A 52,125-nucleotide genomic window follows, 5' to 3' on the forward strand; every position below is an offset into this window, starting at 1 on the left:
CGTGGTCTCTACGCTCATGGGCACCTCCGGCAGCAGTCCCCGGCGCAGTACGGGGTCCCTCGCCGGTGCTTGATGCTACCGAGCCCGTCCACCCGCTCCCGACCGCTCCCGCCCGGCATGATCTGTATCACTCTTTCGGGCGACCTTCGGTCAGTGCGCCCCGGCGCCCGCGCGCCACCATCCGGCGTCGATCGTGCCGCGGGCCAGGACCACCGCCGGGCCGGCCATCGTGATCCGGCCGTCGGGGTGCTCGGTGATCACCAGGCGCCCTCCGGGGACGTCCACGGTGTAGGTGACGGGGACGCCGTCCGCAGCCGGGTCGTGCCCGTCCCGGCGGGCGGCGGCGACCATGACGGCGCAGGCCCCGGTGCCGCAGGAGCGGGTCTCCCCGGAGCCGCGCTCGTGCACCCGCAGGGCGACGTGGCGCGGTCCCCGGTCCACCACGAACTCGACGTTGACGCCGTCGGGGTAGGCGGCCGGCGGGGTCACCAGCGGCGGGCGGAACAGGTCGCCGGCCTCGTCCAGGCCGTCCACGAAGACAACGGCGTGCGGGTTGCCCATGTTGACGTTGCGGGCGGGCCGGGGGGCGCGCCCGTCGACGGAGACCTCGACGCCGGTGCTGTCCGGCAGCACCGCGCGCCCCATGTCCACCGTGACGTCGCCCGGGGTTCCGTCCGGGCCCGGGCCGGCGACGTGCACCCGGCGCACTCCGGCGCGGGTGGCGACCGCCAGGTCCCCGGGCTCGGCCAGGCCCTCGTCGACCAGGTGGCGGGCGAAGACCCGCACCCCGTTGCCGCACATCTCCGCGACGCTGCCGTCGGCGTTGCGGTAGTCCATGAACCACTCGGCCCGGTCGGCCATCGGCGCGGCCTCCGGGTGGGCGGCGGAACGGACCACCCGCAGCAGTCCGTCGCCGCCGATCCCGGCGCGCCGGTCGCACAGCCGGGCGACGAGCGCGGCCGGCAGGTCCAGCCGCCCCTCGTGGTCGGGGAGGATCACGAAGTCGTTCTCGGTGCCGTGCCCCTTCAGGAACGGCACTCCGCCGTCGGGGTCATCGTGCTGCGCATGGGTCACCCTGCCGATCGTAGTCCGCGTCCGGACCGCCGCCCCGCCGGGCGGGCCGGCTCGGTGGGCGGGCTCAGCGCAGGCGGGCCACGCGCCAGGCCGCCAGCAGCACCACCGCGGCGGTGACCGCGGTGTAGGCGACGATCACCCGCCAGTCCGCGCGGCGGCCGGAGCCGCGGGGCGGCAGCCCGGGCAGGGCGTGGCCGACCCTGCGGGCGGCCACGGCGCCCCAGCCCGCGGAGGCGCAGGTGAGCAGCAGTCCGAGCATGGCGACGACCGCGCCTCCCTCGCTGATCTCGAAGGCGAGGGGGAAGGCGAACATCAGGGAGCCGAGGATGCCGAGGGCGACGATCGGGGCGATCTGCCAGACCCGCAGGCGCCGCGGCGGCCTGAGCTCGCGGAACGACTGGCCGGCGGCAGCGGCACCGGGGGCGTCGTCCGGCCCGCCCCCGCCCGTCCCGGGGTCGTCGTCCGCGGGGCCGTCCTCGACGCCGACGGCGGGCGACGGGACGGGCAGGGCCGTCCCGGCCCCTTCGTCGCCCTCGCCGTACGGTCTGTCCCGGGGGCCGGCCTCCATCGCCACGCGCCCTCCCGAAGTCGACACCGCAGCCCGTGCTCGCGGTCGATGATGGCACGGCCGAGGGCCTCCGACGGGCTCCCGAAGCGTCCCGTGGCCATCACGTGATCAGGCTGTGACCGCCCGTTCGACCAGTGCCAGGGCCTGCTCCGCCCGCGTACCGCCGGGTCGGTCCGCGGAGGCCAGCCAGTGCACGCGCGGGTCGCGCCGGAACCACGACTCCTGGCGGCGGGCGAAGCGCTTGGTCGCCCGGACGGTCTCCGCCCGGGCCTCCTCCTCGGTGCACTCCCCCGCCAGGAAGGACAGCACCTGCTGGTAGCCCAGGGCGCGCGAGGCGGTGCGTCCCTCGCGCAGCCCCGCGGCCTCCAGGGAGCGGACCTCGTCGACGAGGCCGGCCTCCCACATCCGGTCGACCCGCAGCGCGATGCGCTCGTCGAGGACCGGCCGGGCGACGTCGACGCCGATCTGCACCGTGTCGTAGACCGCCTCGTGGCCGGGGAGGCTGGCGCTGAACGGCCGCCCGGTGATCTCCACGACCTCCAGGGCCCTGACGATCCGGCGGCCGTTGCCCGGCAGGATGGCGCGGGCCGCCTCGGGGTCGACCGAGGCCAGGCGGGCGTGCAGGACGCCGGAGCCGTGCTCCTCCAGCTCCGCCTCCAGCCGGGCCCGCACCCGCGGGTCGGTGCCGGGGAACTCCAGGGCGTCGACGGCCGCCCGCACGTACAGGCCCGACCCGCCGACCAGCACGGGGGTGCGGCCGTCCGCCAGGAGCCGGTCGATCTCGGCGCGGGCCATGCGCTGGTACTCGGCGACGCTGGCGGCCTCGGTGACGTCCCACACGTCCAGCAGGCGGTGCGGGACGCCCTCGCGTTCGGCGAGGGTGAGCTTCGCCGTCCCGATGTCCATCCCGCGGTACAGCTGCATGGAGTCCGCGTTGATCACCTCGCCGTCCAGGGCCCGGGCGAGGGCGACGCCCAGATCTGACTTTCCGGCGGCGGTGGGGCCGACGACCGCGACGACTCGGGGGTGGGATGCTGCGCTGCTCACCCGGACAGTCTCCCAAACCCGGAGGGCCGGCCGGCACGCGCCGCCGGGCGCGGCCCGCCGGCCGCGGCCCTCCGCCCCCGGGTCACCGGTCCCGCCCGGGGGGCGTCCGCACCCCGACCAGGTGCCGGAGGATCAGGAAGAAGCCGCAGCACGCCACGGCCGTGACGAGGATCAGCACGGCCCTCTGCCACCAGGCGAGGGAGCCGATGACCACGCTCGCGCCCGAGCCGGCCAGCAGGGCGATGAGGGCGGTGAAGACGCTGAGCACCTCCACCACCTTCAGCTGCCCGCTCTCGACCGCCTTGCGCGACTCGCGGACCCCCTCGGCCACCGCGGTCCCGATCTCGCGCCGGGCCCGGTCGATCTCCTCGGTGACGACGCTCCGCAGTGCCTCCAGGTCCCGCTGGGCCTGCGCCCGCAGCTCCTGGGCGGCCAGGATCGAATCGCGCTCGCGGCCGAACTGCTCGTGGACCTCGACCGCCGTCGGGTCCAGCAGGGCCATGCCCCGCTCGATCGCCGCGCGGGCCCGGGCGAAGTCCCCGAGCTTGCGGTACGCGTACGCCTCGCGCAGCAGCGCGATGGGGTCGTTGCGCGCCGAGAAGTGGGGACGCTGCAGGATCTCCAGTATCCGCTCCGCCTGCCCCGGCAGCTCCTCGCCGAGCCACAGGCCCTGCATGAGGGCGTGGAGGAGCTTGACGTTGGAGGAGTCGGCCGCGAGGACGTCGTCCATGCACCGCAGGCCGTGCTCGTCCCCCTGCCCGAGGAGGCCGAACGCGTGCAGGCTCCGCGTGTACGGGTCCAGCTCCTCCAGCGGGCGGGCGAAGCGGTTGAAGAAGTCGGTGATCCGTGCGCAGCGGAAGTCGAAGCGCAGCCCGCACAGGTACAGGTGGACCAGGCTCCGGCCGGTCACGGTCGAGGGGTCCTCGTGCAGGACCGTGTCCTCGTCCAGGGAGAGCAGCACGCTCGCCCTGGCCTGCCGCGCGTACCAGGCGACGTCCGCGCAATAAGAGGCCGACTCCTGCCAGGTCGCGTCCACCGCCGACATCCACTCCGCCGCCGCGGCCGTCCAGGGCTGCCCGGCGTCGACGCGCCGGAAGACGTCGTGGCGGGCCAGCCGCAGCACCTGCGGCCGCAGCGGGTCGTCCGGGTCCGCGTGGTGCTCCACGACGGCCGTGCGGCCGCCGGGGTGGTCGAGGACCTCGGCCGCGGCCCGCCGGACGTCGACCTCCAGGTGTGCGGTGCAGAACCGCTGGAACGGCTCCCGCCAGCCGTCCGGGTCGGCGGCCGTCGCGGTGCCCCCTCCGCCGTCAGTGTCGGGTCGCTGCGGTCCGATCATCCATTCCCCCTGGTCGGTGTGCTTCCCCGGCGTGCCGGATCGCCGCGACCCGGTCGAGGGTCGTCCTCGCCTCGGCCACGTCGTGCACGCGGAAGACCCTCGCGCCCTGCCAGGCGCAGACGGCGAGCGTGGCCTGGGTGCCCAGCACCCGCTCCCGGGCCGGCAGGTCGAGGGTCTCGCCGATGAAGTCCTTGTTGCTCACTGCGACGAGCACGGGCCACCCCGTGGCGGTCATCTCGCCGAGCCTGCGCGTCACCTCGAGCGAGTGCGCCGTGGCCTTGCCGAAGTCGTGCGCGGGATCGATCAGGACCGACTCCCGGGGCACCCCGAGGGCCACCGCCCGCTCAGCCAGGGCGACGGTCTTCCCGATCGCCTCGGCCGTGACGTCCCGGTAGCTGACCTTCTTGGGGTCCGTCCGGGGGGCCTGCGCGCCGACGTGGGTGCACACCAGGCCCACCCGCCACTCGGCGGCGACCGCCGCGGTGAGCGGGTCGGCGCCTCCCCAGGCGTCGTTGACCAGGTCCGCGCCGGCCGAGCAGACCGCCTCCGCCACCTCGTGGCGCCAGGTGTCGACGCTGATCGCCAGCCCCGGGTGGCGCTTCCTCACCCGTGCGACGAAACCCGCGACCCGCGCGATCTCCTCCCGGGTGCTGACCTCCTCGGTCAACTCCCCGGCCGGGACACCGCCGATGTCGACGATGTCCGCGCCGTTGTCCACGGCCGCCGACACCGCGTCGAGGGCGGCGTTCTCGGCGAAGTACGCCCCGCGGTCGTAGAAGGAGTCACGGGTGCGGTTGACCACGGCCATCACCAGCGGCCTGTCACCGGGGAACACGTGCTCGCCGAGCTTGAGCAACTCCAACGCCTCCGACAACGGCCGACATGGACACGATCATGATAGCCACCGGGGCGGGGCGGGCGGGCCGGGCACGCACGGCCCGGCCCGTTCCGCGGGCGCCCCGCCGGGGCGGCGCGCCGCGGGGCAGGGGCGTCAGTCGCAGCCGCAGCCGCCGGCCGGGACGGGGGACGGGGCGGGCACGCCGACCGTGGGCAGGCCGAGCATCACTCCCGCCGGCTTCTGCCCCTCCCCGGCGTTGCGCCTCTCCCAGGCGTCGCCGGCGCGGGTGCGGCGCACGCCGCGGGCCGGGCCCTCGGCGAGGAGGTGGTGCGGGGCGGCGTAGGTGACGTCCACGGTCACCATGTCGCCGGGGCGCACCGGCTCGCCGGGACGGGCGAAGTGCACCAGCCGGTTGTCGGGGGCCCGGCCGGACAGCCGCTCGGTGCGGTCGTCCTTGCGGCCCTCGCCCTCGGCGACGAGCACTTCGAGGGTGCGGCCGAGCTGCTTCTTGTTCTCCTCCCAGGAGATCTCCTCCTGGAGGGCGACGAGGCGCTCGTAGCGCGCCTGGACGACCTCCTTGGGGATCTGGTCCTCCATCACGGCCGCGGGGGTGCCGGGCCGCTTGGAGTACTGGAAGGTGAACGCCTGCGCGAAGCGCGCCTCGCGCACCACGTGCAGGGTCTGCTCGAAGTCATCCTCGGTCTCGCCGGGGAAGCCCACGATGATGTCGGTGGAGATCGCGGCGTCCGGCATGGCGGCGCGGACCTTCTCGATGATGCCCAGGTAGCGGTCCTGCCGGTAGGAGCGGCGCATGGCCCGCAGCACCGTGTCGGAGCCGGACTGCAGCGGCATGTGCAGCTGGTGCATCACGTTCGGCGTCTCGGCCATCGCGGCGATCACGTCGTCGGTGAAGTCGCGCGGGTGCGGGGAGGTGAAGCGCACCCGCTCCAGGCCCTCGATCCGCCCGCAGGCGCGCAGCAGCTTGGAGAACGCCTCGCGGTCGCCGATGTCGGAGCCGTAGGCGTTGACGTTCTGGCCGAGCAGGGTCACCTCGACGACGCCCTCGGCCACCAGCGCCTCGACCTCGGCGAGGATGTCGCCGGGGCGGCGGTCCTTCTCCTTGCCGCGCAGGGCGGGCACGATGCAGAAGGTGCAGGTGTTGTTGCAGCCCACCGAGATCGCGACCCAGGCCGCGTAGGCGGACTCCCGGCGGGTGGGCAGCGTGGAGGGGAAGGTCTCCAGGGAGTCCAGGATCTCGACCTGGGCCTCCTCCTGGACCCGGGCGCGCTCCAGCAGGGTCGGCAGGTGGCCGATGTTGTGGGTGCCGAAGACCACGTCGACCCACGGGGCCCTGCGGACGATGGTGTCCCGGTCCTTCTGCGCCAGGCAGCCGCCCACCGCGATCTGCATCCCGGGACGCCTCGCCTTGGCCGGGGCCAGCCGGCCGAGGTTGCCGTAGAGGCGGTTGTCGGCGTTCTCCCGCACCGCGCAGGTGTTGAAGACGACGACGTCCGCCTCGCCCTCGGCCGCGCCCTCGGGGGCCCGGACGTAGCCGGCGTCCTCCAGCAGGCCGGAGAGGCGTTCGGAGTCGTGGACGTTCATCTGGCACCCGTAGGTGCGGACCTCGTAAGTTCGCGCGCTCATCTCAGTCGACCAGACTACCCCTGCCGCCGGGGGGCCGGGGATGGCAGGATCGGGGACCGTGCGCCCCTTCCTCCCCGCCTCCGTCGCCCGCCGGACCGCCCGCCCCGTCGCGGCGCTGGTGGCCGCGGTGACCGCGGTCGCGGCCGCGGCGGCACTGCTGGCGTGGTGGTCGGCGCCGTCGGCCGGGACGCCGGTGCCCGAGGGCCCGGTGACCGTCGCCACCGGGGTGCGCAGCGGCGTGTACGAGCGGTACGGGCGCATGCTGAAGGAGGACCTGCGCACCGACCTGCCCGGGGTGGACGTCCGGCTGGCACCGAGCGCCGGCTCGGTCGAGAACATCAACATGGTCGCCTCGGGCCGGGCGTCGTTCACCCTGGCCGCGGCCGACGCGGTCGCCGACTACCGGGGCGCGGGCCGGGACCGCCTGCGGGCCTGCGCCCGCCTGTACGACGACTACCTGCAGCTGGTGGTGGCGCGTTCGTCGACGGTCCGCAACGCCCGGGAGCTGCGGGGCCTGCGCGTCGGCGTCGGCCAGGACGGCTCCGGGGTGAACCTGATCGCCGAGCGGCTGCTCACCGCGGCCGGCCTGCACCCGACGCGGGACGTCGAGGCGGTCCGGGTCGGGATAGACCGGGCGCCGCGGATGCTGGAGAAGGGCGAGCTGGACGCCTTCTTCTGGTCCGGCGGCCTGCCGACGACCGCCGTGTCGAACCTGTCGCAGCGCTTCCCGATCCGCCTGGTGCAGCTGGGCGACCTGGCGGAGCCGCTCCGCGAGCAGGCGGACGGGGGGCGCAACCACTACCGGCAGGCCGTGATGCCGGGCGACGCCTACCCAAAGGCGTGGCCAAGGGGCGCCGCGGTCCCGACCGTCGCGGTGGCGAACCTGCTGGTGACCACGGACCGGGTGGACGCGGCGCTGACCGAGCAGGTCACCCGGACGGTCATCGACAGCCGGGACCGGATCGGGGAGCAGGTCCACGCGGCGCAACTGGTCGACCTGCGCACCGCGATCTACACCGACCCGCTGCCGCTGCACGAGGGCGCGCGCCGCTACTACCGGTCCGTCAAACCCTGAGCCGGGCGGGGAGGGCGACGGATTCCGGGACGTCCCGGGCGAGAACGCCCCCCCGCCCGGTTCCCCCGCCCCCCGCACGGGGGATGCGGTTGATCACGAACGGGCCGTGCTCGTGTGCTTACCCGTACGGGCGCCCTAACCTGTTTGCTCACACCGTCTGTTGGGGGCCGAAGGATGCGAACCGGGGGAACGCCGGGCGGCGTCGTCGACGGCCGCTACACACTGCTGCGGCCGCTCGGCCGCGGCGGCATGGGTGTGGTGTGGGAAGCCCTCGACACGCGGCTCAACCGCCAGGTCGCCGTCAAGGAGCTGCTGTTCCGGGGCGCGGTCGACCCGGACACCCAGGCCCAGTGGGTGCGCCGTGCGCGGCGCGAGGCCGAGGCGATCGCACGGATCGACCACGAGCACGTGGTCGCCGTCCACGACGTCATCGAGGCCGAGGGCCAGGTGTGGATCGTGATGGAGCAGGTCGACCCGCACTCGCTGGCCGACCTGCTGCGCGAGCACGACCGGCTGCCGCCGCTGAACGTGGCCCGGATCGGCCTGGAGGTGCTGCGCGGGCTGCGGGCCGTGCACGCCGCCGCCGTGCTGCACCGCGACGTCAAACCGCACAACATCCTCTTCCGCCGGGACGGCAGGGCGGTGCTGATGGACTTCGGCATCGCGACCTTCGAGGGTGCCGCCCAGGTGACGCGGCGCCACGAGACGGTGGGCACCCCGCAGTACCTCGCCCCCGAGCTGGCCTCCCCGTGGACCGACGGGCCGCGGGAGGCGGCCCCGGCGGCCGACCTGTGGTCCCTGGGGGTGACGCTGTTCGAGGCGGTGGAGGGCCGGGCCCCGTTCCGCGGCCCCACCCCCGTCGAGGTGCTGCACGCGGTGCGCCACGCGGACCTGCCCCCGATGCGGCACGCCGGGCCCCTGCGCCCCCTGATCGAGGGCCTGCTGGTCAAGGACCCCGAGTCCCGCACGGGCGCCGCGCGGGCGGAGCAGCTGCTGCAGCACGTGGCCCAGGAGACCCCGCTCCAGCCGCTGCCGCTGCCCCGGCCCGCCCGGGCGGGGGACGGCCGCAACGACACGGACGGCGGCCGGGAGGCCGGCACCACCACCGAGGTCCACCTGGAACGGACCCCGGTCCCGTCGCCCCTCCCCGCCGCGCCGGACGCCCCGCGGCCGCCGGCCGCCTCCCGCCGGCGCCGCGCCCTGCTGCGCGCCGCGGCCGGCGCGGCGGGACTGGCCCTGCTGGCCGCCGCGGGCTGGTACGGGGTGGAGCGGCTGCGCGAGGAGGCCGCCCCCCGGCTGTCCTCCTCGCCCACCTGGCAGGCGGCCCGGGACAGGGGGTACCTGCTGGTGGGGGTCAAGGAGGACCAGCCGGGCCTGAGCCGCCTGGTGGACCCCGCCACCGGCGAGTACGAGGGCTTCGACGTGGACCTGGCCCGGGCCGTCGCCGAGCGCCTGGGCTTCGAGGAGGTGCGGTTCGAGACGGTGAACACCAAGAGCCGCGAGTACCGGCTCACCAGCGGCCAGGTGGACCTGATAGTCGCCTCGTACAGCATCACCGAGGAGCGCAAGAAGGAGGTGGACTTCGCCGGGCCGTACTACCTGGCCGGCCAGGACTTCCTGGTGCGCGAGGACACCGACGGCATCGACGGCGTGGAGGACCTGGCGGGGCGCCAGGTGTGCACCGTGGAGAGGTCGACGCCCGCGGAGCGCCTGGAGGACGAGTACCCCCGCATAAAGCGCCAGTTGCGCGTCTCCTACGGGGTGTGCGTGGACGAACTGCTGGCCGGCACGGTGGACGCGGTGACCACCGACGACGTCATCCTGGCCGGCTACCGGGCGGCCCACCCGGACCGGCTGCGGCTGCTGGGCGCCCCCTTCGCCATCGAGTACTACGGCGTCGGCCTGCACAAGGGCGAGCCCGCCCTGAAGGCCGCGGTGTGCGAGGCGATAAGGGAGCAGATCGACTCGGGCGCGTGGAAGAGGAGCTACGACCGGCACCTCAAGCCGCTGGCCCCCGCCGAGCTCTCCGACAGCCGCCCGCCGGAGCTGGGGGAGTGCCCGCGCCCCTGACGCCCGGCCCGCACGCCGTATGCCCGCACGGCTTCGGCCCGCACGGCTTCGGCCCGCACCCCGCCGGCCCGCGCGCCGCCGCTCAGACGACGGGCGCCGAGCGGGGCACCGAGAGGGTGACCTCCAGGCCGTGGGGGTCTCGGGGCGCGTAGGTGATGCCGCCGCCGCCCGCGGTGAGCAGGGCGCGGGCGATGGACAGCCCGAGTCCGGAGCCGTCGACGTTCTGGTGCCGCCCGCTGCGCCAGAACCGGTCCCCGATGCGGGAGAGCTCCTCCTCGGCCAGTCCCGGGCCCCCGTCGGCCACGGTGATCTCCACGGTGCCGGTGAGCACCCGCACCCGCACCTCCACCCCCTCGCCGGCGGGGGTGAACTTGATCGCGTTGTCCACCACGGCGTCCAGCGCGCTGGACAGGGCGATCGGGTCGGCCCACCCGGTCGCGGCGCCGGGGCCGTCGTAGGCCAGGGCGACCTCCTGCCGCCCGGCGGCGGCCTGCCAGGCGGCCACCCGCTCCGCCGCCAGCTCGGCGATGTCGGTGATCTTCAGGTCGGGTTCGGCGTGCTCGGCCAGGGCCAGGCCGAGCAGGTCGTCCAGGACCCTGGCCAGCCGCCGGCCCTCCTCCTTCACCGAGGCCAGCTCCGCCCGGTGCTCCCCGGGCAGCGAGTAGCCCAGGACCTCGATCCGCAGCATCAGTGCCGCGAGCGGATTGCGCAGCTGGTGCGAGGCGTCGGCGACGAACGCGCGCTGCTGCTCCAGGACGTCCTGGAGGTGGTCGGCCATCTCGTTGAACGAGCCCGCCAGCCGCCGCAGCTCGGGAGGGCCGCCGGCCGGGGCCACCCGGGACTTCAGGCGGCCGGTCGCGATGTCGTGGGTGACGGCGTCCAGGAGTCTCACCGGGCGCAGCACCCAGCCGGTGAGGCGGACGGCGGCCAGGACGGCCACCAGCATGGCCGCCGCCTCGCCCGCGCCGAGCACCAGCCAGTCGTGCAGGATGCGCGAGCGCAGGCCGTCGGTGGGCGAGTCGGTGAGCACCACGGCGACCACGTCGCCGTCGCGCACGATCGGGGAGGCGACGACCAGCCGCCGGTCCCGCCAGGGCCACGCCTGCGGCGGGTCGTGGCTGCGCCGCCCGTCCAGGGCCTCCTCGAAGGCGCGGTCGGTCTCCTCGTCCCCGGGCAGCCGCCAGCCGGCGGGGGCGACGGCCATCGGGGCGCGGTCGCGGTGGAAGACGCCGGCCCGGATGCGGTAGAGCTCCTCGTAGCGGCGCAGCTCGGAGGCGAGGGTGGCCCTCTTCCCCTCCTCGTCCAGGCCGGGCGGGGCCGCCTCGGCGGTGCGGGCGGTGACGAACTGCGCGACGGCGGCGAACCGCGCGGCGTCGTCCATGCGGTCGACGACGACCTTCTGCTGCTGCGCGGCGGCCAGGCTGGCCGCCAGGGGGAAGCCCAGGGCGAGCAGGACGCCGGCCATCAGGGAGAGCAGGATCGCCAGGAGTCGGGTGCGCACCGCGGCCCGGTCCTAGTCCGTGGGCGGGACGAGCCGGTAGCCGACCCCGCGCACGGTCTCGATCAGGGCGGGCAGCTTGAGCTTGGAGCGCAGCGAGGCCACGTGCACCTCGAGGGTGCGGCCGGTCCCCTCCCAGCTGGTCTGCCAAACCTCGCTGATGATCTGCTCGCGCCGGAAGACGACGCCGGGGCGCTTGGCGAGCAGCGCCAGCAGGTCGAACTCCTTGCGGGTGAGGGCGACCCCCACGCCGTTGACCTCGACCCTGCGGCCGGCCTGCTCCAGGGTGACCGGGCCCAGGACGACCGGGGCCAGGACGGCCGTGCCGGAGGGGGCACCCGCGTGGCCGGGAGGGTTGGGCAGGGGGGTCTCCTGGGTGTCCTCGGAGCTGCGGCGGCTCACCGCGTGGATGCGGGCGAGCAGTTCCCCGGTGTCGTAGGGCTTGACGACGTAGTCGTCCGCGCCCAGGTTGAGGCCGTGGATGCGGGAGCGGACGTCCGCGCGGGCGGTGACCATGATCACCGGTACGCGGCTCACGCGGCGGATGCGGCTGCACACCGCGAAGCCGTCCTGGTCCGGCAGCCCCAGGTCCAGCAGCACCACCCGGTGGGGGTCGCCGCCGTCCGGCAGGAGCGCCTGCAGCGCCTCCTCGCCGTTCCGCGCGTGGGTGACGGCGATGCCGTGCCGGCCGAGCACCGCCCTGAGCGCGGCCGCGACGTGCTCGTCGTCCTCCACCAGCAGCAGTCGCAACGCGCTGCTCCTCCTTCGCCTTCCCGTCGGTCCCGAATCGTTCCTCCGGTGAAGTGACACCGATTCGTACGGGCGGCGTCAAGCGGATCACGCCCGTGCGGAGGAGAAGTTACGCAGACGGTATCGGCCACCCTGTCCGGTATCCACTCTGCGTGTACGGCCGGTGGCCGTATCGTTATGCTCAATTTCCGCTCAGATGTGATGACGCAGGTCGCCCCGCCTCACTAGGGTCGGCGCAATCCCGCCGACCGGAGACGGAGCTGACCGCCCATGACCGAGGTCTTTGTGACCAAGGACGCCGCACCCGCGGACGATCCCCTGGTCGTGCTGGAGAACGTGAACAAGCACTTCGGCGCTCTGCACGTGCTCCAGGACATCGACCTGACCATCGCCCGCGGCGAGGTCGTGGTCGTCATCGGACCCTCCGGGTCCGGAAAGTCCACGCTGTGCCGCACCATCAACCGTCTGGAGACGGTCGACTCGGGCACCATCCGCATCGACGGCAGGCCGCTGCCCGCCGAGGGCCGCGAGCTCGCCCGGCTGCGCGCCGACGTCGGCATGGTCTTCCAGTCGTTCAACCTGTTCGCGCACAAGACCGTTCTGGAGAACGTCGTGCTCGGCCAGGTCAAGGTGCGCAGGGCCGACAAGAAGGCCGCCGAGCAGAAGGCGCGTGCGCTGCTGGAGCGCGTGGGCGTGGGCAACCAGGCGGACAAGTACCCCGCCCAGCTGTCCGGCGGACAGCAGCAGCGCGTGGCGATCGCCCGCGCGCTGGCCATGGACCCGAAGGTCATGCTCTTCGACGAGCCGACCTCCGCCCTGGACCCGGAGATGATCAACGAGGTCCTGGAGGTCATGCAGCAGCTGGCCCGGGACGGCATGACGATGGTCTGCGTCACCCACGAGATGGGCTTCGCCCGCTCCGCCGCCAACCGCGTGCTCTTCATGGCCGACGGCCGGATCGTCGAGCAGGCGAGCCCCGAGGAGTTCTTCACCAACCCCAAGAGCGACCGGGCCAAGGACTTCCTGTCGAAGATCCTCCACCACTGAGAAGGCAAGGGATGTCTCCCATGAAGTTCCGCAAGACCGCCGCAGCGACCTTCGCCGTCCTGGCGCTCACCGCGACCGCCGCCTGTGGCGGCAAGGAGGGCACCCCCTCCTCCAACGCCAAGCCGAGCAACTCCTCCGGCGAGACCCCGGAGCTGCCCACCTACAAGGTGGCCTCCGGCGTCGACCTCGAGGGCTCCGACACCTTCGACCGGATCAAGAAGAACGGCAAGGTCACCATCGGCGTCAAGAACGACCAGCCGTACCTGGGCTTCGAGGACCCCAACACCGGGGAGCGCTCGGGCTTCGACATCGAGATCGCCAAGATGATCGCGGCCGACCTCGGCCTGTCCGCCGACAAGATCACGTACAAGACGATCGACTCGAAGAACCGCGAGACCGCGATCTCCCAGGGCCAGGTCGACTACTACGTCGGCACCTACACGATCAACGACGAGCGCAAGAAGAAGATCTCCTTCGCCGGCCCGTACTACATCGCCGGGCAGAGCCTGCTGGTCCGCAAGGACGACGACTCCATCAAGTCCGAGGAAGACCTCAAGGGCAAGAAGGTCTGCTCCATCAGCGGCTCCACCCCCCTGATGAACATCCAGAAGGGCAACTACGGCGCCGAGATCGTCGCGCTGGACAAGTACACGGACTGCGTCAAGCAGCTCACCGACGGCCAGGTGGACGCGGTGACCACCGACGACGCCATCCTCAAGGGCTACGCCGCCCAGCAGCCCAAGGTCCTCAAGGTGGTCGGCGAGCCGTTCTCCGACGAGCCCTACGGCGTCGGCCTCCCCAAGAACGACAAGGTCTTCCAGGAGGCCCTGCTCGACGCGCTGCAGAACCACATGGACAACGGCGACTGGAAGAAGGCGTACGACGCCACGCTCGGCCTCTCCGGCTCCCCGGCCGACGAGCCGCCGGCGCTCGAGCGCAACTGACCGGCGACTGATCCGCGCGGCTGCCGGCCGCGCCCCTGCGCGGGGCGCGGCCGGCGGCCGGGCGAACCTGCGGAGACCTGATGAACGTACTGCTCGACCACTTCTCGCTGTTCCGCGACGGATTCCTGGGAACCCTGTCGCTGACCGCGGTCAGTGCGGTGATAGCCCTCGTGCTGGGCGCCCTCGTCGCGGCCTGCCGCGTGTCGCCGGTACCGCCGCTGCGGGCCTTCGGCACCATGTGGGTCACCCTGCTGCGCAACACCCCGCTGACCCTGCTGTTCCTGGTCGCGATCTTCGTCGTGCCGCAGGTCTTCTTCCCCGGCCTGAGCTACTACACCCTGTCCGTGTGGGCCCTGGGCTGCTACACCTCCGCCTTCGTCTGCGAGGCGCTGCGCTCGGGCATCAACACGGTCCCGGTCGGGCAGGCCGAGGCCGCCCGCAGCCTGGGGATGACCTTCGGCCAGACCCTGCGGCTGATCGTCCTGCCCCAGGCGGGACGCACCGTCGTGCCCCCGATGAGCAGCATCCTCATCGCCCTCACCAAGAACACCTCCCTCGCCGGCGCCTTCAACGTCTTCGAACTCTTCGGGGCCCAGAAGACGCTGAGCGAACTGGGGTACAGCATCGTGGTGATCTTCGGCTGGATCGCCCTCGCCTACCTGATCATCACCCTGACCCTCAGCGGCCTGTTCCGGCTGCTGGAGAACCGGCTGGCGGTGGCCCGATGAGTGCCAGTGTCCTCTACGACGTCCCCGGCCCCCGGGCCCGCAGGCGCAACCTCCTCTACTCGGTGGTCGGCGGGGCCGCCCTCCTCGGGCTGCTGGTCTTCGTCGTCATGCGCCTGTACTCGCAGGGGCAGTTCGAGTCCTACATGTGGGACCTGTTCGAGTACAACGGCATCCGGCAGCGCCTCCTGGACGGCCTGGTCTCGACGCTGCTGGCCTTCTCGATGGCCGCCGTGCTCTCCCTGGTGCTCGGCGCGCTGCTGGCGGCGGGCCGGCTCTCCGACCACCGCCCGGTGCGCTGGGTCTGCACCGCGGTCGTGGAGTTCTTCCGGGCGATGCCGCTGCTGATCATGATCTTCGCCCTCTACCTCAGCGTCTTCACCGGGACGCCGCTGTGGGCCCTGGTCATCGGCCTCACCCTCTACAACGGCTCCGTCCAGGCCGAGGTGATCCGCGCCGGCATCAACTCCGTGCCCAAGGGGCAGGCCGAGGCCGCCTACGCCCTCGGCATGCGCAAGACCCAGGTGATGCTGACCGTCCTGGTCCCCCAGGCCGTGCGGGCGATGCTCCCGACGATCATCAGCCAGCTGGTGGTGACCCTCAAGGACACCTCGCTCGGCTACGTCATCACCTACGAGGAGCTGCTCTACGCGGGCGGCGTGATCATGCGGAACACCGTCACCGAGGGCGGCAACCCGTACGTGCCCGTCGTGATCGTGGTCGGCACCGTCTACGTCCTGATGTGCCTGGCGCTGTCCTACCTGGCCACCTGGATCGAGAAGCGCGGGCGGCGCAGCCGCAAGGGCACTCCGCCCGCCGCCCCGGACGCGTCCGCGCCGACCCCGGGCGCCGTGCCGCCGCAGATGGCCCCGGAGGCGGCCCTCGAAGCCCCCCGGAAGAGCTGACGCCCCGTCTGCTCCCCGACGCCCCGCAGGCCTTGTCCCAGGTCGGCGGGGCGTCCGCCGTCAGGGGTGCGTGCGCCGGGCGCGCCCCCGCCCCCGCTTGACGCGGGCATCACCAGCGGCTTGCATACGTTCTGTGATCGTGGATCCGGTGATCGTCGCCGGCGCCGGGCCGACAGGGCTGACCCTGGCGCTCGCGCTCGCCCGGCACGGTGTACCCAGCGTTGTTCTCGACGAGGCCGACGGCCCGCCGCGCGGCGGGCCGCGCTCGGCCGTGCTGCGCCCCGACACGGTGGCCCTGTACGAGCGGCTGGGCCACCGCGGCCCGGACGCCGACGGAGCCCGGTGGGGCGCCTGGCGCACCGTGCGCCGCCGGCAGGAGGTGCTGCGGGTCGACTTCGCCCCCGGCCCCTCCGGCACCGCCGCCCCCGGGGCGGGGAGCGGGACGGGGGCCGGACGGCCGGCCTCCCCCCTGCACGTCCTCCAGCACCGCCTCCAGCACGGCCTGGCCGAGGCCGCCGCCGGGCAGGAGCCGATCCGGCTCGTCCCCGGCTGCCGGGTCGTCCGCGTCGAGCAGGACGACGACGGCGTCACCGTGCACACCGACGGCGGCCCCGCCCCCTCGTGGCGCGGCAGCTTCCTGGTCGGGTGCGACGGCCCCCGCTCCACCGTGCGCAAACTGCTGCGCGTCCGCTTCCCCGGGCGCACCGCGGTGGACCGGTACGCGGTCGCCGTGCTGCGCGCCCCCCTTCCGTTCCCCGGAGAATCGCTCCTGCACCGGGACCCGCCGTGGCGCGGGGACACCGAGGTGACGGCCCGTCCGCTGCCCGACGACGTGTGGCGCCTGGACTGGCGCCTCCCGCAGGCGGCGCGCGGGGGCTCCCCCCTGACGCCGGACGACCTGGTGGCCAGGATCCGCAACACCCTCGGCGGCTGGTGCGGCGAGGTCCCCCCGTACGACCTGCACGCGGCCGTGGAGTACACCGTGCACCAGCGGCTCGCCCGGCGGTGGCGCGTCGGCCGGATCTTCCTGGCCGGCGACGCCGCGCACGTGCTGGGCGCCCTGGGCATGCAGTCGGTCGACGAGGGTGCGCGCGACGCCGACAACCTGGCGTGGAAGCTGGCCATGGTCCTGCGCGGCGAGGCCCCAGACGCGCTGCTGGACACCTACCAGACCGAGCGGCGGGGCGCCGTCGGCGCACGGCTGCGCGCCGCCGACCAGGCCCTGCCCCTGCTGCGCTCCTCCGGCCCGCTGCACGCCGTCCGGCGCTCGGTGCTGTCCGGGTCAATGCGCAGGCACGGGGCGCTGCTCTCCGACGGCAACCTGGGCACCGGGCTGCTCGGGGCACCCCCGGTCCACAGCCCCCCTCCGGCGCCCGGGCCCGCCCGGGGCGGCGGGCGGGCCGTGCCGCAGCCGCGCACCGCCACCCCACCGGGCGCGGTGGTCGAGGACGTCGCGGTGACGGCCGTCGACGGATCCCCCGGGCGGCTGCGCGACCGGCTGGGCCGCCACCTGCTGGTGCTGCTGGTCGCCCCGGGAACCGGGGTGTGGGAGAGCCGCCACTGGCTCACCGCCGGGCTGATGCCCCGGCTCGCGGAGGCCACGGCGGCGCTGCCGGTGCCCGCGGAGCTCCTGGTGACCGAGGCCTATCCGGGGGCGGTGGCGCACACGGTCCTGCTGGTCCGGCCGGACGGGCACCTGGTCGCCACGATGACCGGCTGCCGGCCCGAGGAACTGCGCGCCCACGTCGAGGCGGTACGCGGCGGGGCCGGCGGACCGCCGCCCCGGGAACCCTCCGAAGACCGTTCCGGGGAATCCTCCGGGGACTCCTCGGGAGCACCGGCAGGGGCCCCCTCCGGGAGCCGCACCGGAAGCGGCTGAACCTCCCTGCCGAGCCTCCCCGCCGGGCCTTCCCGCTTCTGCAGCCGGGCGCGCCGTGCGTCCCGCGGCCGGTGCGGCGGGGCTTCAGCGAGTGGTCTCGGTGACGCGGCTCTCGCGGACGACGGTGATCCGGACCCGTCCCGGGCCGGCCAGCTCCTCCTGCACCCGCCTGGCCATGTCGCGGGCGATGGCCCGTGCCCGGAGGTCGTCGACCGCCTCGGGGCGGACCATCACCCGGACCTCCCGGCCGGCCTGCACCGCGTACGCCTTCTCGACCCCCTCGTACGAGGCCGCGATCCGCTCCAGCCCCTGCAGCCGGCGCACGTACGTCTCCAGCGACTCCCGGCGCGCCCCGGGCCGGCCTCCCGAGACGGCGTCCGCGACCTGGACGAGCACCGCCTCGACCGTTCGGGGCTCGATCTCGTCGTGGTGCGCCGCGATGGCGTGCACGACCTTCTCCGACTCGCCGAAACGGCGTGCGGCCTCCGCCCCGACGGCCGCGTGGCTGCCCTCCGCCCGGCGGGTCAGCGCCTTGCCGACGTCGTGCAGCAGCGCGCCGCGCCTGGCCAGCTGCGGGTCGGCGCCCAGTTCGCTCGCCAGCATCGCCGCCAGGCGGCCGGACTCCACCAGGTGGGCCAGGACGTTCTGCCCGTAGGAGGTCCGGTACCGCAGCCGCCCCAGGAGGGCCACCAGCTCGGGGTGCATGTCGGTGATGCCGGCGTCGGTGACCGCGTCCTCGCCGGCCCTCAGGCAGCGCCGCTCGACCTCGGCGCGGCTGCGCTCGTACGCCTCCTCGATCCGGGGCGGGTTGATGCGTCCGTCGGCGACCAGTGCCTCCAGCGCCAGGCGGGCGGTCTCGCGCCGCACCGGGTCGAAGCAGGAGAGCAGCACGGCCCCGGGGGTGTCGTCCACTAGCAGGTCCACCCCGGTCACCGATTCGAAGCTGCGGATGTTGCGGCCCTCCCGGCCGATGATCCGGGCCTTCATGTCGTCCCCGGGGAGGGGCAGCACGGACACCACCGCCTCGGTGGTCCGCTCGCCGGCGATCCGCTGGAGCACCCCGGCCAGGATCCGACGGGCCCGCGCCTCCCCCTCGCGGCGGGCCTCCTCCTCGATCTCCCGGACGGTCGCCGCCGCCTCCAGCACGGCCCGGTCCTCCGCGGCGCGCACGATCTCCGCCCTGGCCTCCCGCACCGTCATCGCGGCGGTCCGCTCGAGGATCCGGCGGCGGTCCGCCTCGGCCTCCGCCAGTTCGGCGCGGCGGCGGTCCAGCGCGCCGAGTTCCTCGGCCAGCCTCAGGCTGCGGGCGCGCAGTTCCTCCGTCTCGGCGTCCAGCCGCGCCTCGCGGTCGGCCAGCCGCTGCTCCCGGCGCTCCAGGTCGGCCCGCAGCTCGCGGGCCTCCTCGCGGGCGGCGGCGCGGACCCCGGCGGCCTCCGCCTCCGCTGCGGACCGCACCTCCTCGCGCACGCGGCGCAACCGGCGCAGCTGCGCCGCGGTGCCGGCGGCCAGCACCGCCAGGGCGACGGCCACCGCGACGGCCGATCCCGCGGGCAGCGGGAAGCTGCCCACCAGCGCGACGCCCATGGCCCCTCCCCCGAACCGTCCCTCACCGTACGTGGGCCATTGTCGACGCAAAGGAACGACGGGGGAACCGTACGCGCCGGTTTCACCCGTCCCTTCCTTTTTCTTCCCCGCCGGGTCCGTCAGTCCGGGAGGTGCTCCTGGAGGAACTCCGGGTCCTCGCCCTCCTCCTCGAGCGCCCTGCGGACGACCCGGAGGGCGAGGCCCTCGGAGTAGCCCTTGCGGGCCAGCATTCCGGCAAGGCGGCGGACCCTTCGCTCCCGGTCCAGACCGCGGGTGGCCCGCAGCTTGCGGTCCACCAGTTCTCGGGCGGTGGCCTCTTCCCGGTCCGGGTCGAGTTGTCCGACGGCCCGGTCGACCAGTTCGGAGTCGACGCCGCGGACGCGCAGCTCGCGGGCGAGGGCCCGCCGGGCCAGGCCCCGGCCCCGGTGCCGGGACTCGACCCAGGCGTCGGCGAACGCCCGGTCGTCGATGAGCCCGACGTCCTCGAAGCGGGACAGCACCTTCTCCGCCGCGTCCTCGGGGATGCCCTTGCGGCGCATGGCCTCGGCGAGTTGGCCGCGGGTGCGGGGGGTTCCGGTGAGCAGCCTCAGGCAGAGATTGCGGGCGGCCTCCTCCGGGTCCGCCGGGACCTCGGGCTCCCGCGCCCTCCGCGGCGGCTCCCGCCCGTCCGTGGACCCGGCGGAGCCGCCGCCTCTCCTCGCCACCGCGCTCAGGCCTTGGTCGCGGCCGTCGCCTTGGTGGCCCGGACCGCCTTGGTGGCCGTGGTGGCCTTGCCCGCGGGAGCAGCCGCAGCGGCGGGCGCGGCGGCGGGAGCGGTGCCCGCGGGGGCCTCCTTGCCGGCCTTGTCCGCCTCGGTGGCGCCGTCGGCGGCCGCCTCGGGCTTGACCCCGATGCCGAGCTTCTCCTTGATCTTCCTCTCGATCTCGTCGGCGAGGTCGGGGTTGTCCTTGAGGAAGTTGCGCGAGTTCTCCTTGCCCTGGCCGAGCTGGTCGCCCTCGTAGGTGTACCAGGCGCCGGACTTGCGGACGAAGCCGTGCTCGACGCCCATGTCGAGCAGGCCGCCCTCGCGGCTGATGCCCTGGCCGTAGAGGATGTCGAACTCGGCCTGCTTGAAGGGCGGAGCGACCTTGTTCTTGACGACCTTGACGCGGGTGCGGTTGCCGACGGCCTCGGTGCCGTCCTTGAGGGTCTCGATGCGGCGGATGTCCAGGCGCACCGAGGCGTAGAACTTCAGCGCCCGGCCACCGGTGGTGGTCTCCGGGGAGCCGAACATCACGCCGACCTTCTCGCGCAGCTGGTTGATGAAGATCGCGGTGGTCTTGGACTGGTTGAGCGCACCGGTGATCTTGCGCAGGGCCTGGCTCATCAGCCGGGCCTGCAGGCCGACGTGGGAGTCGCCCATCTCGCCCTCGATCTCGGCGCGCGGCACCAGGGCGGCCACCGAGTCGATGACGATCAGGTCGAGCGCGCCCGAGCGGATCAGCATGTCGGTGATCTCGAGGGCCTGCTCGCCGGTGTCGGGCTGGGAGAGGATGAGGGAGTCGGTGTCCACACCGAGCTTCCTGGCGTACTCGGGGTCCAGGGCGTGCTCGGCGTCGACGAACGCCACCGTGCCGCCGGCCCTCTGGGCGTTGGCGACGGCGTGCAGGGTCAGGGTGGTCTTGCCGGAGGACTCCGGGCCGTACACCTCGACCACCCGGCCGCGGGGCAGGCCGCCCACGCCGAGGGCGACGTCGAGCGCGGTCGACCCGGTGGGGATGACCTCGATCGGCTCGTGCACCTTGTCGCCGAGACGCATGACGGCGCCCTTGCCGAACTGCCGTTCAATCTGCGCGAGCGCGGCGTCGAGCGCCTTGTCTCGGTCGGTTCCTGCCATGGCTTCCACCCGGTTTGCTTGAGTCGATCGCTTCACATCCACCGACGCTACTGCCTGGCACTGACAGAGCGGGGGGACGAGGGCCGGGCTGTGGAAAACCCGGCCCCCCTCATGAGAATGCTTGTTCGATTTTCGTGTCAAGCCGCCACGCGGACGGTCAGCGCCGGATCCGCCGGTACACCGCCCGGCGCGCCCGGGCGAGCAGCGCCGACTCCCGCCGACGCCGCGGATTCGGCCGGTGGGCCCGCGGGTCGGTGACGTCGTAGCGCTTGACGTAGGCGCCGAGGAAGCCCTGGAGGGTGGCCGTGGCCGGGATCGCGATCAGGGCCCCCACCGCCCCCAGCAGCGCGGTGCCCGCGATCACCGAGCCGAAGGCGACCGCGGGGTGGATGTTCACGGTCCGCGCGGTGATCCTCGGCTGCAGCACGTAGTTCTCGAACTGCTGGTAGACCACGACGAACCCGATCACCCACACCGCGTCCCACGGGTCCTGGGTGAAGGCCAGCAGCGCCGGCAGCGCGCCGGCGAAGTAGGTGCCCACCGTGGGCACGAACTGCGAGACGAGCCCCACCCACACCGCCAGCGCCGACGCGTAGGGCACGCCCAGCGCCTCCAGCAGCACGTAGTGCGCCCCCGCCGACACCAGGGCCATCAGCCCGCGCGAGTACAGGTAGCCGCCGGTCTTGGCGACCGCGATCTCCCAGGCCCGCAGCACCTCCGCCTGGCGGTGCGGCGGCAGCACCGAGCACAGCGTCCGGCGCAGCCGCGGCCCGTCGGCGGCGAAGTAGAAGGCGAACAGGCCGATGGTCAGCGTCTGGAACAGGCCGCCCAGGAGCGTGGCGGACAGCCCCCACACGTCACTGGCGTTCTGCTGCACGTAGTTGCGCAGCCAGTCCGAGCCGAGCACGTCCCGCTGGACGTCGCCCAGGGAGATGTCGGTGCGGAAGGTGGCATTGATCCAGGAGACCAGTGCGTCGATGTAGTCGGGCAGGTCCTTGGCGATGGTGCTCAACTGGTCCACGACCAGCGAGCCCAGCGCCGTGACGAACAGGGCGACGGCCGTGAACACCCCCAGGAAGACCAGGGCGGTGGCCAGTCCCCGGCGCATCCCCCGCTCCGCCATCCAGTCCACCGCGGGCTCGACCGCCAGGGCCAGGAAGAAGGCGATCAGGACGTTCAGCAGCAGCCCGATCAGCTGGTGGAACGCCCAGTTGCCGAGCTGGAAGACTCCGAAGAGGGCGAGCGCGAGGACCATCGCGCGGGGCAGCCAGGGCGGCATGCCCACCCGGTCCGGCACGGCCTCGGGAGCGGGGTCGGAGGCGGGGCCGTCGTTCTGCGGCTTCTCGGTGTGCGCGTCCACCCCGCAAGTCTGGCCCATGCGCGGCACCCCGCACGAAGGGGCCTCGTGCGGACCCGGCGCGGCGGGGCCCGGCGGGCCCGGCTCAGCGCCGCGCCGCGGGGACGTCCACGGCCGCGCACACTGCGCGCCACACGTCCTTGGCCTCCCAGCCGGCGTCCAGCGCCTCGTGCACCGTGCGGCCCCCCAACTCGGACATCACGTGGTCGCGGGCGAAGGTGTCGGCGTAGGCCGCGCCGAAGTGTTCGCCCATCCTGCGCCAGAACTCGGTCAACCGCATGCGACCAGTATCCCCGCCCCGCAGCGGCCGGCCGCCCCCGCCGGCCCCCGGCCGCTCCGGTCGGCCGGCGGATCGGCCGGCGGGTCGGCCGGTCAGCCGGTCAGCCGGTCAGCAGGCGCAGCCCCGCGGTGGTCGCGACGGCGGCGCCGATCACCACCAGGAAGGGCGCCCGGAGCAACAGGGCCACCGCCGCGGCCGCCAGGCCGGCGGCCCGGGTCGCCGCGACCGGCCACTCGGCGCCGAAGGTCTGCACAGCGGTGAGCGCTGCCAGCAGGGCCAGCGGCACGAGCGCGGCCAGACGGCGCACCAGGGGGTGCTCCAGCCGGGCCGCCGGCAGGGAGAGGCCCAGGAGCTTGACCGCGTAGCAGCCCACGGCGGTCACGCCGATCGCGATCCACGCGGTCACCGCGCCCGCCTCCGTTCCACCAGCAGCGCCAGGGGGGCGGCGAGCGCCGCGACGAGCACGGGCACCCCCGCCGGCAGGAGGGACAGTCCCGCCACCGCGACGACCACCGCGCCCAGCGCGGTGGCCCGCTCCGTCCCGCCCTCCCGCAGACGGGGCCACAGCAGGGCGAGGAAGACCGCGGGCCCGGCGGCGTCCAGCCCGTACGCCTGCGGGTCGCCCAGCGCGTCGGCGCCGAGCGCCCCCAGAAGGGTGCCGAGGTTCCACAGCACGTACAGGGAGACGCCGGTGACGGTGAACCCGATGCGCGCCGCCCGGCGGTCGGGCTGCGCCAGGGCCACGGCCGCCGTCTCGTCGATGGTCAGCTGGGCGGCGAACGGGCGCACCCAGCGCGGCGGTTCCAGCACCTGGGAGAGCCGCAGCCCGTAGAAGGCGTTGCGGACGCCGAGGAAGAGCGCGCCCGCCGCCGCAGTGAGCACCCCGCCGCCGGCCCCGAGCGCGCCCACCAGCGCGAACTGCGAGGCGCCGGTGAAGACCAGCAGGCTCAGCGCGCACGCCTGCGCCACGGTCATCCCCTCGCCCGCCGCCGTCACGCCGAAGGCGAAGCCGGACAGCCCCACCGCGATCCCGACCCCAGCGAGTCCCGGACGACCGCGCGGTCGTCGCGCGCGCCGGTGCCGCGGGGCGGGCGGCCCCCGTCGCCGGAACCGCCCCGTGCGCGGGCGGCCGGGGGCGCGGACGGGCCCGCGGGCGGGGGCGGGGCGGGAGGGTTTTCGGGTATCGCGCTCACCCGTGCAGGTTATGCGGGCCTCCGGCTCCGGCCCCGCACGGCCCCTGCGCGACCCCCCGCACCACGCCGCGCACCGCCCCGTCGGACCTGGCGGAAGACGGCGGGCCCCGGCGGAAGACGGCGGGCCCCGGCGGAAGACGGCGGGCCCCGGCGGAAGACGGCGGGCCCCGGCGGAAGACGGCGGGCCCAGCGGGTCTCAGTCACCGGGGCCCGGGATCCGGGCCACTCCGCGGGCGCCGAGGGAACGATTCAGCAACTCCTGGAGCCGGTCGGGCGACGCGTCCGGGTGGCGCGCCGCGATGACCGCCACCACCCCGCTGACGTGGGCGGCGGCCATGGACGTGCCCGACAGGGCCGCGTACCGCCCCCCGGGCCAGGCCGAGACCACCTGGTCCCCGGGACCGCCGTACGGGTCCCCGCCGGGCGCGGCGGGCCAGCCGCGCCCGGCGGCGTGGTTGGAGTAGGCGGGGCGCGTGCCCCCCGGGCCGACGGCGGTGACCCCGAGGACGCCGGGCAGCTCCCCCGGCAGCCGGACGCACTCGGGGCCCAGCCTGCGGGCCCGCGGCCGGACTCCGTCGGGGTGGTCGTGCGGGCTGCGCCCGTCGACGCGGACCGCGTCCAGGTCCTGGCCGTCGTTGCCGGCCGAGGTCACCACCACCGCGCCGCGGGAGCGCGCGTACGCCACGGCCCGGCCGACGGCCTCGATCAGGGCGGCCTGGTCCGGGTCGCCGGGGCAGTTGTACTTCCACGGGTCGGCGAAGTAACTGTTGTTGATCACCCGGGCGCCGTTGTCCGCGGCCCACAGCAGGCCGCAGACGATGTTCTCCGTGTAGTACTGCCCCGCGTCGCCCAGGAGCCGGACGGCGGCGATCCGCGCCCCCCGGCGCCACTCCGGCCACGCCGCGCCCGTCGCGGGCCGCGGCGACGGTGGCGGCGACGTGGGTGCCGTGCCCGCCGTCGGCCGGCCGGGACAGCGGGCGCCACGCCCCGGGGGAGCCGTCGGCCCGGCCGTGGACGCAGGACGCCGAGTGCCGCGGGTCCACCGCGGCGCGCAGGTCGGGTGGGTGTCGTCGACGCCGGAGTCCAGGACGGCCACCAGGACGCGCTGCAGCGCACGCCGCGGGACGGCGGCGTCCTCGGCCCCCACCATGGCGAGGTTCCAGGTCCCGCGCTCACCCGGATCGGGCACCGGCGGAGGCTCGTCGGCCCCCGCCGGTGCCCACGGGCGGCGCACTCCGCCCTCGCCGCTCTCACCGTCCTCACCGCTCCTGCCGCCCTCACCGCCCTCGCCGGCCACGGGGAGACCGGGCTCCCTGCCGTCGCGCGGCAGGGCGGGGGCGGCGGCGTCCGCCCTGCCGCGCTCCTGCGGGGCCGACAGGGCCGAGGCGGCGGGCGACAGCCGCGGGGCGGCCGCCGGAGCGGGCCGGCCGCTGCGGGGCCGGGCCGCCGTCACGGCGGGCGGGACGGCGGCCAGCGGTGCCGTGCGGGTGGCGCCCGCGGCGCGGACGCCCGGGGCGTTCCTCAGCCGGGCGGCGAAGTCCGGGGCGGAGGACCAGGCCAGGACCGTGCCGATCTGCCGGTGGACGGTGCCGGGCCGCCCGCCCGCCTCGCGCACGGCGCGGACCGCGGCCCCGGCCCCGGCGGCGTCCGCCCGGGAGGCGACCACGAGGTAGCTGATCCAGCGGCGCGCCCCGGTCCCGCCCGGTGCCGCGCCGAGCAGCAGGGCGAGCAGGGCCAGCAGCACCAGGACGTGCAGCGCGCCCGCGGCCCCTGCGCCCCTTCGGCGGTCCGCATGCTGCCCAAGCACCTTCGCTCCCGGAGTCGGCCGGTCCCGGGGCGCCCCGGGGACTGTGGCCGATACTAGGGGCTTTTCTTCGTAAATACGGTCATTTCGCCCCCTGGCGTGGGGTCCGTCCCGGTTGTCGGTGCGGCACGGCAGGATTGACGGCATGCCCCAGCAGCCGGACAAATCCCCGCTCCCTCCCGCCCGCCGGCAGCAGGCCCCGGCCCCGCACGTCCCGGAGCCCGGCGCCGTCCCCGGGGACGGCACGGACCCCAAAAGCGGCACGGCCCTTGGGGGCGGTGCGGGCGCGGAGGGCGGCGCGGGCACGGGGGGCGCCGCGGAGGGGCCGGAGGCCGCCCTGGCCGGCTTCTCCGCCGCGACCCGGGCCTGGTTCACCGGTGCCTTCCGCTCCCCCACCGCCGCCCAGGCCGGAGCCTGGAGGGCGATCGGGCAGGGGTCGGACGTCCTGGTCGTCGCCCCCACCGGTTCCGGCAAGACCCTGGCCGCGTTCCTCGCCGCGCTGGACGGCCTCGCCTCCTCCCCCGCGCCCGCCGAGGAGAAGCGGCGCTGCCGGGTGCTGTACGTCTCCCCCCTCAAGGCCCTGGCGGTGGACGTGGAGCGCAACCTGCGCAGCCCGCTGACCGGTCTGCGCCACGAGGCGGTGCGGCTGGGCCTCCCCGAGCCGCAGATCCGGGTCGGCGTCCGGTCCGGCGACACCCCGGCCGCCGAGCGCCGCTCGCTGGCGGCCCGGCCGCCGGACATCCTGATCACCACGCCGGAGTCGCTGTTCCTGATGCTGACCTCCGCGGCGCGCGAGTCGCTCGCCGGCGTCGAGACGGTGATCCTGGACGAGGTGCACGCGGTCGCCGGGAGCAAGCGGGGCGCCCACCTGGCTCTCACCCTGGAGCGGCTGGACGAGCTGCTGGAGCGCCCCGCCCGCCGCATCGGCCTGTCCGCGACCGTCCGCCCCGTCGACGAGGTCGCCCGCTTCCTCTCGCCGCGGCGCCGGGTCACCGTGGTCCAGCCGGAGTCCGCCAAGGAGTTCGACCTGTCGGTCGTGGTGCCGGTGGAGGACCTCGGCGAGCTGGGGGGCTCCCCCGCGGCCGACGCCCACAGCGGTCCGGCCGCAGGCCCCGAGCAGCAGGCGTCGATCTGGCCGCACGTCGAGGAGCGGATCGCGGACCTGGTCCAGGCGCACCGGTCGACCATCGTGTTCGCCAACTCCCGCCGCCTGGCCGAGCGGCTGTGCAACCGGCTCAACGAGATCGCGCACGAGCGCGCCACCGGCGAACCGCTGCCCGCCGACCACGCCGCGGCCGCCCTGGCGGGCGCCTCCGGCACCGGCAGGGGGGCCGCTCCGGTGCTCGCCCGCGCCCACCACGGCTCGGTCTCCAAGGAGCAGCGTGCCCTGGTCGAGGAGGACCTCAAGGCCGGCCGGCTGCCCGCCGTGGTGGCCACCTCCAGCCTGGAGCTGGGCATCGACATGGGTGCGGTCGACCTGGTCGTCCAGGTCGAGTCGCCCCCCTCGGTCGCCTCCGGCCTGCAGCGGGTGGGCCGGGCGGGCCACCGGGTGGGGGCGGTCTCGGCCGGTGTGGTCTTCCCCAAGTACCGGGGCGACCTCGTCCAGGCGGCGGTGGTCACCGAGCGGATGCGGGCCGGCGCCATCGAGGCGCTGCGGGTCCCCTCCAACCCGCTGGACGTCCTGGCGCAGCAGGTCGTGGCGATGACCGCCATGGACGCGTGGGACACCGAGGAGCTGCTGGCCGTGGTGCGGCGCGCGGCGCCGTTCGCCGCCCTGCCGCGGTCCGCGTTCGAGTCCGTGCTGGACATGCTGGCCGGGCGCTACCCCTCCGACGCCTTCGCCGAGCTGCGGCCGCGCGTGGTGTGGGACCGGGTGGCGGGCACCGTCACCGGGCGCCCCGGGGCGCAGCGGCTGGCCGTCACCTCCGGGGGCACCATCCCCGACCGCGGGATGTTCGGGGTCTTCCTGGCCGGCGCGGACCCGAAGAAGGGCGGGGGCCGGGTCGGGGAGCTGGACGAGGAGATGGTCTACGAGTCCCGGGTGGGCGACGTGTTCACCCTGGGCACCACCTCCTGGCGGATCGAGGACATCACCCGGGACCGGGTGCTGGTCACCCCCGCCCCCGGCGTGCCGGGGCGGCTGCCCTTCTGGAAGGGCGACTCGCTGGGCCGCCCGCTGGAGCTGGGCCGCGCGGTGGGCGCCTTCCTGCGGGAGATCGGCGCGCTGGGGGCGGAGGCCGCCCGGAAGCGGCTGCGCGCCGCGGGCCTGGACGACTGGGCGGCCGGCAACCTGCTGGCCTACCTGGACGAGCAGCGCCGGGCCTGCGGCCACGTCCCGGACGACCGCACCGTCGTGGTCGAGCGGTTCCGCGACGAGCTCGGCGACTGGCGCGTCGTGGTGCACTCGCCGTTCGGGGCGCAGGTGCACGCCCCGTGGGCCCTGGCGCTGGGCGCCCGGCTGGCCGAGCGGTACGGCCTGGACGCGCAGGTGATGCACGCCGACGACGGCATCGTGCTGCGGCTGCCGGACGCCGACCTGCTCGGCGCAGACCTGCCCGGCGACGGCCCGCTCGGCGACGACATGTTCGGCACCGCCGCCCCGGGCGCTCCCGCCGGGGCGTACGGCGCCGGGTACGACGCGGACCGGGCCCCGCTCGAAGCGGCCGACGTGGTCTTCGACCACGCCGAGGTGGAGCAGCTGGTGACCGACCGGGTCGGCGGCTCCGCGCTGTTCGCATCGCGGTTCCGCGAGTGCGCGGCACGCGCCCTGCTCCTGCCGCGCCGCAGTCCCGGGCGCCGCACCCCGCTGTGGCAGCAGCGGCAGCGTGCCTCCCAACTGCTCCAGGTCGCCGGCGAGTTCGGTTCGTTCCCGATCGTCCTGGAGGCGGTGCGCGAGTGCCTCCAGGACGTCTTCGACGTTCCCGGCCTCACCGAGCTGATGGGGGACCTGGAGGCCCGCAGGGTCCGGCTGGTGGAGGTGACCACCCCCGAGCCGTCCCCCTTCGCGAAGTCCCTGCTGTTCGGCTACGTCGCCCAGTTCCTCTACGAGGGCGACTCGCCGCTGGCCGAGCGGCGCGCCGCCGCGCTGTCCCTGGACTCGCGCCTGCTGGCGGAGCTGCTGGGCCGCGCCGAGCTGCGCGAACTGCTGGACGCGGACGTGCTGCACGAGCTGGAGGCAGAACTGCAGCGGCTCACCCCGGACCGGCACGCCAAGGACGCCGAGGGCGTGGCCGACCTGCTGCGCCTGCTGGGCCCGCTGACCGACGCGGAGCTGGCCGAACGGGGCGCGCGGCCGCAGTGGGCCGTCGGCCTGGAGGCGGCCCGCCGGGCGATCCGGGTGCGGATCGCGGGCGAGGAGCGGTGGGCCGCGGTCGAGGACGCGGGGCGGCTGCGCGACGCGCTGGGCACCGCGCTGCCCGTGGGCGTCCCCGAGGCGTTCACCGAACCGGTCAAGGACCCGCTGGGCGACCTGCTGGCCCGTCACGCGCGCACCCGCGGCCCGTTCACCGCTGCGGACGCCGCGAGCCGGTTCGGCCTGGGCACGGCGGTCGCCGAGGGGACGCTGCACCGGCTGGCCGCCGGCGGCCGGGTGGTGCAGGGCGAATTCCGCCCCGGCGGCGCCGGGCACGAGTGGTGCGACGCGGAGGTGCTGCGCAGGCTGCGCCGCCGCTCCCTGGCCGCGCTGCGGCAGGAGGTGGAGCCGGTCCCGCCGGCCGCGCTCGCCTCCTTCCTGCCCCAGTGGCAGCACCTGGGCACGCACAGCCTGCGCGGCGCGGACGGCCTGCTGCGGGCCGTCGAGCAGTTGCAGGGCGCCGCCGTCCCGGCGTCCGCCCTGGAGAAGCTGGTCCTGCCCTCGCGGGTGAGCGGCTACACCCCCGCACTGCTGGACGAGCTGACCGCCGCGGGCGAGGTGGTGTGGGCGGGGGCGGGCGCCCTGCCCGGCAAGGACGGCTGGGTCGCGCTGTACCCGGCCGACACCGCGCCCCTGCTGGTCCCCGAGCCGCAGCCCTTCGAGTCCGCCCCCCTGCACCGGGCGGTGCTGGAGGCGCTGGACGGCGGGTACGGCCTGTTCTTCCGGCAGATCGCCGACCGGGTGCGCGCCGGGGGCGCGGAGTGCACCGACGCCGAACTGGCCGCGGCCGTGTGGGACCTGGCCTGGTCGGGGCGGCTGACCAACGACACCCTGGCCCCGCTGCGCGCCCTGCTGGGCTCGGGCCGCACCGCCGGGTCCACCGCGCACCGCGCGCCGCGGGCCGTCCCCCGCGGCCGGTACGCGGCGGCCGCGGGCCGCATGCCGCGCGCCGCCGCCTCCCGCGGCGGCCCCGCGTCCACGGCGGGCCGCTGGTCGCTGACCCCCGCCCCGGAGCCCGCCCCGACGCACCGCGCCCACGCCCTGGCGCAGACCCTGCTGGACCGCCACGGCGTGGTGACCCGCGGGGCGGTCGCAGCCGAGGGCGTCGCGGGAGGGTTCTCCGCCGCCTACCGGGTCCTGTCCGCCTTCGAGGAGAGCGGGCGGGCCCGGCGCGGCTACGTCGTCGAGGGCCTGGGGGCCGCCCAGTTCGCCCTGGACGGGGCGGTGGACCGGCTGCGGGCGGCGCACGCCGAGCGGGAGCGCGCCGGGCAGGACGCCCCGCGGCGGCACGCCCTCGTCCTGGCCGCGGCGGACCCGGCCAACGCCTACGGCGCGGCACTGCCGTGGCCCGCGCAGCCCGAGGGCGTCTCCCACAAGCCCGGCCGCAAGGCCGGCGCCCTGGTGGTGCTGGTCGACGGCGAACTCGTGCTCTACGTCGAGCGCGGCGGCAGGACGCTGCTCGCCTGGACGCAGGAGGAGGACCGCCTGCGGGCCGCCGCGGAGGCCCTGGCCGGGGCCGTGCACGACGGCGCGCTGGACCGGATCACCGTGGAGCGCACCAACGGCGAGGCCGCTCTGGAATCCGCCCTCGGCCGCACCCTGGAGGCGGCCGGCTTCCACGCCACTCCGCGCGGTCTGCGCCTGCGCGCCCGGTGAGGGGGCCGCAGGGCCCCGCCCGCGCCTCCCGTCCGCCGGCCTCCGCCGCCCGGGGCCGTTTCCCGGCATGATGGACGGGTGCCCGAGGGAGACACGGTCTGGCTGACCGCGCGACGGCTGCACGAGGCCCTGGCCGGCCGCGTGCTGACCGCGGCCGACCTGCGCGTACCGGCGCTGGCCACGACCGGGCTGGCCGGGCGCCGCGTGCTGGACGTCACTCCCCGCGGCAAGCACCTGCTGACCCGCCTGGAGGGCGGGGCGACCCTCCACAGCCACCTGCGCATGGACGGCTCCTGGCACGTGTACGCGCCGGGCGAGCGGTGGCGCGGCGGCCCGCAGTGGCAGGTCCGGGCGGTGCTCGCCACCGCGGAGCGCGTCGCGGTCGGCTACCGGCTGCCCGTGCTCGAGCTGCTGCCCACGTCCGAGGAGCACACCGTGGTCGGGCACCTGGGGCCGGACCCGCTGGGCCCGGACTGGGACCCGCACGAGGCGGTGCGGCGGATGCTGTCGCAACCGGACCGCGCCGTGGGCGAGGCCCTGCTCGACCAGCGCAACCTCGCCGGGGTGGGCAACGTGTACAAGTGCGAGCTGTGCTTCCTGCGCGGGGTCTCCCCCTGGACCCCGGTCGGGCAGGTGCGCGCCCCCGACCGGATGGCCGCCCTCGCCGCGAGGCTGCTGCGGGCGAACAGGGAGAGGGTGGGGCACGTCACCACCGGTGACACCCGGCACGGCCGCACCCACTGGGTGTACGGCAGGGCCGGCCTCCCGTGCCTGCGCTGCGGCACGCCGGTGCTCCGCGCCGGGCCGGGCGGCGGGACGGGCGGCGTAACGGGCGGGCCGGGCGGCGTAACGGGCGGGCCGCCGGACGTCGAGCGGGTCACCTACTGGTGCCCGCGCTGCCAGCCCGGCCCGGCACCGGCCGGGAACGCCTGAGCCCTCCCGGGCCCGGGCCGTGCACGCGCGAGGGGGCGCCCCCGCCGTGCGGCGGGAGCGCCCCCTCGGGTCTCCGGTCAGATCTCGACGTTCTCCGCCTGGAACATCCAGGAGGCCTTCTCGAGGTCGGCCGTGAGGGAGATCAGGATGTCCTGGGTGACCGGGTCCGGCTCGTCGGTGGCCCTGACGCGCTCCCGCATCCGGGAGACCACCGAGCCCAGGGCCTCGACGAGGATCTGGACCGCGTCGTCGTCCTTGATCCACCCGTCCTTGACGGTGTCGACGCCGCTGGTCTTGGCCACGGTCTCGGCGCGGCCGTCCGGGGTGATGCCCAGTGCCGCGGCCCGCTCGGCCACCGTGTCCGAGTACTCCCGGGCCGTGGCCACGATCTCGTCGAGCTGCAGGTGGATGGACCGGAATCGGGGGCCGACGATGTTCCAGTGGACCTGCTTCGCCAGCAGCGAGAGGTCCACCATGTCCACCAGCGCTCCCTGCAGCGCGTCCCCGACGGTCTTGCGCGCTTCGTCCGAGAGCGTGCTCTTCACCACAGCCATCTGTTCCTCCTCTGCCTCTGCGCGGACGCACGGCGGATCCCTGCTCAACCGGTCGGGGGTGAGGCGGGGCGGTCACTTCCACGTGCTGTTACGTCTGCCGGGTCTCCTGCCCGGTCTGCGCGGGGCAAACATCGGGCACGAAAATCCCGGCCCGCGCGGGCGCGGACCGGGTGCGGTGCGGAAGGGAAGCAGGAGGAGAGAGGGTGCGGGAGCCGCCGGGCCGCGTCAGGCCGCGACGACGTCCACCGCTTTGCTGGCCGACTTCAGCGACACCCGGTCCTCGGGCGAGACGGGCACCGGCTCCAGGCGGACGGGGGCGGTGTTCTGGGAGGCGGCGGACTGGGCCAGCTCGGCCAGCGAGAGCTCGTCGCTGACCTCGCGCATGACCTCGGACATCGGCACGTCCAGTGCGTCGCAGATCGCGGAGAGCAGTTCCGAGGAGGCCTCCTTCTGCCCCCGCTCGACCTCGGAGAGGTACCCGAGGGAGACGCGGGCCGAGGCCGACACTTCACGCAGGGTGCGGCCCTGACGTTGGCGCTGCCGACGCAGCACGTCACCCAGCAGGCGACGAAGCAGGATCATCGGTGGCTCCCTCCTCGGACCGCGTATCGGTTTGTCCTCCGCCCACCGTACCGCCTTCGCCGCTGCCCGTGCGGGGAGCGATGTCGTGTTCACTCAGGGCTGCAAACATCAGGTGCTGCGGCCGTATTCCGTATCCTTTGCCCCTGCGGGAGCCGACAAACTCCCTTGGAGAAGGCGGATCACCGCGTCGACGGTCTCCTCGCGGATCCGCCCCCGGCCGCCGGACAGCCGCAGCGGCAGCACCCGGCTCCCCCCGGGGCCGGCGGCCGCGACGAACACCGTGCCGACCGGCCGGCCGTCCTGCGGTTCGGGGCCGGCCACCCCCGTCGTGGCGATCCCGTGGTCGGCCCCCAGGGCGCGGCGCACCCCCTCGGCCATCTGCCGGGCGACCTCGGGGTCGACCGCCCCGTTGCGCTCCAGCAGCTCCGGGTCGACCCCAAGCAGCTGCGCCTTCAGGTCGGTGGCGTAGGCGGTGACCGACCCCCGGAACACCTTGGAGGCACCGGGAACGGCGGTCAGCTCGGCGGCCACCAGGCCGCCGGTGAGCGACTCCGCCGCGGCGAGGGTCTGCCCCCTGCCTGCCAACGTCTCCAGCACCTCGGCGGCGGCGCTCACGCCCCGACCCCCGGCCGTCCCTCCCGCACCCGCTGCCGGGCCGCGGCGAGCGAGGCGCGCCGCAGCACGACCGCCTGCCGCACGTAGTCGGCCCCGGTGACCACCGTCAGGACCACCGCCGCGGCCATCGTCCACGCCCGCAGGGTGGCCAGCGGCCCGGTCAGCACCAGGATGTACATCCCGACGGCGATGCCCTGGGTGAGGGTCTTGAGCTTCCCTCCCCGGCTGGCCGGGATGACTGCGTGCCTGATCACCCAGAAGCGCATCGCCGTGATGCCGATCTCGCGGAAGAGGATCACCGAGGTGACCCACCACGGCAGGTCCCCGAGGGCGGAGAGCCCCACGAGCGCCGCTCCCATGATCGCCTTGTCGGCGATCGGGTCGGCGATCTTCCCGAAGTCGGTGACCAGGTCGTACCGGCGTGCGAGTTCGCCGTCGAACAGGTCGGTGATCATCGCGACGGCGAACGCCGCCCAGGCGAAGGCGCGCCAGACGGGGTCGTGGCCCCCGTCGTGCACCAGCAGCAGGACGAAGACCGGCACCAGGACCAGCCGCATCATGGTCAGCAGGTTGGCGACGTTCCACAGGCTCACGCGCCGCGGGCCGACCGCGACAGCGGCGGGGCGGGGCAGTCCGCGGGTCGCCCCGGAGGGAGCCCCGGACGCGGGTACGCCGCTCATGTGCCCTCGCCCCCGCGGCCCGGCACCGCCGTCACCTCGGCGACCAGGTCGACCCCCTCGGAGGCGACGACCCTCGCCGTGACCAGGTCGCCGGGGGCCGCCCCCTCCGCGCCGGCGCCGACCAGGACGACCTGCCCGTCGGTCTCGGGCGCCTGGTGGGCGGCGCGGCCGTGGACCTCGGGCTCGCCGTCCTCGTCGTCCTCGGTGTCCACGCCGTCGACGAGGACCTCCACGGTGGATCCCACGCGCTCCTCGGCCCGCTGGGCGGTCAGCTCCTCGGCCAGCCGGGCGATGTGGGCCAGCCGGCGGGAGACCTCCTCCTCCGGCAGCTTGCCGTCGTAGCCGGCGGCCTCGGTGCCCTCCTCGTCGGAGTAGCCGAAGACGCCGATCGCGTCCAGGCGGGCCCCGGTCAGGAACCTCTCCAGCTCGGCCAGGTCGGCCTCGGTCTCGCCGGGGAACCCGACGATGAAGTTGGAGCGCACCCCGGCTTCCGGGGCCTTGGCCCGCACCTGTTCCAGCAGTTCCAGGAAGCGGTCGGTGTCGCCGAAGCGGCGCATGCGGCGCAGCACGGGGCCCGCCGAGTGCTGGAAGGACAGGTCGAAGTAGGGGGCGACCTTGGGGGTGGAGGTGAGCACGTCGATCAGGCTCGGCCGCATCTCGGCGGGCTGCAGGTAGCTGACCCGGATCCGCTCGATGCCCTCGACCGCGGCGAGCTCGGGCAGCAGGGTGTCCAGGAGGCGGATGTCGCCGAGGTCCTTGCCGTAGGAGGTGTTGTTCTCCGAGACCAGCATGACCTCCTTGACGCCCTGTTCGGCGAGCCACCTGGTCTCGCCCAGCACGTCCGAGGGGCGGCGGGAGACGAAGGAGCCGCGGAAGGAGGGGATGGCGCAGAAGGCGCAGCGGCGGTCGCAGCCGGAGGCCAGCTTCACCGAGGCCACCGGACCGGTGTCCAGGCGGCGGCGCAGGGTGGGGCGGGGCCCGGAGGCGGGGGCGACACCTGCGGGAAGGTCGGCGGGCCCCTCCTGGTAGGCGTCCGCGCCCGCGGCGGCCGGCGCGTCGCCGTGGCCGGGCAGGGCCACCGAGGCGCCCTGGCGGTCGGCCGGGCTGATCGGCAGCAGCTTGCGCCGGTCCCGGGGGACGTGGGGGGCGTGCACGCCGCCGGACAGGATGGTCTGCAGGCGGCCGGAGATGTCGGCGTAGTCGTCGAAGCCGAGCACTCCGTCGGCCTCGGGGAGCGCCTCGGCGAGCTCCTTGCCGTAGCGCTCGGCCATGCAGCCGACGGCGACGACGGCCTGCGTGCGGCCGGTCTCCTTGAGGTCGTTGGCCTCCAGCAGGGCGTCGACGGAATCCTTCTTCGCGGCCTCGACGAACCCGCAGGTGTTGACGACGGCGACGTCGGCGTCGGCGGCGTCGTCGACGAGATCCCATCCGTCCGCCGCCAAACGCCCGGCGAGCTCCTCGGAGTCCACCTCGTTGCGGGCGCAGCCAAGAGTGACAAGAGCGACGGTGCGGCGTTCGGACATGGGCATCAGCCTACTTCGTCCTCGCCGCACCGCCGCTCCCGAGGGCACCCGCCGCTTCCGCGCGGGCACCGCTCAGCCCGCCTCGGGGTCTCCGGGGGTGAAGTTGAGCCGGACGACCTGGCCGCCGTCGCCGGCCGGGCCGAGGTCCTTGCCGTTGACGAACATGCGCACGGCGCCGGCGTTGCCGATCACCAGATTGAGCTGCTCGTTGTCGGTGAACGTCTCGGACTGCCCCTCGGTCAGGACGTTCTGGAAGAGGGTGCGGCCGGTGCTGTCGACGACGGAGATCCAGCTCTGGTCCTCGGCCGCGGTGAGCTTGACGGTCACCTTGTCGGCGGGGGCCGCGGCGATGGCGCTGCCGCTCTGCTCGGGCTCGGCCGAAGGGGTGCGCCCGGGCCCGTCCGTGGTGGGGGGCGCCGCGGAGGGCTTGCCGGCGGCCGGCGTGGTGGCGCCCCGGTCCTCGCCGCTGAAGAGGGTGAAGCCGACGAACATCACCACGGCCGCGATGGCCGCCACCATCGCGGCGGTCCAGTTGGGCCTGCGCGGCTCCGAGCGGATGCGCTCGGCGTCGAACACCTTGGCCGCCGGGGCCGGCGCGGTGCGCCCCCCGTGCTCGGCGTCGAACGCCTCGACCAGCGGAGCGGGGTCGAGACCCACCTCCCGGGCCAGCGTCCGGATGTGGCCGCGGGCGTACACGTCACCGCCGCAGCGCGAGTAGTCGTCCTGCTCGATCGCCTGCACGATGGGGACGCGGACCCTGGTCCGCGCGCTGATCTCGCCGACGGTCAGCCCCGCGGCGGCGCGGGCCTGCGCCAGGGCCCGGCCGACCGAGGGCGGGTCGTCTGGAGGGGGAGTGCCGATGGACACGTGGAGCGCCTTTCGAGCGTGAGCCACCTGCTGGAAGTTCAGTCTAGGGGTGCGGGGAAAGTACGGGGCAAGCGGGCGGTGACAGTTTGTCTGCCATCAGGAGTGCGGTAGCACCTGACAGTGGGACACGTGCGCCTCCTGCTGTTGATGTGGACCAACGGCCGGCGGAAACGGTTGCACCGTTCCCCCTCAGGAGTGGTCCTCTCCGCGGACGGCGGCGAGCACGCCGTCGAGCTCCTCGGGTTTGACCAGAACGTCACGGGCCTTCGAGCCCTCACTCGGCCCCACGATCCCGCGCGACTCCATCAGGTCCATCAGCCTGCCCGCCTTGGCGAAACCTACACGCAGTTTCCGCTGGAGCATCGAGGTGGAGCCGAACTGGGTGGACACCACCAGCTCGGCGGCCTGGCACAGCAGGTCCAGGTCGTCCCCGATCTCCTCGTCGATCTCCTTCTTCTTCCCCTGACCGGTCGTCACGTCGTCGCGGAAGACCGGTGCGAGCTGCGCCTTGCAGTGCCCGACGACCGCGGCGATCTCCTCCTCGGTGACGAACGCGCCCTGTATGCGGGTCGGCTTCCCGTCCCCCATGGGGAGGAACAGCCCGTCGCCCTTGCCGATCAGCTTCTCCGCCCCGGCCTGGTCGAGGATGACCCGGCTGTCGGCCAGCGAGGAGGTGGCGAACGCCAGCCTCGACGGCACGTTGGCCTTGATCAGGCCGGTGACGACGTCCACGCTGGGCCGCTGGGTGGCCAGCACCAGGTGGATGCCGGCGGCGCGGGCCAGCTGCGTGATGCGCACGATCGCGTCCTCGACGTCGCGCGGCGCGACCATCATCAGGTCCGCCAGCTCGTCGACGATCACCAGCAGGTACGGGTAGGGGGCCAGCTCGCGCTCGCTGCCCTCGGGGGCGGTGACCTTCCCGGCGCGCACCGCCGCGTTGAAGTCGTCGATGTGCCGGAAGCCGAAGTTGGCGAGGTCGTCGTAGCGCAGGTCCATCTCGCGCACGACCCACTGCAGCGCCTCGGCGGCCTTCTTGGGGTTGGTGATGATCGGGGTGATCAGGTGCGGGATGCCCTCGTAGGCGGTCAGCTCCACCCGCTTGGGGTCCACCAGCACCATCCGCACCTCGTCCGGGGTGGACCGGACCATCACCGAGGTGATCAGGCAGTTGATGCACGAGGACTTGCCCGCGCCGGTCGCGCCGGCGACCAGGATGTGCGGCATCCTGGCCAGGTTGGCGACGACGAAGCCGCCCTCGACGTCCTTGCCGAGCCCCACCACCAGCGGGTGGTCCTCCTCGGACGCCTCCGCCAGGCGCAGCACGTCGCCGAGGTTGACCATCTCCCGGTCGGTGTTGGGGATCTCGATGCCCACCGCCGACTTGCCGGGGATCGGGCTGATGATCCGCACGTCGGGGCTGGCCACCGCGTAGGCGATGTTCTTGGCCAGGGCCGTGATCCGCTCGACCTTCACCGCGGGGCCCAGTTCGACCTCGTAGCGGGTGACCGTCGGGCCCCGGGTGAACCCGGTGACGGCCGCGTCGACCTTGAACTCGGCGAAGACGCCCTGGAGTGCGCGGACGGTGTCGTCGTTGGCCTTGCTGCGCGCCTTGCCCGGGCCGCCCTCGTTGAGCAGGGACAGCGAGGGCAGCGTGTACTCCGTGCCGGCGGCGAGCCGCAGCTGCTCGGAGCGGGCCGGGGCGGGAGTGTGCTCCGGCTTCGTCGGCGAGGACGCGCGGCCCGCGCGGGCCGGCGGCACCGGCCCGCCCTCCGCCGCGGCGGCCGGCACCGTGGGGGCGGTGGCGCCCGCCGTGGTCGCGGCGCCCGCCGCACCGGCGTCGTCCGCCGCGTCCGCGTCGTCCCCGCCGCCCGGCCTGACCCCGTGGCTGAGGCCCGCGACCACCGGGGAGGCCGGCACGCCGTACTGCACCAGCCCGTCGGCCAGTTCGGAGGTGCTCAGCGCCCCCAGCGCCCCGGCGTCGAACGCTGCGCCGCCCGCCCGGGGCCCGCGCCGCTTCCGCCGGGCGGGTTCCGGCTCCCCGCCGCCGGCCGGACCGTCCGCCCCGCCGTCCCGGTCCGCCGCGGCGCGGCGGGGACGGCGGCGCGGGGCCGCGGCGCGTTCCTGCTCCTCCGGCTCCGCCTCCCCGTACCCGTCCTCGTCCTCGTCCCTGCCTCTGCCTCTGCCCCTGTCCTCGTCCCGGGCCTCGACGACGCCGAGCCTGACTCCCAGCAGCCGCAGCCGCCGCGGGATCGCGTTGACCGGGGTGGCGGTGACCACCAGCAGACCGAAGACGGTCACCAGCAGGAGCAGCAGGACGGCGAGCAGCGGGCCGACGGCGAGCAGGAACGGGGTGGCCGCGGCCCAGCCGACGAACCCTCCCGCGTCGCGCAGTCCCTCGACCCCGGCACCGCGCAGCGGCGCCCCGCAGGCGAGGTGCACCAGGCCCAGGACCCCGACCGCCAGGGCCGACAGTCCCACGACGATCCGCCCGTTGGCGTCCGGCTTCTCCGGATGGCGCATCAGACGCACCGCCACCACCGTGAGCAGGACCGGGAAGACGAGGTCCAGGCGCCCGAAGGCACCGGTGACCAGCATGGTCACCAGCTCCCCCACGGGTCCGCGCAGGTCCGACCAGGTACCGGCCGCCACCACCAGGGCGATGCCGAGCAGCAGCAGGGCCAGCCCGTCCTTGCGGTGCGCCGGGTCCAGGCCGCGGGCACCCTGGCCCACGCTGCGGAAGACCGCCCCGACAGCGTGCGCGGCCCCCAGCCACACGGTCCGCAGCAGGCGCAGGACCGGAGCGGTGGGCGAGGGCGCCGCCCTGTCGGGGACCTTGGCCACCGTCTTGCGGACGGGCTGCCTGCCCACGCCCTTCGCGGCCGGGGGCCTCTTCGCCGGGGGCTTCTTCGCCGGCGGCTTCCTCGCCGCACCGCCCGCCGCGGGCTTCCCCGTGCCGCCACGCCCGGCGCTCCGCTTCGACGGACCCGCCGCGCTCCTGGAACCGCTTCCGGACGTACGTGTGGCCATGGCTGGGAGGTTACCGGGGCCGCGGCCCAGGAACACGACGGCGGACGCCTTCACTCGTTCGTGTCGGCGCCCGGGGTCCGCCGGGTTGACGCCGGGCCGTTGCGGGACGGCCCCGGGGGCACCCGGGCAGGGTCCTCCGGCTCAGTCCTGAGCGGCGACGGAACCGGTGCCGACGCCCGGCTCGAGGGCGTCGAGCACCCTGCGCAGCCCGTTGAGCTTGCGCTCCAGATGGGCGGCGGTCGCCACCGCCGCGGCGTCCGCCGACTCGTCCAGCTGCTTGGACAGGGCCTCGGCCTGCTCCTCGACCGACGCCAGCCGCGCGGACAGCTCGGCGAGCAGTCCGGCGGGCTCCTTGTCGCCGCCGGCGCCGTCGGCCCGGCCGCCCTCCAGCTGCAGCCTCAGGAGCGCGGCCTGCTCGCGCAGCTGGCAGTTCTTCATGTACAGCTCGACGAAGACCGACACCTTGGCGCGCAGCACCCACGGGTCGAACGGCTTGGAGATGTAGTCGACGGCCCCCGCCGCGTAACCGCGGAAGGTGTGGTGCGGGCCGTGGTTTATCGCGGTCAGGAAGATGATCGGGATGTCGCGGGTGCGCTCGCGGCGCTTGATGTGCGCCGCCGTCTCGAAACCGTCCATGCCGGGCATCTGCACGTCCAGCAGGATCACCGCGAAGTCGTCCGTGAGCAGCGCCTTGAGCGCCTCCTCCCCGGACGATGCCCTCACCAGGGTCTGATCGAGCGCGGAGAGGATGGCCTCCAGCGCGAGCAGATTCTCCGGCCGGTCATCGACCAGGAGGATCTTGGCCTTCTGGACCATGGCCCGTCCTCCTCGTCCCGGCAGTGTCCCGGGCGCCGCCCCCAGGGACGGCTCCTGGTCGCCGCCCGTCCTTGTGCCGGTCATGGTAGCCGCACCCCGCCGTCCGCCACACCCTGTCACTGCCATGTCACTGTGCACTTGTCCTCAACGTCCGGCAAAACGGCATGGTTCCCGTTCCGGCTGCGTCGAACACCGGCCCGGGGCTGGGACCATACCCCCCGGTGGCCGAGGTATTCACCCGTTCGGCCCCGGCCCCGCGAGGGCGGCGGCCCGCCCTCAACGCGCCATCCACCGCCTCATGACGCCCAGCAGGTGGTCGGTGTCGACCGGCTTGGTGATGTAGTCCGAGGCGCCCGAGTCGATGCTCTTCTCCCGGTCGCCCTTCATCGCCTTCGCGGTCAGCGCGATGATCGGCAGCCCGGCGAACTGCGGCATCCGCCGGATGGCGGCCGTCGTGGCGTACCCGTCCAGCTCCGGCATCATGATGTCCATCAGCACCAGGGCGACGTCGTCGTGCTGCTCCAGCACCTCGATGCCCTCCCGGCCGTTCTCCGCGTACAGCACCGTCAGGCCGTGCTGCTCCAGCACGCTGGTGAGCGCGAAGACGTTGCGGATGTCGTCGTCGACGATGAGCACCTTCTCGCCCCGGAACCTCCCCGAAGGGGCGCTCCCGGAGCCGGACCCGGCCGTGGACACCCACGAGTCGCGCGCCGGCGCCCCGTCCCGGACCCCGGGCGCCTCCTCCGCCCGGGAGGGGGCGGGCAGCTCCGCCCGGCGCCGCCGTCCCGCCAGGCCGCCCGCCCTGCGGCCGTACGGCTCCTGCGCCGCGGGCCCGGCGCCGTCCGCCCCGAGGTCCCCCCCGGTGAGCTCGGCGAGCCCGGCGCCCTCGGGCACCGGGTGCCCGAAGCCCTGCGGGGGCAGCCCGCCCGAGTCCAGCGGCAGGTACAGGGTGAAGGTGCTGCCCCTGCCGGGCTGGCTGTCGGCGTGGATCTCGCCCCCGAGCAGGCGGGCGATCTCCCGGCTGATCGACAGGCCCAGGCCGGTCCCCCCGTACTTGCGGCTGGTCGTCCCGTCCGCCTGCTTGAACGCCTCGAAGATCACCCGCATCTTGCTCGCCGCGATGCCGATGCCGGTGTCGGTGACCGAGAACGCGATCAGCTCGTCGTCGGCGTCGCGCAGCGATCCCGCCTCCAGCAGCTGCTCGCGGATCTGCGCGGGCACGTCCGCGCCGGCCGGGCGGATCACCAGCTCGACCGCCCCGGTGTCGGTGAACTTCACCGCGTTCGACAAGAGGTTGCGCAGCACCTGCAGCAGGCGCTGCTCGTCGGTGTGCAGGGTGGCCGGCAGCTCCGGCGAGACCCGCACCGCGAAGTCCAGGCCCTTCTCCGCCGTCAGCGGACGGAACGTCGCCTCCACGTAGTCCACCAGCTGCACCAGCGCGATCCGGGTCGGGCTGACGTCCATCTTGCCCGCCTCGACCTTCGACAGGTCCAGGATGTCGTTGATCAGCTGCAGCAGGTCCGAGCCCGCCCCGTGGATGGTCTCGGCGAACTCCACCTGCTTCGGGGACAGGTTGCCGTCGGCGTTGTCGGCGAGCAGCTTGGCCAGGATCAGCAGCGAGTTCAGCGGCGTGCGCAGCTCGTGCGACATGTTGGCCAGGAACTCCGACTTGTAGCGCATCGAGACTGCGAGCTGCTCGGCCCGCTCCTCCAGGACCTGCCGGGCCTCCTCGATCTCGGAGTTCTTGATCTCGATGTCGCGGTTCTGACGGGCCAGCAGCGCCGCCTTCTCCTCCAGCTCCGCGTTGGACTCCTGCAGCTCCTGCTGCCGGTTCTCCAGCTCCGCCGAACGCTCGCGCAGCTGCGCGGTCAGCTCCTGGGACTGGGCGAGCAGCCTCTCCGTCTTGGTGTTGACGCTGATGGTGTTGACGCTGACCGCGATCATCTCGGCGATCTGGTTCAGGAAGTCCTGCTGGATCTGGGTGAACGGCTGGAACGCGGCCAGCTCGATCACGCCCAGGACTTGGTCCTCGAAGACCACCGGCAGCACCACCACGTGCGCCGGCGGGGCCTCCCCCAGGCCGGAGGAGATCTTCAGGTAGCCCGGCGGCACGTTCTCCATCAGGATCGCCCGGCCCTCCACCGCGGCCTGCCCGATCAGCCCCTCACCGGGCCCGAAGACCGTGGGCCGGCAGCGGCGCGAGTAGCCGTAACCGCCCGCCAGGCGCAGCTCCCAGCCCTCGCCCTCCCCGGCCCCGATCTCCGGCTGCTCGCCGAGCTGGTGGACCAGGAAGAACGCGCCGTGCTGGGCGGAGACCACCGGGGTCAGCTCGTTCATGATCAGGGCGGCGACGTCCTCCAGGTCGCGCCGGCCCTGCATCAGGCCGGAGATCCGCGCGAGGTTGCCCTTGAGCCAGTCCTGCTCCTTGTTGGCGAGCGTCGTCTCCCGCAGGTTGGCGATCATCGTGTTGATGTTGTCCTGGAGCTCCAGGATCTCCCCGGAGGCGTCGGTGTCGATCCGCAGGTTCAGGTCGCCGCGGGTGACCGCGGTGGCCGCCTGGGTCAGGTTGCGCACCTGGGAGGTCAGGTTGGCCGCCATCAGGTTCACCGACTCGGTCAGGTCCTTCCAGATCCCGGAGACCCCCGGCACCCGCGCCTGGCCGCCGAGCTTGCCCTCGGTGCCCACCTCCCGGGCCACCCGGGTCACCTCGTCACCGAAGGCGGACAGCTGGCCGACCATCGTGTTGATGGTCGTCTTCAGCTCCAGGATCTCCCCGCGCGCGTCCACGTCGATCTTCTTGGTCAGGTCGCCGTTGGCCACCGCCGTGGTCACCTGCGCGATGTTGCGGACCTGGCCCGTCAGGTTCGACGCCATGCCGTTCACCGAGTCCGTCAGATCGCGCCACACACCGGCCACGCCCGGCACCCGGGCCTGGCCGCCGAGGCGGCCCTCGGTGCCCACCTCGCGCGCCACCCGCGTCACCTCGGCGGCGAAGGACGAGAGCGTGTCCACCATCGAGTTGATCGTCTGCGCCAGCTGGGCGATCTCGCCGCTCGCCTCGACGGTGCTCTTCTTCGTCAGGTCGCCGTTGGCCACCGCCGTGGCCACCTGGGAGATGTTGCGCACCTGGCCGGTGAGGTTGTTCGCCATCAGGTTGACGTTGTCGGTCAGGTCCTTCCAGATGCCGGAGGCGTCGCGGACCCGCGCCTGGCCGCCGAGCTTGCCCTCGGTGCCCACCTCGCGCGCCACCCGCGTCACCTCGTCGCCGAAGTCCGACAGGGTGTCCACCATCGTGTTCACGGTGGTCACCAGCGCCAGGATCTCGCCCTTGGCGTCCACGGTGATCTTCTTCGACAGGTCGCCCTGGGCGACCGCCGTGGTGACCTCGGCGATGTTGCGCACCTGCGACGTCAGGTTGTTCGCCATCAGGTTCACCGACTGGGTGAGGTCCTTCCAGGTGCCCGAGACGCCCTTGACGTCCGCCTGGCCGCCCAGCATGCCCTCGGTGCCCACCTCCCGGGCCACCCGCGTCACCTGCTCCGCGAAGGAGGACAGCTGGTCCACCATCGTGTTGATGGTGTCCTTCAGCTCCTGGATCTCCCCCCGCGCGTCCACCTCGATCTTCTGCGACAGGTCACCGCGCGCCACCGCGGTCGCCACCTGCGCGATGTTGCGCACCTGACCCGTCAGGTTCCCGGCCATGCCGTTCACCGAGTCCGTCAGGTCGCGCCACACACCGGCCACGCCCGGCACCTGCGCCTGGCCGCCGAGGCGGCCCTCGGTGCCCACCTCGCGCGCCACCAGGGTCACCTGGTCGGCGAAGGAGGACAGCTGGTCCACCATCGTGTTGATGGTGTCCTTCAGCTCCTGGATCTCCCCCCGCGCGTCCACCTCGATCTTCTGCGACAGGTCACCGCGCGCCACCGCGGTCATCACCTGCGCGATCTGGCGGACCTGGCTGGTCAGGTTCCCCGCCATGAAGTTGACCGAGTCCGTCAGGTCCTTCCACACGCCGCTGACCCCGTCCACCCGGGCCTGGCCCCCGAGGCGGCCCTCGGTGCCCACGTCCCGGGCCACCAGCGTCACCTGCGCGGCGAACGACGACAGCTGGTCCACCATCGTGTTCACGGTGTTCTTCAGCTCCAGCAGTTCGCCGGAGACGTCGACCGTGACCTTCTGCGACAGGTCGCCGTTGGCCACCGCGGTCGTCACCTGCGCGATGTTGCGCACCTGACCGGTCAGGTTCCGGAACGCGGTGTTGACCGAGTCGGTGAGGTCCTTCCAGGTGCCGGCGGCCCCCGGCACCTGCGCCTGGCCGCCCAGCTCCCCCTCGACCCCGATCTCCCGCGCGACGCGCGTCACCTCGGCGCCGAAGGCGGACAGCTGGTCCACCATCGTGTTCACGGTGTTCTTCAGCTCCAGCATCTCGCCGGAGACGTCGACCGTGACCTTCTGCGACAGGTCGCCGTTGGCCACCGCCGTCGTCACCTGCGCGATGTCGCGCACCTGACCGGTCAGGTTCCGGAACGCGGTGTTGACCGAGTCGGTGAGGTCCTTCCAGATCCCGGCCGCCCCCGGCACCTGCGCCTGGCCGCCCAGCAGGCCCTCCGCGCCCACCTCGCGCGCCACCCGCGTCACCTCGCCGGCGAACGTGCGCAGCGTCTCGGTCATCGCGTTGACCGTGTCCGCCAGCTGCGCCACCTCGCCGCGGGCACTCACCGTGACCTTCTGCGACAGGTCGCCGTTGGCCACCGCCGTCGTCACCTGCGCGATGTCGCGCACCTGGCCCGTCAGGTTCCCGGCCATCGTGTTGACCGAGTCCGTCAGGTCCTTCCACACCCCGGCGACGCCGGGGACCTGCGCCTGGCCGCCCAGCTCCCCCTCGGTGCCCACCTCGCGCGAGACGCGGGTCACCTCCGAGGCGAAGGCGGACAGCTGGTCCACCATCGTGTTCACGGTGTTCTTCAGCTCGAGCATCTCGCCCGCCACGTGCACCGTGACCTTGCGGGACAGGTCGCCCTTGGCCACCGCCGTGGTCACCAGGGCGATGTCGCGCACCTGCGCGGTCAGCCGGGACGCCATCGTGTTGACCGAGTCCGTCAGGTCCTTCCAGGACCCCGACATCCCCCGCACCCGCGCCTGGCCGCCCAGCTTCCCCTCGGTGCCCACCTCGCTGGCCACCCGGGTCACCTCGTCGGTGAACACCGACAGCTGGTCCACCAGCCCGTTGACCGTGCGGCCGACCTTGAGGAACTCGCCGCGCAGCGGGTGCGCCGCCCCGTCCGGCCCCGTCGCCCTGAGGTCCATCCGCTGCTCCAGGTCGCCCTCGGCGACCGCCGACAGCACCCTGCCGAACTCCGACACCGGCCGGACCAGGTCCTCCACCAGCGCGTTGGACGCCTCGATCGCGGACGCCCACGCCCCCTCGCAGACGCCCAGCTCCAGGCGCTCGGTGACCTTCCCCTCACGGCCCACCACGCGCCGCACCCGGGCCAGCTCCCCGGTCAGGTGCTGGTTGCGGTCGGCGACCTCGTTGAAGAGCGCGGCGATCTCCGCCATCGGCCCGTCGCCCGAAACCGTCAGCCGCTTGCGGAAGTTGCCGTCCCGCATGGCGGTCAGAGCGCCCACGAGCCTGTTCAGGGCAGCGGTCTCCACCTCGGTGGTCCCGTTGCCGCGGGCCTGTCCGCCCCTCGCGCGTGCCGAGGCCGACCGCGCCGGAGCGGCCGCGCCTCCTCGCGTCGATGCGCCAGACTCCACCGTGTCCCTCCCGAAGGGTCGACCGACATACCGGGCAGTGCGCCGCAGGGGCACGCTCCAGTGTTTCATCCCGGTGTCGCCCGGCCATAACACTTCGGCAGCGCGCACGCGCCCCCGCACCACCTCCCGAGGCGGAAACACGGGCAACCGGGGCACAACACGGGGCCAAGGGTAAGTAACCTGGCACATGGCTGCCCGACGCGGGCGCGGCGTACACCTGCACGGAAAGTGACAGGGGGCACTCTCTTGCACGAACCCGGCCCCGGACCGGGCGGCCACGGGAAGCAGGAGTACCCGGGCAGCGACCAGACACGCATGAGGAGACCTGTGATCACCGCGCGGGCAGCCGCCACATTCGAGCCCGTCGGGCGCTCCGTCGCCACCGCGCGCGCCTTCGTCCGCGACACCCTCCAGGGCTGGGGCTTCTCCGACGTCGTCGACGACGCCGTCGTCCTCACCAGCGAGCTCGTCACCAACGCCGTCGTCCACGCCGGCACCTGGGCCGACGTGGAGTGCCTGCGCCACGACGGCGCCGTGCGCATCGAGGTCGCCGACCGCTACCCCGAGCGCGAGGTCCCCCTCCTCGAGAGCGCCCTGGCCGCCGGCAGCAACCCCGACCGCGAGGGCGGCCGCGGCCTGATGCTGTGCGCCGCCCTCGCGAGCCGCTGGGGCGTGGAGTACACCCCCACGCACAAGCAGGTGTGGTTCCTCCTCGACCTGCCCGACCGCCCCGCCGGCACCCGCTGGGCCGGCCCCGCCGTGCCCACCGCCGCGCTGCCCGTCACCGACGAGCGGGTCCGCGTCGCCGTCGTCCAGGTCGACCGCACCGGCTCCGTCGTCTCCTGGAACGACGACGCCCGGGAACTGTTCGGCCACACTGCGGACAAGGTCCTCGGCAGGCAGCTGACCGAGCTCGCCGCCTGGCCCCAGACCCCCGGCACCGGCATCGGCCTGGCCGAGGCCCTGAACCTGTCCCGCTGGGAGGGCTCCTACGGGATCCGCGGCGCCGACGGTCGGGTCCAGCCCGTCTACGGCTCCCACCTGCGGGTGCGCGACTCCTCCGGCGAGCCCTCCAGCGTCTGCCTGCTCGTGCGCGACCACGAGCGCGCCGTCCTGCAGACCCCCCAGCGCGGCCCCTCCTCCGGCGACCCGAACCGCCGGCCCGCCGACCCCCGCGGCAAGCACACCGACCCCTTCGAGGTCTTCATCGGCTCCCCCGCCCCCGACGACCTCGACGGACTCCTGCAGCGCACCGTCGAACGCGCCCGCGACATGCTCGACGGCGACTCCGCCTACATCCTGCTCGCCACCGACGACGAGACCGAGCTGGAGGTCCGCGCCTCCACCGGCCTGCCATCCTCCCGCCAGCGCTTCGCCCGCGTCCCCGTCGAGGCCGGCACCGGACGCTACGGCAGCGCCCGCATGCCCGCCGTCCACGAGGACCTCACCGTCGTCCCCGGCGCCGTCCCCCTCCTCGCCGGGACCGGGATGCGCTCGGTGGTCACCGTCCCCCTCAAGGTCGAGGGCCGCCTGACCGGGTCGCTCGGCGTCGCCTCCGAGGTCCCCGGCCGCTACACCAACGAAGAGGCCCTGCGGCTGCAGTTCGCCGCCGACCGCATCGCCCTGGCCGTCGAGAGCGCCCGCCTGACCGAGCTGGAGAAGCTCCGCCGCGGCTCCCTGTCCTTCCTCGTCGAGGCGTCCGACCTCCTCGCCGGCACGCTCGAACGCGACCAGACCCTGGCCCTGATGGCCCAGATGACCGTCCCCACCCTCGCCAGCTGGTGCGCCGTCTACACCATCGCCGAACAGGCCGAACCCGAGCTGGCGTTCGTCCTCCACGAGGACGAGGACCGCATCGACGGCCTCAAGGCCCTCCTGTCGAAGATCGACCCGCCCTCCCCCGACCCCACGCCGGGCGCCCGCATCTGGACCGCACCGTCGGAGGCCGCCCACTCCTCCGCCCTGCGCGCCTCCCTGCGCAGCATCGGCCTCGGCGAGCCCGGCCGCCCCGCGACCGGCCCGGGCACCGCGCTGGCCACCGCCTCCGCCGTGGGGGGCGAGACCGTCGTCCTCCCCCTGGTCGCCCGCAACCGCGTGATCGGCATGCTCACCCTCGGCAAGCCCGCCGACGAGCGCTTCCGCCAGGAGATCGTCGAACTCGCCGAGGACCTCTCCCGCCGGGCCGCCCTCGCCCTGGACAACGCCCGCCTGTACTCCGAGCGCACCGCAATCAGCCAGTCCCTGCAGCGCAGCCTGCTGCCGCCGGAGCTGCCCACCGTCCCCGGCGTCGAGGTCGAGGTCATCTACCAGGCGGCCGGCGAGGGCAACGAGGTGGGCGGCGACTTCTACGACCTGTTCCCCATCAGCGAGGGCTGCTGGGGCTTCGCCATCGGGGACGTCTGCGGCACCGGCCCCGAGGCCGCCGCCGTCACGGGCCTGGCCCGCCACTCCCTGCGCCTGCTCGCCCGCGAGGGCTTCGACGGCCCCGCCGTCCTGGAGCGGCTCAACGCGGCCATCCTCGACGAGGGCAGCCGCAGCCGCTTCCTCACCCTCCTCTACGGCCGGCTGCGCCCCCGCGAGGGCGGCGGCGCGGTCCTGAGGATGGTCTGCGCGGGCCACCCGCTCCCGCTGAGGCTCCGTCAGGACGGCACCGTGGAGACCGCCGCCGACCCGCAGCCCCTGCTGGGCGTCATGGACGACCTCGAGCTGTACGAGCAGACCTTCGAACTCGACCCCGGTGACGTCATGCTGTGCGTCACCGACGGAGTCACCGAACGCCGCGAGGGGGACCGGATGCTCGGCGACGACGGCCTCGCCGAGGTCCTCTCCCAGTGCACCGGCCTCACCGCCGGAGCCGTCGCCGCCCGCGTCCTGCGGGCCGTCGAACGGTTCGCCGCCGACGCGCCCTCCGACGACATGGCGATCCTGGCCATGCGCGTCCCCGAGCCGCAGGACGCCTGAACCGCGCGGCACGGCCCTCCCCGTGCCGCACCTGCCCCGAGGCAACGGGGGCGGATGCGGGTGCGGGTGCGGCCACAACGAGAACGGCCCCCGCCTCATCGGCGGGGGCCGTTCCCAACTGCAGAGCCCCAATACGGAATCGAACCGTAGACCTTCTCCTTACCATGGAGACGCTCTGCCGACTGAGCTATTGGGGCGGGCGAGCTGGAAAGATATTAACCCACCGACTCCCCGGTGAGGAAATCCGCCCCCTCAACTCCCCTCCCGCAGCGCCCGGCGACGACGGACAGCGGTGTCCCGCTGCCCTCCGGCGTCCGCGCGCGGCCGGCACGTGCGCGCCCGTGCATACCGGGCCCGCGGGTTCGGCACCGCCGAACCCGACGGTCACCGCCCGGCGCCGTCCTCCTCCCGCAAGGGGTCAGAGCAGTCCGCCGAGCGAGTTGCAGGCGGAGACGATCCGTCCCAGCCCGCGCTCGGTGAGCATCGGGTCCACCGGGAGGCACAGCACTTGCTCGACCGCCCGCTCCGTCTCCGGCAGGCGCACGTCCTTCCCGCGGTACTCGCGCATCCGGTGCACCGGGGTGGGCCACACCGCGGACGCGCCCACGCCGCGGGCCGCAAGCGCACGGGCGAACGCGTCGCGGTCCGGCCGGCCGTTGCCCGGCACGCGCACCGGGTAGCAGTGGTAGGCGTGGTGGGCCCCGTCGGCGACGCGGGGCGTGCCCAGGTTCCTCAAACCCCCGTCCAGCACCCTGGCGAGTGCCCGGCGCCTGGCCACCAGTCCGGCCGTCCGCCGCAGCGTCTCCAGTCCCTCGGCCGCCTCCGCGGCCGAGGGCCCGCGCCCCGCGCGGTCCCTGGCTCCGCGCACCGTGCCGGCGATGCGGGCGTCCCCGGTGACGACCGCACCGCAGCCGGCCCCCGTCCCGAAGACCGCAGCGGTCCCGAAGGTCCCCACCGGGCGTCCGTGGAGCTTCGCGCCGAGGGCGTGGGACGCCTCTTCCACCACGGGAATGCCGTGCCTCCGTGCGACCTCGCATATCCGCTCCATCGCCGCGGGGTGCCCGAAGGCGTGGACGGCCACGACGGCCGCGGTCCGCGGGGAGAGCGCCGCCTCGACGGCCTCCGGGCCCACGCAGAGGCTGTCCGGCTCTATGTCCGCGAAGACCGGCTCCGCGCCCACCAGGCGCACCCCCCGGGCGACGGCCTCCGGCGCGTAGGAGGGCACGACGACCTCGTCGCCGACACCGACCGCGAGAGCGGCCAGGACCAGTTGCACCGCTCCGGCACCGGCCCCCAGGGCCACACTGTGCCGACCGTCGAGCAGGTCGGCGAACTCTTCCTCGAACTCAGTCACTTCCGACTGTGCCGTCTTCACCAACGTCACCTCGTCACCTCCGGCCGGGATCGGTTCCACCATCCCTACGGCGGGCAAGGGCAGGCCGAGCAGCACATGAACAGAAGGCAACACGGCAAAAAACAAGAAGCCCCGGGCGGTGGCCCCTCGACGGGGCCCCGCACGGGGCTTCTCGCACAATTTGTTCGGCGGTGTCCTACTCTCCCACAGGGTCCCCCCTGCAGTACCATCGGCGCTGAAAGGCTTAGCTTCCGGGTTCGGAATGTGACCGGGCGTTTCCCTAACGCTATAACCACCGAAACGCTGTGAAGCTGCCGGCCGGAACACCAACCCCGCACGGGGGTGGGCTCGGCGGCCGTTACTTCAGAACCACACAGTGAACGCGAGCAGCTATGGACAAGTCCTCGGCCTATTAGTACCAGTCAGCTCCACCGGTTGCCCGGCTTCCACATCTGGCCTATCAACCCAGTCGTCTACTGGGAGCCTTACCCCCTCACGGGGTGGGAGCCCTCATCTCGAAGCAGGCTTCCCGCTTAGATGCTTTCAGCGGTTATCCCTCCCGAACGTAGCCAACCAGCCATGCCCTTGGCAGGACAACTGGCACACCAGAGGTTCGTCCGTCCCGGTCCTCTCGTACTAGGGACAGCCCTTCTCAAGACTCCTACGCGCACAGCGGATAGGGACCGAACTGTCTCACGACGTTCTAAACCCAGCTCGCGTACCGCTTTAATGGGCGAACAGCCCAACCCTTGGGACCGACTCCAGCCCCAGGATGCGACGAGCCGACATCGAGGTGCCAAACCATCCCGTCGATATGGACTCTTGGGGAAGATCAGCCTGTTATCCCCGGGGTACCTTTTATCCGTTGAGCGACGGCGCTTCCACAAGCCACCGCCGGATCACTAGTCCCTACTTTCGTACCTGCTCGACCCGTCGGTCTCACAGTCAAGCTCCCTTGTGCACTTACACTCAACACCTGATTGCCAACCAGGCTGAGGGAACCTTTGGGCGCCTCCGTTACCCTTTAGGAGGCAACCGCCCCAGTTAAACTACCCACCAGACACTGTCCCTGATCCGGATCACGGACCCAGGTTAGACATCCAGCACGACCAGAGTGGTATTTCAACGACGCCTCCACACGCACTGGCGTGCATGCTTCACCGGCTCCCACCTATCCTACACAAGCCGAACCGAACACCAATATCAAGCTGTAGTGAAGGTCCCGGGGTCTTTCCGTCCTGCTGCGCGAAACGAGCATCTTTACTCGTAGTGCAATTTCACCGGGCCCGTGGTTGAGACAGTCGAGAAGTCGTTACGCCATTCGTGCAGGTCGGAACTTACCCGACAAGGAATTTCGCTACCTTAGGATGGTTATAGTTACCACCGCCGTTTACTGGCGCTTAAGTTCTCAGCTTCGCCCGTCCGAAGACGAGCTAACCGGTCCCCTTAACGTTCCAGCACCGGGCAGGCGTCAGTCCGTATACATCGCCTTACGGCTTCGCACGGACCTGTGTTTTTAGTAAACAGTCGCTTCTCGCTGGTCTCTGCGGCCACCACCAGCTCAGGGCGCAAAGCCCGTCACCGGCCGTGGCCCCCCTTCTCCCGAAGTTACGGGGGCATTTTGCCGAGTTCCTTAACCACGGTTCACCCGAACGCCTCGGTATTCTCTACCTGACCACCTGAGTCGGTTTAGGGTACGGGCCGCTTCGCTGCTCGCTAGAGGCTTTTCTCGACAGCATAGGATCATCCACTTCACCACAATCGGCTCGGCATCAGGTCTCAGACTTGTGTGCGAGGCGGATTTGCCTACCTCGCGTCCTACACCCTTACCCCGGGACAACCACCGCCCGGGCTGGACTACCTTCCTGCGTCACCCCATCGCTCACCTACTACCCCCTCGGGCCGGCGGCTCCACCAACCAGCGGTCCGAAGACCACCGGCGGCTTCACGGCCT

Annotated in this window: 35 protein-coding genes, 1 tRNA gene, 2 rRNA genes and 2 pseudogenes (2 of these 40 only partly in view); 10 read left to right on the forward strand and 30 right to left on the reverse strand. The window is 73.8% G+C overall.

Going from position 1 to position 52,125, the window contains the following annotated elements; translation table 11 throughout:
• The 7 genes from GQS52_RS06390 to miaB form a co-directional block, all read right to left on the reverse strand.
• A protein-coding gene (locus tag GQS52_RS06390; protein ID WP_182312221.1) for an HD domain-containing protein crosses the window boundary here: on the reverse strand, positions 1-18 show its start. The gene continues 2,106 nt to the left of window position 1, outside the view; only the first 18 of its 2,124 coding nucleotides appear in the window; its start codon is at positions 16-18; the stop codon falls past the left edge of the window.
• Between the two features lie 132 nt (positions 19-150).
• Positions 151-1,074 (reverse strand): diaminopimelate epimerase, encoded by a 924-nt coding sequence (gene dapF, locus GQS52_RS06395; protein ID WP_259370625.1) that lies wholly within the window; start codon positions 1,072-1,074, stop codon positions 151-153.
• A 64-nt stretch (positions 1,075-1,138) separates the two neighbouring features.
• Positions 1,139-1,648, reverse strand: coding sequence for a hypothetical protein (locus GQS52_RS06400; RefSeq protein WP_182312223.1), 510 nt, complete (start codon positions 1,646-1,648; stop codon positions 1,139-1,141).
• Positions 1,649-1,750: 102 nt separating this feature from the next.
• Positions 1,751-2,689 carry a tRNA (adenosine(37)-N6)-dimethylallyltransferase MiaA gene (gene miaA, locus GQS52_RS06405; protein WP_182312225.1) on the reverse strand — a complete coding sequence of 313 codons (939 nt, stop codon included), beginning with the start codon at positions 2,687-2,689 and terminating at the stop codon, positions 1,751-1,753.
• 82 nt (positions 2,690-2,771) lie between these two features.
• Positions 2,772-4,025, reverse strand: a complete 1,254-nt coding sequence (locus GQS52_RS06410; protein ID WP_182312227.1) for a hypothetical protein — start codon at positions 4,023-4,025, stop codon at positions 2,772-2,774.
• Positions 3,997-4,833 (reverse strand): dihydropteroate synthase, encoded by an 837-nt coding sequence (gene folP, locus GQS52_RS06415; protein WP_182316253.1) that lies wholly within the window; start codon positions 4,831-4,833, stop codon positions 3,997-3,999. Before folP ends, GQS52_RS06410 begins: the two co-directional genes overlap by 29 nt.
• 183 nt (positions 4,834-5,016) lie before the next feature.
• Entirely contained in the window at positions 5,017-6,507 is a 1,491-nt protein-coding gene (miaB, locus tag GQS52_RS06420; protein WP_182312229.1) for a tRNA (N6-isopentenyl adenosine(37)-C2)-methylthiotransferase MiaB, read from the reverse strand.
• 58 nt (positions 6,508-6,565) lie between these two features.
• Here miaB and GQS52_RS06425 point away from each other — a divergent pair, with 58 nt between their 5' ends.
• Both GQS52_RS06425 and GQS52_RS06430 read left to right on the forward strand, forming a co-directional pair.
• Positions 6,566-7,582: a TAXI family TRAP transporter solute-binding subunit gene (locus GQS52_RS06425; RefSeq protein WP_259370626.1), complete on the forward strand. Its 1,017-nt coding sequence runs from the start codon at positions 6,566-6,568 to the stop codon at positions 7,580-7,582.
• A 174-nt stretch (positions 7,583-7,756) separates the two neighbouring features.
• A complete protein-coding gene (locus GQS52_RS06430; protein WP_182312233.1) occupies positions 7,757-9,652 on the forward strand; it encodes a bifunctional serine/threonine-protein kinase/glutamate ABC transporter substrate-binding protein in 1,896 nt (631 codons plus the stop codon).
• An 82-nt stretch (positions 9,653-9,734) separates the two neighbouring features.
• On the opposite strand, the gene GQS52_RS06435 is transcribed toward GQS52_RS06430, so the two are convergent.
• Positions 9,735-11,153, reverse strand: coding sequence for a HAMP domain-containing sensor histidine kinase (locus GQS52_RS06435; RefSeq protein ID WP_182312235.1), 1,419 nt, complete (start codon positions 11,151-11,153; stop codon positions 9,735-9,737).
• A 12-nt stretch (positions 11,154-11,165) separates the two neighbouring features.
• A complete protein-coding gene (locus tag GQS52_RS06440; RefSeq protein WP_182312237.1) occupies positions 11,166-11,900 on the reverse strand; it encodes a response regulator transcription factor in 735 nt (244 codons plus the stop codon).
• A 270-nt stretch (positions 11,901-12,170) separates the two neighbouring features.
• Here GQS52_RS06440 and GQS52_RS06445 point away from each other — a divergent pair, with 270 nt between their 5' ends.
• The 5 genes from GQS52_RS06445 to GQS52_RS06465 all read left to right on the forward strand — a co-directional run bounded on the left by GQS52_RS06445 (position 12,171) and on the right by GQS52_RS06465 (position 17,400).
• Complete coding sequence (locus GQS52_RS06445) at positions 12,171-12,947, forward strand: amino acid ABC transporter ATP-binding protein (protein ID WP_182312239.1); 777 nt, start codon at positions 12,171-12,173, stop codon at positions 12,945-12,947.
• Positions 12,948-12,967: 20 nt separating this feature from the next.
• Positions 12,968-13,891 (forward strand): glutamate ABC transporter substrate-binding protein, encoded by a 924-nt coding sequence (locus tag GQS52_RS06450; protein WP_182312241.1) that lies wholly within the window; start codon positions 12,968-12,970, stop codon positions 13,889-13,891.
• An 80-nt stretch (positions 13,892-13,971) separates the two neighbouring features.
• Positions 13,972-14,619: an amino acid ABC transporter permease gene (locus GQS52_RS06455; protein ID WP_182312243.1), complete on the forward strand. Its 648-nt coding sequence runs from the start codon at positions 13,972-13,974 to the stop codon at positions 14,617-14,619.
• Complete coding sequence (locus GQS52_RS06460) at positions 14,616-15,521, forward strand: amino acid ABC transporter permease (RefSeq protein ID WP_182312245.1); 906 nt, start codon at positions 14,616-14,618, stop codon at positions 15,519-15,521. The genes GQS52_RS06455 and GQS52_RS06460 overlap by 4 nt, the downstream gene beginning before the upstream one ends.
• A 139-nt stretch (positions 15,522-15,660) precedes the next feature.
• Positions 15,661-17,400 carry an FAD-dependent monooxygenase gene (locus GQS52_RS06465; RefSeq protein ID WP_182312247.1) on the forward strand — a complete coding sequence of 580 codons (1,740 nt, stop codon included), beginning with the start codon at positions 15,661-15,663 and terminating at the stop codon, positions 17,398-17,400.
• A gap of 84 nt (positions 17,401-17,484) precedes the next feature.
• Here the strand turns inward: GQS52_RS06465 and rny are convergent, their stop codons facing one another.
• The 8 genes and pseudogenes from rny to GQS52_RS06505 all read right to left on the reverse strand — a co-directional run bounded on the left by rny (position 17,485) and on the right by GQS52_RS06505 (position 25,497).
• Entirely contained in the window at positions 17,485-18,984 is a 1,500-nt protein-coding gene (gene rny, locus GQS52_RS06470) for a ribonuclease Y (RefSeq protein ID WP_182312249.1), read from the reverse strand.
• 119 nt (positions 18,985-19,103) lie between these two features.
• A pseudogene (recX, locus tag GQS52_RS06475) lies at positions 19,104-19,796 on the reverse strand (recombination regulator RecX); the annotation flags it as partial.
• The gene (recA, locus tag GQS52_RS06480) at positions 19,694-20,860 is read right to left on the reverse strand and encodes a recombinase RecA (protein ID WP_182312251.1); all 1,167 of its coding nucleotides are present in this window, start codon (positions 20,858-20,860) and stop codon (positions 19,694-19,696) included. The gene recA and the pseudogene recX, both read right to left, overlap by 103 nt.
• Before the next feature lie 157 nt (positions 20,861-21,017).
• Positions 21,018-22,139, reverse strand: a complete 1,122-nt coding sequence (locus GQS52_RS06485) for an AI-2E family transporter (RefSeq protein WP_182316254.1) — start codon at positions 22,137-22,139, stop codon at positions 21,018-21,020.
• Between the two features lie 163 nt (positions 22,140-22,302).
• Positions 22,303-22,497, reverse strand: coding sequence for a DUF3046 domain-containing protein (locus tag GQS52_RS06490; protein ID WP_182312253.1), 195 nt, complete (start codon positions 22,495-22,497; stop codon positions 22,303-22,305).
• 100 nt (positions 22,498-22,597) lie between these two features.
• Positions 22,598-22,903: an AzlD domain-containing protein gene (locus GQS52_RS06495; RefSeq protein WP_182312255.1), complete on the reverse strand. Its 306-nt coding sequence runs from the start codon at positions 22,901-22,903 to the stop codon at positions 22,598-22,600.
• Positions 22,900-23,690, reverse strand: a pseudogene (locus GQS52_RS06500) (AzlC family ABC transporter permease). The gene GQS52_RS06495 and the pseudogene GQS52_RS06500 overlap by 4 nt, the downstream one beginning before the upstream one ends.
• A 196-nt stretch (positions 23,691-23,886) precedes the next feature.
• Positions 23,887-25,497 carry a S8 family serine peptidase gene (locus tag GQS52_RS06505; RefSeq protein WP_182312257.1) on the reverse strand — a complete coding sequence of 537 codons (1,611 nt, stop codon included), beginning with the start codon at positions 25,495-25,497 and terminating at the stop codon, positions 23,887-23,889.
• Positions 25,498-25,639: 142 nt separating this feature from the next.
• Here GQS52_RS06505 and GQS52_RS06510 point away from each other — a divergent pair, with 142 nt between their 5' ends.
• Together GQS52_RS06510 and GQS52_RS06515 are read left to right on the forward strand one after the other, a co-directional pair.
• The gene (locus GQS52_RS06510) at positions 25,640-30,502 is read left to right on the forward strand and encodes a DEAD/DEAH box helicase (protein ID WP_259370627.1); all 4,863 of its coding nucleotides are present in this window, start codon (positions 25,640-25,642) and stop codon (positions 30,500-30,502) included.
• A 78-nt stretch (positions 30,503-30,580) separates the two neighbouring features.
• On the forward strand, positions 30,581-31,435 hold the full coding sequence (locus GQS52_RS06515) for an Fpg/Nei family DNA glycosylase (RefSeq protein WP_182312259.1): 855 nt from the start codon (positions 30,581-30,583) through the stop codon (positions 31,433-31,435).
• 77 nt (positions 31,436-31,512) lie between these two features.
• Here the strand turns inward: GQS52_RS06515 and GQS52_RS06520 are convergent, their stop codons facing one another.
• From GQS52_RS06520 to GQS52_RS06560, 9 genes are all read right to left on the reverse strand, one after another.
• Positions 31,513-31,989 (reverse strand): DNA starvation/stationary phase protection protein, encoded by a 477-nt coding sequence (locus tag GQS52_RS06520; RefSeq protein ID WP_182312261.1) that lies wholly within the window; start codon positions 31,987-31,989, stop codon positions 31,513-31,515.
• 225 nt (positions 31,990-32,214) lie between these two features.
• The gene (locus tag GQS52_RS06525; RefSeq protein ID WP_182312263.1) at positions 32,215-32,571 is read right to left on the reverse strand and encodes a helix-turn-helix transcriptional regulator; all 357 of its coding nucleotides are present in this window, start codon (positions 32,569-32,571) and stop codon (positions 32,215-32,217) included.
• A 108-nt stretch (positions 32,572-32,679) separates the two neighbouring features.
• Entirely contained in the window at positions 32,680-33,186 is a 507-nt protein-coding gene (locus tag GQS52_RS06530; RefSeq protein ID WP_182312265.1) for a CinA family protein, read from the reverse strand.
• Entirely contained in the window at positions 33,183-33,866 is a 684-nt protein-coding gene (pgsA, locus tag GQS52_RS06535; RefSeq protein ID WP_182312268.1) for a CDP-diacylglycerol--glycerol-3-phosphate 3-phosphatidyltransferase, read from the reverse strand. The genes GQS52_RS06530 and pgsA overlap by 4 nt, the downstream gene beginning before the upstream one ends.
• A complete protein-coding gene (gene rimO, locus GQS52_RS06540) occupies positions 33,863-35,389 on the reverse strand; it encodes a 30S ribosomal protein S12 methylthiotransferase RimO (RefSeq protein WP_182312270.1) in 1,527 nt (508 codons plus the stop codon). The genes pgsA and rimO overlap by 4 nt, the downstream gene beginning before the upstream one ends.
• 72 nt (positions 35,390-35,461) lie before the next feature.
• Positions 35,462-36,256 carry a RodZ domain-containing protein gene (locus GQS52_RS06545; protein ID WP_182316257.1) on the reverse strand — a complete coding sequence of 265 codons (795 nt, stop codon included), beginning with the start codon at positions 36,254-36,256 and terminating at the stop codon, positions 35,462-35,464.
• Positions 36,257-36,445: 189 nt separating this feature from the next.
• Positions 36,446-39,283: a DNA translocase FtsK gene (locus tag GQS52_RS06550; RefSeq protein ID WP_182312271.1), complete on the reverse strand. Its 2,838-nt coding sequence runs from the start codon at positions 39,281-39,283 to the stop codon at positions 36,446-36,448.
• Positions 39,284-39,424: 141 nt separating this feature from the next.
• Positions 39,425-40,099, reverse strand: coding sequence for a response regulator (locus GQS52_RS06555; protein ID WP_182316258.1), 675 nt, complete (start codon positions 40,097-40,099; stop codon positions 39,425-39,427).
• A gap of 276 nt (positions 40,100-40,375) precedes the next feature.
• Positions 40,376-45,754: a HAMP domain-containing protein gene (locus GQS52_RS06560; RefSeq protein ID WP_259370628.1), complete on the reverse strand. Its 5,379-nt coding sequence runs from the start codon at positions 45,752-45,754 to the stop codon at positions 40,376-40,378.
• Between the two features lie 417 nt (positions 45,755-46,171).
• Between GQS52_RS06560 and GQS52_RS06565 the strand changes: the two genes are divergently transcribed.
• Positions 46,172-48,817, forward strand: coding sequence for a SpoIIE family protein phosphatase (locus tag GQS52_RS06565; RefSeq protein ID WP_182312275.1), 2,646 nt, complete (start codon positions 46,172-46,174; stop codon positions 48,815-48,817).
• A 124-nt stretch (positions 48,818-48,941) separates the two neighbouring features.
• On the opposite strand, the gene GQS52_RS06570 is transcribed toward GQS52_RS06565, so the two are convergent.
• The 4 genes from GQS52_RS06570 to GQS52_RS06585 form a co-directional block, all read right to left on the reverse strand.
• Positions 48,942-49,014 (reverse strand) — tRNA-Thr (locus tag GQS52_RS06570).
• A 221-nt stretch (positions 49,015-49,235) separates the two neighbouring features.
• Entirely contained in the window at positions 49,236-50,171 is a 936-nt protein-coding gene (locus GQS52_RS06575; protein WP_259370629.1) for an aminotransferase class I/II-fold pyridoxal phosphate-dependent enzyme, read from the reverse strand.
• A gap of 183 nt (positions 50,172-50,354) precedes the next feature.
• A 5S ribosomal RNA gene (rrf, locus tag GQS52_RS06580) occupies positions 50,355-50,471 on the reverse strand.
• A 92-nt stretch (positions 50,472-50,563) separates the two neighbouring features.
• Positions 50,564-52,125: ribosomal RNA gene (locus GQS52_RS06585) — 23S ribosomal RNA — on the reverse strand; it runs 1,554 nt beyond the window's last position.

The organism is Streptomyces sp. SCUT-3 (assembly GCF_014083985.1).
GTDB lineage: Bacteria > Actinomycetota > Actinomycetes > Streptomycetales > Streptomycetaceae > Streptomyces_H > Streptomyces_H thermolineatus.

Coding starts and splice junctions, on each gene's coding strand:
- GQS52_RS06410 (WP_182312227.1), bottom strand. CDS start 4,025: ATGATCGGACCGCAGCGACCCGACACTGACGGCGGAGGGGGCACCGCG.
- folP (WP_182316253.1), bottom strand. CDS start 4,833: ATGGCCGTGGTCAACCGCACCCGTGACTCCTTCTACGACCGCGGGGCG.
- miaB (WP_182312229.1), bottom strand. CDS start 6,507: ATGAGCGCGCGAACTTACGAGGTCCGCACCTACGGGTGCCAGATGAAC.
- GQS52_RS06430 (WP_182312233.1), top strand. CDS start 7,757: ATGCGAACCGGGGGAACGCCGGGCGGCGTCGTCGACGGCCGCTACACA.
- GQS52_RS06445 (WP_182312239.1), top strand. CDS start 12,171: ATGACCGAGGTCTTTGTGACCAAGGACGCCGCACCCGCGGACGATCCC.
- GQS52_RS06450 (WP_182312241.1), top strand. CDS start 12,968: ATGAAGTTCCGCAAGACCGCCGCAGCGACCTTCGCCGTCCTGGCGCTC.
- GQS52_RS06455 (WP_182312243.1), top strand. CDS start 13,972: ATGAACGTACTGCTCGACCACTTCTCGCTGTTCCGCGACGGATTCCTG.
- GQS52_RS06460 (WP_182312245.1), top strand. CDS start 14,616: ATGAGTGCCAGTGTCCTCTACGACGTCCCCGGCCCCCGGGCCCGCAGG.
- rny (WP_182312249.1), bottom strand. CDS start 18,984: ATGGGCGTCGCGCTGGTGGGCAGCTTCCCGCTGCCCGCGGGATCGGCC.
- recA (WP_182312251.1), bottom strand. CDS start 20,860: ATGGCAGGAACCGACCGAGACAAGGCGCTCGACGCCGCGCTCGCGCAG.
- GQS52_RS06485 (WP_182316254.1), bottom strand. CDS start 22,139: ATGCCGCCCTGGCTGCCCCGCGCGATGGTCCTCGCGCTCGCCCTCTTC.
- GQS52_RS06490 (WP_182312253.1), bottom strand. CDS start 22,497: ATGCGGTTGACCGAGTTCTGGCGCAGGATGGGCGAACACTTCGGCGCG.
- GQS52_RS06510 (WP_259370627.1), top strand. CDS start 25,640: ATGCCCCAGCAGCCGGACAAATCCCCGCTCCCTCCCGCCCGCCGGCAG.
- GQS52_RS06520 (WP_182312261.1), bottom strand. CDS start 31,989: ATGGCTGTGGTGAAGAGCACGCTCTCGGACGAAGCGCGCAAGACCGTC.
- GQS52_RS06525 (WP_182312263.1), bottom strand. CDS start 32,571: ATGATCCTGCTTCGTCGCCTGCTGGGTGACGTGCTGCGTCGGCAGCGC.
- pgsA (WP_182312268.1), bottom strand. CDS start 33,866: ATGAGCGGCGTACCCGCGTCCGGGGCTCCCTCCGGGGCGACCCGCGGA.
- rimO (WP_182312270.1), bottom strand. CDS start 35,389: ATGTCCGAACGCCGCACCGTCGCTCTTGTCACTCTTGGCTGCGCCCGC.
- GQS52_RS06550 (WP_182312271.1), bottom strand. CDS start 39,283: ATGGCCACACGTACGTCCGGAAGCGGTTCCAGGAGCGCGGCGGGTCCG.
- GQS52_RS06555 (WP_182316258.1), bottom strand. CDS start 40,099: ATGGTCCAGAAGGCCAAGATCCTCCTGGTCGATGACCGGCCGGAGAAT.
- GQS52_RS06565 (WP_182312275.1), top strand. CDS start 46,172: ATGAGGAGACCTGTGATCACCGCGCGGGCAGCCGCCACATTCGAGCCC.